The organism is Streptomyces sp. NPDC044704, assembly GCF_056433525.1.
This window is the reverse complement of record NZ_JBWKGY010000010.1, coordinates 56938-114608: the sequence shown is the minus strand read 5'-3', so window position 1 is coordinate 114608 and position 57671 is coordinate 56938. Positions and strand designations below refer to the sequence as shown.

General features: G+C 73.0%; 31 protein-coding genes (2 of these 31 only partly in view). 22 read left to right on the top strand and 9 right to left on the bottom strand.

Going from position 1 to position 57671, the window contains the following annotated elements; genetic code table 11:
- The 3 genes in view from AC07B0_RS24090 to AC07B0_RS24080 are tightly spaced (at most 56 nt apart) and all read right to left on the bottom strand, a layout consistent with a single transcriptional unit that may run on beyond the window.
- Positions 1 to 2259: the 5' portion of a type I polyketide synthase gene (locus tag AC07B0_RS24090; RefSeq protein WP_478898903.1), read on the bottom strand. 1161 nt of this gene lie to the left of the window's left edge; only the first 2259 of its 3420 coding nucleotides appear in the window; the start codon lies at positions 2257 to 2259; its stop codon lies off the left edge, out of view.
- A 20-nt stretch (positions 2260 to 2279) separates the two neighbouring features.
- Positions 2280 to 13163: a type I polyketide synthase gene (locus tag AC07B0_RS24085; protein ID WP_478898902.1), complete on the bottom strand. Its 10884-nt coding sequence runs from the start codon at positions 13161 to 13163 to the stop codon at positions 2280 to 2282.
- A 56-nt stretch (positions 13164 to 13219) separates the two neighbouring features.
- Positions 13220 to 27181: a type I polyketide synthase gene (locus tag AC07B0_RS24080; protein WP_478898901.1), complete on the bottom strand. Its 13962-nt coding sequence runs from the start codon at positions 27179 to 27181 to the stop codon at positions 13220 to 13222.
- Positions 27182 to 27901: 720 nt separating this feature from the next.
- Between AC07B0_RS24080 and AC07B0_RS24075 the strand changes: the two genes are divergently transcribed.
- The 4 genes from AC07B0_RS24075 to AC07B0_RS24060 all read left to right on the top strand — a co-directional run bounded on the left by AC07B0_RS24075 (position 27902) and on the right by AC07B0_RS24060 (position 33495).
- Positions 27902 to 29212, top strand: coding sequence for an LLM class flavin-dependent oxidoreductase (locus AC07B0_RS24075; RefSeq protein WP_469384984.1), 1311 nt, complete (start codon positions 27902 to 27904; stop codon positions 29210 to 29212).
- The gene (locus tag AC07B0_RS24070; protein WP_469384982.1) at positions 29209 to 30246 is read left to right on the top strand and encodes an LLM class flavin-dependent oxidoreductase; all 1038 of its coding nucleotides are present in this window, start codon (positions 29209 to 29211) and stop codon (positions 30244 to 30246) included. Before AC07B0_RS24075 ends, AC07B0_RS24070 begins: the two co-directional genes overlap by 4 nt.
- 181 nt (positions 30247 to 30427) lie before the next feature.
- Positions 30428 to 31063, top strand: coding sequence for a TetR/AcrR family transcriptional regulator (locus AC07B0_RS24065; protein ID WP_469384980.1), 636 nt, complete (start codon positions 30428 to 30430; stop codon positions 31061 to 31063).
- A 170-nt stretch (positions 31064 to 31233) separates the two neighbouring features.
- Positions 31234 to 33495, top strand: a complete 2262-nt coding sequence (locus AC07B0_RS24060) for a (Fe-S)-binding protein (RefSeq protein WP_478898900.1) — start codon at positions 31234 to 31236, stop codon at positions 33493 to 33495.
- A gap of 94 nt (positions 33496 to 33589) precedes the next feature.
- Here AC07B0_RS24060 and AC07B0_RS24055 read toward each other — a convergent pair whose 3' ends face one another.
- Both AC07B0_RS24055 and AC07B0_RS24050 read right to left on the bottom strand, forming a co-directional pair.
- A complete protein-coding gene (locus tag AC07B0_RS24055; protein ID WP_469382774.1) occupies positions 33590 to 35158 on the bottom strand; it encodes an oleate hydratase in 1569 nt (522 codons plus the stop codon).
- Between the two features lie 135 nt (positions 35159 to 35293).
- The gene (locus AC07B0_RS24050) at positions 35294 to 35803 is read right to left on the bottom strand and encodes a hypothetical protein (protein WP_356879128.1); all 510 of its coding nucleotides are present in this window, start codon (positions 35801 to 35803) and stop codon (positions 35294 to 35296) included.
- Between the two features lie 102 nt (positions 35804 to 35905).
- On the opposite strand from AC07B0_RS24050, the gene AC07B0_RS24045 reads away from it, so the two are divergent.
- From AC07B0_RS24045 to AC07B0_RS23965, 17 genes are all read left to right on the top strand, one after another.
- Positions 35906 to 36277 (top strand): hypothetical protein, encoded by a 372-nt coding sequence (locus AC07B0_RS24045; RefSeq protein WP_356879126.1) that lies wholly within the window; start codon positions 35906 to 35908, stop codon positions 36275 to 36277.
- A gap of 247 nt (positions 36278 to 36524) precedes the next feature.
- The gene (locus tag AC07B0_RS24040) at positions 36525 to 38300 is read left to right on the top strand and encodes a hydrogenase maturation protein (protein ID WP_478863899.1); all 1776 of its coding nucleotides are present in this window, start codon (positions 36525 to 36527) and stop codon (positions 38298 to 38300) included.
- Between the two features lie 80 nt (positions 38301 to 38380).
- Complete coding sequence (locus AC07B0_RS24035) at positions 38381 to 39442, top strand: NADH-quinone oxidoreductase subunit B family protein (protein WP_356879122.1); 1062 nt, start codon at positions 38381 to 38383, stop codon at positions 39440 to 39442.
- Positions 39443 to 39506: 64 nt separating this feature from the next.
- Positions 39507 to 41291 (top strand): nickel-dependent hydrogenase large subunit, encoded by a 1785-nt coding sequence (locus AC07B0_RS24030; RefSeq protein WP_356879120.1) that lies wholly within the window; start codon positions 39507 to 39509, stop codon positions 41289 to 41291.
- Positions 41288 to 41839 carry a hypothetical protein gene (locus AC07B0_RS24025; protein ID WP_356879118.1) on the top strand — a complete coding sequence of 184 codons (552 nt, stop codon included), beginning with the start codon at positions 41288 to 41290 and terminating at the stop codon, positions 41837 to 41839. Before AC07B0_RS24030 ends, AC07B0_RS24025 begins: the two co-directional genes overlap by 4 nt.
- A complete protein-coding gene (locus tag AC07B0_RS24020; protein WP_478898899.1) occupies positions 41836 to 42513 on the top strand; it encodes a DUF5947 family protein in 678 nt (225 codons plus the stop codon). The genes AC07B0_RS24025 and AC07B0_RS24020 overlap by 4 nt, the downstream gene beginning before the upstream one ends.
- Complete coding sequence (locus AC07B0_RS24015) at positions 42510 to 43220, top strand: DUF6084 family protein (RefSeq protein WP_478898898.1); 711 nt, start codon at positions 42510 to 42512, stop codon at positions 43218 to 43220. The genes AC07B0_RS24020 and AC07B0_RS24015 overlap by 4 nt, the downstream gene beginning before the upstream one ends.
- Positions 43217 to 44641 (top strand): hypothetical protein, encoded by a 1425-nt coding sequence (locus AC07B0_RS24010; RefSeq protein WP_469382778.1) that lies wholly within the window; start codon positions 43217 to 43219, stop codon positions 44639 to 44641. The genes AC07B0_RS24015 and AC07B0_RS24010 overlap by 4 nt, the downstream gene beginning before the upstream one ends.
- Positions 44638 to 45216 carry a hydrogenase maturation protease gene (locus AC07B0_RS24005; RefSeq protein WP_356879110.1) on the top strand — a complete coding sequence of 193 codons (579 nt, stop codon included), beginning with the start codon at positions 44638 to 44640 and terminating at the stop codon, positions 45214 to 45216. The genes AC07B0_RS24010 and AC07B0_RS24005 overlap by 4 nt, the downstream gene beginning before the upstream one ends.
- The gene (locus tag AC07B0_RS24000) at positions 45213 to 45317 is read left to right on the top strand and encodes a DUF6893 family small protein (protein WP_388893799.1); all 105 of its coding nucleotides are present in this window, start codon (positions 45213 to 45215) and stop codon (positions 45315 to 45317) included. Before AC07B0_RS24005 ends, AC07B0_RS24000 begins: the two co-directional genes overlap by 4 nt.
- Positions 45318 to 45448: 131 nt before the next feature.
- Positions 45449 to 45850 carry a hydrogenase maturation nickel metallochaperone HypA/HybF gene (locus AC07B0_RS23995; protein ID WP_469382779.1) on the top strand — a complete coding sequence of 134 codons (402 nt, stop codon included), beginning with the start codon at positions 45449 to 45451 and terminating at the stop codon, positions 45848 to 45850.
- Positions 45851 to 45854: 4 nt separating this feature from the next.
- A complete protein-coding gene (gene hypB / locus AC07B0_RS23990; RefSeq protein ID WP_469382780.1) occupies positions 45855 to 46757 on the top strand; it encodes a hydrogenase nickel incorporation protein HypB in 903 nt (300 codons plus the stop codon).
- A complete protein-coding gene (gene hypF, locus AC07B0_RS23985; RefSeq protein ID WP_478898897.1) occupies positions 46757 to 49159 on the top strand; it encodes a carbamoyltransferase HypF in 2403 nt (800 codons plus the stop codon). The genes hypB and hypF overlap by 1 nt, the downstream gene beginning before the upstream one ends.
- Positions 49128 to 49499: a HypC/HybG/HupF family hydrogenase formation chaperone gene (locus AC07B0_RS23980; RefSeq protein WP_478898896.1), complete on the top strand. Its 372-nt coding sequence runs from the start codon at positions 49128 to 49130 to the stop codon at positions 49497 to 49499. The genes hypF and AC07B0_RS23980 overlap by 32 nt, the downstream gene beginning before the upstream one ends.
- On the top strand, positions 49496 to 50647 hold the full coding sequence (gene hypD / locus AC07B0_RS23975; protein WP_356879100.1) for a hydrogenase formation protein HypD: 1152 nt from the start codon (positions 49496 to 49498) through the stop codon (positions 50645 to 50647). The genes AC07B0_RS23980 and hypD overlap by 4 nt, the downstream gene beginning before the upstream one ends.
- Entirely contained in the window at positions 50640 to 51746 is a 1107-nt protein-coding gene (hypE, locus tag AC07B0_RS23970; RefSeq protein ID WP_356879098.1) for a hydrogenase expression/formation protein HypE, read from the top strand. The genes hypD and hypE overlap by 8 nt, the downstream gene beginning before the upstream one ends.
- Positions 51747 to 52027: 281 nt before the next feature.
- Positions 52028 to 53626, top strand: coding sequence for an alpha/beta fold hydrolase (locus AC07B0_RS23965; RefSeq protein WP_478898963.1), 1599 nt, complete (start codon positions 52028 to 52030; stop codon positions 53624 to 53626).
- A gap of 65 nt (positions 53627 to 53691) precedes the next feature.
- Here AC07B0_RS23965 and AC07B0_RS23960 read toward each other — a convergent pair whose 3' ends face one another.
- Together AC07B0_RS23960 and AC07B0_RS23955 are read right to left on the bottom strand one after the other, a co-directional pair.
- Positions 53692 to 54144, bottom strand: a complete 453-nt coding sequence (locus AC07B0_RS23960; RefSeq protein ID WP_356879096.1) for an SRPBCC family protein — start codon at positions 54142 to 54144, stop codon at positions 53692 to 53694.
- 62 nt (positions 54145 to 54206) lie between these two features.
- Positions 54207 to 54899, bottom strand: coding sequence for a TetR/AcrR family transcriptional regulator (locus tag AC07B0_RS23955; protein ID WP_356879143.1), 693 nt, complete (start codon positions 54897 to 54899; stop codon positions 54207 to 54209).
- Positions 54900 to 55040: 141 nt separating this feature from the next.
- Here AC07B0_RS23955 and AC07B0_RS23950 point away from each other — a divergent pair, with 141 nt between their 5' ends.
- Complete coding sequence (locus tag AC07B0_RS23950) at positions 55041 to 55973, top strand: SDR family oxidoreductase (protein ID WP_478898895.1); 933 nt, start codon at positions 55041 to 55043, stop codon at positions 55971 to 55973.
- Between the two features lie 12 nt (positions 55974 to 55985).
- Here the strand turns inward: AC07B0_RS23950 and AC07B0_RS23945 are convergent, their stop codons facing one another.
- On the bottom strand, positions 55986 to 56399 hold the full coding sequence (locus tag AC07B0_RS23945; RefSeq protein WP_469382785.1) for a PaaI family thioesterase: 414 nt from the start codon (positions 56397 to 56399) through the stop codon (positions 55986 to 55988).
- 61 nt (positions 56400 to 56460) lie between these two features.
- Positions 56461 to 57671: the 3' portion of an oxidoreductase gene (locus AC07B0_RS23940; protein WP_478863889.1), read on the bottom strand. It continues 814 nt past the right edge of the window; only the last 1211 of its 2025 coding nucleotides appear in the window; the start codon falls outside the window, past its right edge; the stop codon is at positions 56461 to 56463.

The window sequence follows — 57671 nt, the reverse complement described above, 5'->3', positions numbered from 1 at the left end:
CCGTACCCGGTCCGCCATGCACAGCGCCACCAGTTCGTCCACGGCCTCCGGTTCCCCGGACACCACGACGGACGTGGGACCGTTCACCGCGGCGATCGAGAGCCGCTCGCCGTACGGTGCGATGCGGCGCGCCACCTCCTCGGCGGACAGCAGGAACGACGCCATGGCGCCCTTCCCCGTCAGCCGGTTCAGCAGGGCGCTGCGCAGGGTGATGATCCGGGCCGCGTCCTTCAGGGACAGGGCGCCGACGACGTACGCGGCGGCGATCTCCCCCTGCGAATGGCCGACGACGGCGTCGGGCTCGACTCCGTGCGCCCGCCACACCTCGGCGAGGGCCACCATCACGGAGAACAGCACCGGCTGCACCACGTCGAGGCGGTCCAGGGACGCCGCCCCCGGCTTCTGGAGCAGGACGTCCGTCAACGACCAGTCCACGTGGGCGGAGAACGCCTCGTCGCACTCCTCGATGCGGGCGCGGAACACCGCCGAGGACTCCAGCAGCCGTCCGGCCATGTCCGGCCAGTGGGAGCCCTGCCCCGGGAAGACGAACACGGTCTTGCCCGAGGCGGTGCTCGTCCCCTGGACGACGCGGCCGTCCTCGCGGCCGGCCTCCAGCGCGTCGAGTGCGGCCTCCAGGCCGGTGCGGTCCGCGCCGACGACCACGGCGCGGTGCTCGAACGCCGTACGGCCCGCGAGGGACAGGGCCAGGTCGGCGGCCGACAGGGCCGGGTCGTTCCGCACATGGGCGGCGAGTCGCCCTGCCTGGGCGCGCAGGGCCTGCTCGCTGCGCCCGGACACGGGCCACAGGAAGGGGCCGGCCGGCGTCGCCGTATCCGCCCGCGGCGCGGGCGCGTCACTGTCGGGCGCCTGGGCCGGGGCCTGTTCGAGGATGACGTGCGAGTTGGTCCCGCTGATCCCGAACGACGAGACGCCCGCGCGGCGCGGCCGCCCGTTCTCGGGCCAGGCGACGGGCTCGGTGGCCAGGCGTACGGCGCCGGAACCCCATTCCACGTGCGGGGTGGGGCTGTCCACGTGCAGGGTCCTGGGGACCAGGCCGTGACGCATCGCCAGGACCATTTTGATGACTCCGGCGAGGCCGGCGGCCGCCTGGGTGTGCCCGATGTTGGACTTCACCGATCCCAGCCACAGGGGGCGTTCGGGCGAGCGGCCCTTCCCGTACGTGGCCAGCAGTGCCTCCGCCTCGATCGGGTCGCCGAGCTCGGTCCCGGTGCCGTGTGCCTCCAGTACGTCGACCTGGTCGGCCGGGACCTGGGCGTTCGCCAGCGCCTGGAGGATGACCCGCTGCTGGGCGCGGCCGTTGGGCGCGGTCAGGCTGCTGCTGGCGCCGTCCTGGTTGACGGCGGAGCCGCGGATGAGGCCCTGGACGGGGTGGCCGTTGCGCCGGGCGTCCGACAGCCGCTCCAGCAGGAGCATGCCGACGCCCTCCGAGAATCCGGTGCCGTCCGCCGAGCCGGCGAACGACTTGCAGCGTCCGTCCTTGGCCAGTACCCGCTGGCCGCTGTACTCGATGAAGCCCATCGGCGTGGACATCACCGTCACACCGCCCGCCAGGGCCAGCGAGCACTCCGACCGGCGCAGGGACTGCGCTGCCAGGTGCAGCGCGACCAGCGAGGAGGAGCAGGCCGTGTCGATGGTCACCGCGGGGCCTTCGAAGCCGAAGGTGTAGGCGAGGCGGCCGGAGAGCACGGCGGCGGCGTTGCCCGTCCCGACGTGTCCTTCGAAGGCGCCCGGGGAGCTCATGAGCAGCGAGGCGTAGTCCTGGATGTTGGTGCCGGAGAAGACGCCGACGTCCGTACCGCGCAGGGCGGTCGGGTCGATGCCGGCCCGTTCGAAGGCTTCCCAGCCGGTCTCCAGCAGCAGCCGCTGCTGCGGGTCCATGGCGGTGGCCTCGCGCGGGCTGACGCCGAAGAACGCGGGGTCGAAGTCTGCCGCGCGGTCGACGAAGCCGCCCTCCCGCACGTACAGGGTGCCCTTGCGGCGCTGTTCGGGGTCGTACAGCCCGTCCAGGTCCCAGCCGCGGTCGTCGGGGAACGCGCCGATCGCGTCGCCGTCGTCGAGCACGAACTGCCACAGGTCCTCCGGGGAGACGACCTTGCCGGGGAGGCGGCAGGACATGCCGATGATGGCGATCGGTTCGTTCAGCGATTGCACGAGCTGCTGGTGCTGTTGCTTCAGCCGCTCGGATTCCTTGATCGACGCGCGCAGCGCCTGCACAACTCGATCGTCGGTGGTGTCCATCAGCTAACTCCCGAGGGGTTTCAGGCGTCGGTGTTGATCGCCATGTGAACGAGGCTTTCCAGATCCATGGCGTCGATGGACTCTGGTGTCACAGCGTGTGGATCGGCGGCTCCGGACGTGTCCTGCTCGGCCTGTCCGGCCGCTTGCGCGGACGCGGCGCCTTCGCCGAGGGCGCTGTCGAATCCGGTGAGCCGCAACAGGGCGTCCAGGACTCCGGCCTCCTTGAGGCGGGAGAGCGGAAGGGAGGCGAGGGCGGCCTGGAACTCCGGCGCTCCACCCGCTCCGCCCGCCGGGGCGGCCGGGTCGGCCGCGATGTCGAGCCTGGACTGCAAGTGCCGTGCCACGGCGCGGGGGTTGGGGTGGTCGAACAGTGTCACCGCGGAGAACCGCAGGCCGGTCGCCTGGCTGAGGCGGTTGCGGAGTTCGACCACGGCGACCGAGCTGAATCCGGACTCCAGGAAGCCCCGGTCCGGGGAGACGGCCTCCGGGTCGGCGTGGCCCAGTACGGTGGCGACGTGGCCGCGCACGAGCCTGAGCAGGATGCGCACCTGTTCGGAATCCGACAGTCCGGCCAGGCTTCCGGCGAGCTTTTCGGCCGCGTTGACCGGGGCTTCCTCCTGCCGGGCGGCGGCGTCCAGCCGGCGGCGCGCGGGCCGTACGAGCCGGCGCAGCACGGGCAGCGGCGGAGTACCGGCGGCGGCGAGCACCGCCAGGTCCAGACGGGCCGGCACGCACAGGGCCCGGTCGTGCGCCACGACCGCGTCGAACAGGGCGAGGCCCTCTTCGGCGGACATCGCGACGGCGCCCTCGCGCCTGATCCGGACCAGGTCGGCCCCGGTCACCTGGCCGCCCATGCCACGGTCCTCCTCCCACAGGCCCCACGCCGCGGAGACCGCGGGCAGACCCTGCGCGCGGCGCTCGTGGGCGAGGGCGTCCAGGAAGGCGTTCGCGGCGGAGTAGCTCGCCCGGCCGGGCGCTCCGAACACCCCGGCGACGGAGGAGAACAGGACGAACGCCGAGAGGCCGAGGCCGGCGGTCAGCTCGTGCAGGTGCAGGGCCGCATCCGCCTTGGGACGGAACACGCCGGCCAGCCGCTCCGCGTCCAGCGACTCGATCACGCCGTCGTCGACGACGCCCGCGCAGTGGACGACGCCGGTGAGCGGACGGTCGTCGGGGATCGAGGCCAGCAGGTGGGCGAGGGACTCGCGATCACCCACGTCGCACGCCTCCACCCGTACCCGGGCGCCCGACTCCGTGAGCTGGGCGACGAGTTCGGCCACGCCATCGGCCGCGGCACCCCGCCGGGACACCAGGAGCAGGTCCCGTACTCCGTGCGCCGCCGACGCCAGGTGCAGGGCCACCAGCGCACCCAGACCACCCGTACCGCCCGTGACCAGGACCGTGCCCCGGGTGGCGAAGGACGCCGTGGGGGTGTCGTCCGTGGAGACGGCGGTACGCACCAGGCGGGGCGTGAACGCCCTGCCGCCCCGTACCGCGACCTGTGATTCGCCGGTGCCCAACGCGAGCCGCAGCGCGGCCTCTTCGGCCGCCTGGGAGAGCCCGGGCTCGACATCTGCCAGCACCAGCCGGTCCGGATGCTCCAGCTGCGCCGACCGCACCAGACCCCATACCGGGGCCGCCGACAGATCCGCGACACCCGCATCGGAGCCCGCGCCCACGCCCACGGCGCCCCGCGTCAGCACCACCAGGCGGGAGTCGACGAACCGCTCGTCCGCCAGGAACCCGGTCACGGTGTGCAGCGCCCGCGCCGTCGCCGACGTGGCGTCGTCCGACGCGGCGCCGCTGTGGGCCCACACCACGATCCGGGGTACGCCCCCGGAACCGTCCACCGCGTCCCATTCGCCCCAGGCGGGTGCGGGCTCCGCCGAGGCCGGGACCACGACCGGAGTCCAGTCCAGGGTGAACAGCGCGTCCCTCAACACGCCTTCGGGGGAGTTCAGTTCGCCCCTCCCGACGGGGCGTGTCACCAGCCGGCCGATAGACACCACGGGTGCGCCCGACGCGTCGACCACTTGCACCGACACCTCACCGGCCGACGGCACCACGCTCACCCGCACGTCGGTCCCGCCGACGCCGAACAGCTCGACGCCCGACCAGGCCGACGACATCGGGGCTCCGGCCGCGGTGGCCTCCACGTCCAGGGAGGCCACGCGTGACACGGCGTCCAGCAGCGCCGGATGGATGCCGTACGCGGCCGCCCCGTCGCTCACCGGCTCCGGCAGGGCGACCTCGGCGAACGTCTCCTCTCCGCGCCGCCAGGCGGCCCGAATCCCGTGGAACGCGGGGCCGAGGCCGGTACCGGCCTGCGCCATCCGCTCGTACAGGTCGTCCAGCGGCAGCGGTGAGGCGCCGGCGGGCGGCCACGAGTCCGGCCGTACGGCGCCGGCGGCGTCCTCGGGGTTCGTCCCGGCGCCGCTGCGCGTCAGCGCGCCGGACGCGTGCAGGGTCCACTCGGCGTCGTCCGTCGCCCCGTCGGGCCGCGCGAACACCTCCACCGTGCTGCGGCCCGCCGCGTCGGCTTCCGACACGAGCACCTGGATCGACACGGCGGCGGCAGTGGTACCGGCTTCGGCCGGCAGCACCAGCGGCTGGTGGTAGGTCAGCTCTTCGAGGTGGGGGCTGCGCACGTGGTCGCCGGCCTGGAGGGCCAGTTCGACGAGTACGGAGCCGGGCAGGACGACCTGGCTGAACATCGTGTGGTCGGCCAGCCAGGGCTGTTCGGTCAGGGACAGCCGGCCGGTCCACACCACACCCCGGCCCTGGGGCAGGGACACCACCGCACCCAGCAGCGGATGCCCGGCGGCCACCAGGCCCAGGCTCGCCGCGTCGCCGGGACGCGACGGGGCGTCGAGCCAGAAGCGCTCGCGCTGGAACGCGTACGTCGGCAGGTCACGGGCGGTCGGTCCGGTGCCGAGCAGCGTGGACCAGTCGACCTCGACTCCGTGGGTGTGGGCCTGGGCGAGGGCACCCAGCAAGGCCTGCGGCTCGGGAGCGTCACCGCCTCGCAGTGCGGACACGAACAGCGGGGCGGTTTCGCCCTCGTCGTCCGCCGTGAGGCAGTCGGGTCCGAGGGCCGAGAGGACGCCGTCCGGGCCCAGTTCCAGGAACACCGTGACGCCCTCGGCCTCCAGGGACCGCACCCCGTCCATGAACCGGACCGGCTGACGCACGTGCCGCACCCAGTACTCGGCCGAGCACACCTCACCCGCCCCGGCCACCGTCCCCGTCACATTGGAGACCAGCGCAACCCGCGGCGCACGGAACTCCAAGCCCTCCGCCACCGCACGGAACTCCTCCAACATCCCGTCCATGTGCGGCGAATGAAACGCATGGCTCACCGTCAGACGCTTGACCCGACGACCCCGCGCCTTCCACCCACCCACGAACTCCCCGACCGCGTCCACATCACCCGACACCACGACCGACGAACCACTGTTGACCGCCGCGACCTCCAACCGGCCGCCAAAACCATCCCCGGCGAGCACCGCCCGGACCTCCGCCTCGGTCCCCTCCACCGCGGCCATCCCACCATCCTCACGAAGCGCCTGCATCAGCCGGCCACGCGCCGCCACCAACCGCACCGCATCACCCAGCGACAACACACCCGCCACATGCGCAGCCGCGATCTCCCCCACCGAATGACCGATCAGGAAATCAGCCCGCACACCCCACGACGACACCAGCCGGAACAACGCCACCTCAACAGCGAAGATCCCCGCCTGCGCGAACACCGTCCGGTCCAGCAGCCCCTCGACCGAACCGCCCTCACCGAACACCACGTCCCGCAACGAACCACCGAGCTCCACGTCAAAGAGCCCGAACACCTCATCCAACGCCTCAGCGAAAACAGGGAACGCCGCATACAACTCACGGCCCATCCCCACCCGCTGACTGCCCTGACCCGTGAACATCAACGCCGTACGAGCCGGACCATCAGCCACCCCACGCACCAGACCCGGAACACCGTCACCCTGAGCCAGGGCGTCGAGGCCGGTGAGGAAGGTGGCGGTGTCGTCGGCGAGGACCACGGCCCGGTGCTCGAACGCCGACCGGGTACTTGCCAGCGCACGACCCACCGCCCGCACGTCCAACGCCTCCCGGCCCGACGCGTACTCACGCAGCCGGCGCGCCTGCGCCGCCAACGCCTCCTCCGTACGACCCGACACCAGCCACGGCACCAGACCGCTCTCCGGTGAGGTGCCCTCGGCCGGAGCGTCCTCGGCAGGGGCCGGCTCCTCGGGAGCCTGCTCCAGAATGACGTGCGCGTTCGTACCACTGATCCCGAACGACGACACACCCGCCCGCCGCGGACGATCAGCCTCAGGCCAGGGCCGCGCCTCGCCCAGCAGCCGCACCCCACCCGCCGACCAGTCCACCAACGGCGTCGGCTCCTCCGCGTGCAGCGTCCGCGGCAGCACACCGTGCCGCATCGCCATCACCATCTTGATGACACCACCCACACCCGCCGCCGTCTGCGTGTGCCCCAGATTCGACTTCAACGAACCCAGCCACAACGGCCGCTCCACCGACCGGCCCTTCCCATACGTCGCCAACAACGCCTGCGCCTCGATCGGATCCCCCAACCGGGTCCCCGTACCATGCGCCTCCACCACATCCACCGACTCAGCCGGCACACCCGCGTTCACCAACGCCTGACGGATCACCCGCTCCTGCGCCGGACCACTCGGCGCCGTCAGCCCATTGCTCGCACCGTCCTGATTGACCGCACTCCCCCGCACCACGGCGAGCACCTGGTGCCCGTTGCGCCGCGCGTCCGAGAGACGTTCGAGCACGAGGACGCCGACACCCTCGGACCAGCCCGTGCCGTCCGCCCCCGCACCGAACGCCTTGCACCGCCCGTCGACCGACAGGCCACCCTGACGGCTGAACTCCACGAATGCACCGGGCGTCGCCATCACGGTCACGCCACCGGCCAGGGCGAGCGAGCTCTCGCCGCGCCGCAGGGAGTCCGCCGCGAGGTGCATCGCCACCAGCGACGACGAGCAGGCCGTGTCCAGCGTCACCGCCGGGCCGGACAGGCCCAGGGAGTACGAGAGGCGGCCGGAGGCCACACTTCCCGCTGAGCCGAATCCCAGGAAGCCTTCCAGGCCCTCGGGGATGTCCGGCAGCCGAGAGGCGTAGTCGTGGTACATGACACCGGTGAACACGCCGGTGTCGGTTCCCAGGAGCGACTTCGGGTCGATGCCCGCGTGTTCGACCGCCTCCCACGAGGCTTCGAGCAGCAGCCGCTGCTGCGGGTCCATCGCGAGGGCCTCGCGCGGGGAGATCCCGAAGAAGCCCGGGTCGAACTCGGCAGCTTCGTAGAGGAAACCGCCTTCGGCCGCGTACGACTTCCCTTCGGTCTCCGTCGCCGGACCGAAGACGTCCCGCACGTTCCAGCCGCGGTCGTCGGGGAACGGGCCTATGGAGTCCCGGCCGTCGAGGACCAGCTGCCACAGGTCGTCCGGGGTCCGCACGCCTCCCGGATACCGGCAGGCCATGCCCACGATCGCGATGGGATCGTCCGACACGACCGACGGGGCCACTGCCGCCGCCGCGTGGGCGGGTCGGTCTTCCGCCTCGCCCGCGAGTTCCCGCGTGAGGTATTCGGCGATGCGCTGGGGGGTGGGGTAGTCGAAGACGAGGGAGGCGGGGAGGCGAAGACCTGTCGCTCCGTTGAGGCGGTTGCGCAGCTCGACCGACATCAGCGAGTCGAAGCCCAGCCCCTTGAACGGGGTGTCCACCCCGACCAGTTGGCCGGGGCCGTAGCCCAGCACGCCGCTCGCGAAGCCCCGGACCGAGTCCAGGATCACGCGCCGGCGCTCCGCTTCGGCCAGGCCCGCGACGCGAGCGGCGAGCGCGGCCCCGCTGCCCGGTTCCTCGGCCCGAGTGCGCCGCACGGTGCCGCGTACCAGGGACCGCAGCACTGCGGGCACGCCCTCCGCGTCACGCCTGTGCAGTCCCGCCAGGTCCAGGCGGGCCGGCACGCACAGGGCCCGCTCGTGTGCCACGACCGCGTCGAACAGCGCGAGTCCCTCGTCGGCCGGCATCGGCACGGCGCCCAGGCGCCTGATCCGGGCCATGTCGGCCTCGGAGACCTGGCCGCCCATGCCGCGGTCTTCCTCCCACAGGCCCCAGGCGGCGGAGACCGCCGGCAGCCCCTGGGCACGGCGTTCGTGTGCCAGTGCGTCCAGGAGGGCGTTGGCGGCGGCGTAGCTCGCCTGCCCGGCGGTTCCCACGACACCGGCGAAGGAGGAGAAGAGGACGAAGGCCGAGAGGTCGAGGCCGGCCGTCAGCTCGTGCAGGTGCAGGGCCGCATCGGCCTTCGGCCTCATGACGCCGGCCAGTTGGGCAGGGGTCACCGTGTCGAAGGTTCCGTCGTCGACGACGCCCGCGCAGTGGACGACTCCGGTGAGCGGACGGTCGTCGGGGATGGAGGCGAGCAGAGCGGCGAGGCCGTCACGGTCACCGACGTCGCAGGCTTCGACGCGCACCCGGGCGCCGGCTTCCACGAGCTGGGCGACCAGTTCTTCGGCGCCTTCGGCGTCGGCGCCCCGGCGGGACACCAGCAGCAGGTCCCGCACCTCGTACTCGGACACCAGGTGCCGGGCCACCAGCGCACCCAGGCCGCCCGTGCCGCCGGTCACCAACACGGTGCCCGTGGCGCGGAACGGGGGCTGCTCTTCGCCTTCCCGCTGCGCGGTGAGACGTGCGAGGCGGGGCACCAGCGCCCGGCCGCCCCGGACCGCCACCTGCGGCTCGGCGGCACCCAACGCGGCCCGCAGCGCCGCCCCTTCCGCATCAGCGGACAGACCAGGCTCCACATCGACCAGCACCAGCCGGTCCGGATGCTCCACCTGCCCCGACCGCACCAGACCCCACACCGGAGCCGCCACCAGATCCCGCACACCCTCATCCGACCCGGCAGCCACGGCCCCACGCGTCAGCACCACCAGCCGCGAGCCCACGAACCGCTCATCGGCCAAGAACTCCTGCACGGTCCGCAGTGCCCGCGCCGTTGTCTCCGAGAGGCTCGCGGACCCGTCACCGCTGTGCTCCCACACCACCACCGGAGGAACCGGCACGGAGTCACCGACCGACCCCCACACACCCCAACCCGAGAGCACCTCCGCCGAAGCCGAGGCCGGTGCCGGCGTCCACTCCACCCCGAACAGCGCGTCCCGCAGCCCGCCATCGGCCGCCCGCAGCTGCTCCCGCGACACCGGACGCGTCACCAGCCGGCCCACCGACAACACCGGTACACCCGAAGCGTCAGCCACCCGCACCGACACCTCACCACCGGCCGACGGCACCAGACCCACCCGCACGACCGAACCACCCACACCCTGACCGGACAGCTCCACGCCCGACCACACGAACGGCAACCGCACCTCATCCGCGGACGGGTCGATCGACATGTGCAGTGCGGCGTCCAGGAGAGCGGGATGGATCGCGAAGCCGGCCGGCTCTTCGGCGTTGACCGGCTCCGGGAGGGCGACCTCGGCGAACACCTCGTCGCCGCGCCGCCAGGCGGCCCGGACGCCCTGGAACACGGGGCCGTACCCGTACCCGTGTTCATCGAGCCGGTCGTACAGGTCACTCACGTCGACCGGTACCGCGTCCTGCGGGGGCCACGTGCCGAGATCCTCCTCCGGGTCCCGTGTGCCGGACGCACCGTCGATGCCGGTCAGGGTTCCGGTGGCGTGAAGCGTCCACACCTCACCACCCAGCAACTCCCCGTCGACAGCACCCTCCGGGCAGGAATGCACCGTCACCGCACACCGGCCGGACCCATCCACCCCCGCCACCGCAACCTGCAACCGCACCCCACCAGAAACCCCCAACACCAACGGCTGCTGAAGCGTCAACTCCTCCAACCGACCACAACCCACCCGCCCACCAGCGGACAACACCAACTCCACCCACACCGCACCCGGCAACACCACCCCACCGAACACCGCATGATCCGCCAACCAAGGCTGCTCAGAAACCGACAACCGGCCCGTCCACACCACACCCCGGCCATCCGGCAACGACACCACCGCACCCAGCAACGGATGACCAGCAGACACCAAACCCAGACCCGCCACATCACCACGCCGCCCCGCCGGAACATCCAGCCAGAAACGCTCCCGCTGGAACGCGTACGTCGGCAGGTCAAGGGCGGTCGGTCCGGTGCCGAGCAGCGTGGACCAGTCGACCTCGACTCCGTGGGTGTGGGCCTGGGCGACGGCACTCAGCAGGGCCTGCGGCTCCGGGACTCCCTCGCCCCGTAGTCCGGCCACGAACGCCGCCGAGTGTTCCCCGTCCGCCGTGAGGCAGTCGGGTCCGAGGGCCGAGAGGACGCCGTCCGGGCCCAGTTCCAGGAACACCGTGACGCCCTCGGCCTCCAGGGACCGCACCCCGTCCATGAACCGGACCGGCTGACGCACATGCCGCACCCAGTACTCCGCCGAGCACACCTCACCCGCCCCGGCCACCGCCCCCGTCACATTGGAAACCAGCGCAACCCGCGGCGCACGGAACTCCAACCCCTCCACCACCGCACGGAACTCCTCCAACATCCCGTCCATATGCGCCGAATGAAACGCATGGCTCACCGTCAGACGCTTGACCCGACGACCCCGCGCCTTCCACCCACCCGTAAACTCCCCGACCGCGTCCACATCACCCGACACCACGACCGAAGAACCACTGTTGACCGCCGCGACCTCCAACCGGCCGCCAAAACCATCCCCGGCGAGCACCGCCCGGACCTCCGCCTCGGTCCCCTCCACCGCGGCCATCCCACCATCCGCACGAAGCGCCTGCATCAGCCGGCCACGCGCCGCCACCAACCGCACCGCATCACCCAGCGACAACACACCCGCCACATGCGCAGCCGCGATCTCCCCCACCGAATGACCGATCAGGAAATCAGCCCGCACACCCCACGACGACACCAGCCGGAACAACGCCACCTCAACAGCGAAGATCCCCGCCTGCGCAAACACCGTCCGGTCCAGCAACCCCTCGACCGAACCGCCCTCACCGAACACCACGTCCCGCAACGAACCACCGAGCTCCACGTCAAAGAGCCCGAACACCTCATCCAACGCCTCAGCGAAAACAGGGAACGCCGCATACAACTCACGGCCCATCCCCACCCGCTGACTGCCCTGCCCCGTGAACATCAACGCCGTACGCGCCGGACCATCAGCCACCCCACGCACCAGACCCGGAACACGGTCACCGCCCACCAGCCCCTCAAGTGCGGCGAGCAGCGCCTCCTGGTCCGCGCCCATCACCACGGCCCGGTGCTCGAACGTCGACCGGGTGCCCGCCAGCGCACGACCCACGGCCCGCACGTCCAACGCCTCCTGGCCCGACGTGTACTCGCGCAGCCGGCGCGCCTGCGCCGCCAACGCCTCCTCCGTACGACCCGACACCAGCCACGGCACCAGACCGCTCTCCGGTGAGGTGCCCTCGGCCGGAGCGTCCTCGGCAGGGGCCGGCTCCTCGGGAGCCTGCTCCAGAATGACGTGCGCGTTCGTACCACTGATCCCGAACGACGACACACCCGCCCGCCGCGGACGATCAGCCTCAGGCCACGCCCGCGCCTCGCCCAGCAGTTCGACCGCGCCGGCCGACCAGTCCACCAACGGCGTCGGCTCCTCGGCGTGCAGCGTCCGCGGCAGCACACCGTGCCGCATCGCCATCACCATCTTGACCACGCCGCCGACGCCGGCCGCGGCCTGGGCGTGTCCGAGGTTGGATTTCAACGATCCCAGCCACAAGGGCTGTTCGGCCGGCCTGCCCTGGCCGTAGGTGGTCAGGAGCGCCTGCGCCTCGATCGGGTCCCCGAGCCTGGTGCCCGTACCGTGCGCCTCCACGGCGTCCACCGTGTCGGCCGGTACGCCCGCATCGGCCAAGGCCTGGCGGATCACCCGCTCCTGCGCGGGACCGCTCGGCGCCGTCAGTCCGTTGCTCGCACCGTCCTGGTTGACCGCGCTGCCCCGCACCACGGCGAGCACCTGGTGCCCGTTGCGCCGCGCGTCCGACAGACGTTCCAGCACGAGTACGCCGACACCCTCGGACCAGCCCGTGCCGTCCGCCCCCGCACCGAACGCCTTGCACCGGCCGTCGACCGACAGGCCGCCCTGGCGGCTGAACTCCGCGAACATCACCGGGCTGGACATGACCGTCACGCCACCGGCCAGCGCGAGCGAGCACTCGTCCCTGCGCAGGGCCTGTACGGCCAGGTGCAGGGCGACGAGCGAGGAGGAGCAGGCGGTGTCGACGGTGATGGCCGGGCCCGTGAAGCCGAAGGTGTAGGGGACGCGGCCGGAGACGACGCTGGCCGCCGTCCCGGTCCCGTAGTACCCCTCGATCTCGTCCGGTACGGACTCCAGACCCGCGGCGTAGTCGTGGTACATCACCCCTGCGTAGACACCCGTACGGCTGCCCTTGAGGGTGGTGATGTCGATGCCCGCCCGCTCGACCGCTTCCCACGAGGCTTCGAGCAGCAGCCGCTGCTGCGGGTCCATGGCGAGGGCCTCGCGCGGGGAGATCCCGAAGAACTGTGCGTCGAAGTCGGGGGCGTCGTAGAGGAATCCGCCCTTGCGGGTCGCGCTCTTCCCGGGCCGGTCGGGGTCCGGGTCGAACAGGGAGTCGGTGTCCCAGCCCCGGTCCTCGGGGAAGTCCGCCACCGCGTCGCCGTTCCGGGCCACCAGCCGCCACAGGTCCTCCGGCGAGCTCACGCCGCCCGGATACCGGCAGGCCATGCCGACGATCGCGATCGGCTCGCGATGACGCTGCTCGGTGCTCTGGAGCTGCTGACGGGTCTGGTGCAGCTCCCGCGCAACCCACTTCAGCTTGTCCAGCAGGTTCTTCTCATCAGACATGTGAGGTCTCTCCGCAAAGGCGTTCGGGATGGGGCGGGGCGGGGGCTGGGGCTGGTTCAGAAGGAGCCGAATTGCTTTTCGATGACGTCGAGGATCTCGTCCGTCGTCGCGGCTTCCAGTTGGTCGACGAAGGCGGAACCGTCGTCCGGGTCCGGCTGCGCGACCGGTTCGGCGGCGTCCTGGCCGGGCCCGGTGAGGGCCAGCAGGCTCGCCAGTCGGTCCGCGATGCGCTGCCGTGCCTCGCCGCCGAGAGCGGGCCCGGCCAGCACCTGCTCGATCTTCCCGAGGTCCACGAGGATCGGCTCGATCCCGGGGGCGTCTTCCGCCTCCAACGAGGTGTCCACGTGCTGTGCCAGGTCCTGGACGGTGGGGTGGTCGAAGACGAGGGTGGCCGGGAGGCGCAGTCCGGTGGCCCGGTTGAGGCGGTTGCGCAGTTCCACCGCCATCAGCGAGTCGAAGCCCAGCCCCTTGAACGGGATGTCGAGTCCAACGAGTTGGCCGGCCCCGTAGCCCAGCACCCCGCTGACGTAGCCCCGGACCACGTCCAGGATCACGCGACGGCGCTCGTCTTCGGCCAAGCCCGCGACGCGGGCGGCGAGCCCCGAGTCGGTGTTCGCGTCCTCGGCGCGGGTCCGACGTACCGGAGGTCGTACCAAGGAGCGGAGCACCGAAGGCACATCCTCCGTGTCGCGCCTCTGCAACCCGGCGACATCGAGCAACGCCGGTACGGCCAGGGCCCGGTCCCGGGCCACTGCCGCGTCGAACAGGGCGAGGCCCTCGTCGGCGGACATCGCGGCGAGCCCCAGGGCCGCCAGGCGACCCCGGTCCACCTCGGACAGGCCGCCCGTCAGCCCGCCGTCGGAAGCCCACCAGCCCCACGCCAGGGACACGGCGGAGAGGCCCCGTGCCCGGCGCTCGTGTGCCAGGGCGTCCAGGAAGACGTTCGCGGCGGCGTAGCCCGCCTGTCCCGCGCTCCCCACCACGCCGGCGAAGGACGAGAACAGCACGAACGCGGAAAGGTCGAGTTCCGCCGTCAGTTCGTGAAGGTGGAGGGCCGCTTCCGCCTTGGGGCAGAACACGGCGGCCAGCCGGTCCGCGTCCAGCGACTCGATCACACCGTCGTCGAGTACGGCGGCACTGTGGACCACTGCGGTGAGCGGGCGGTCTTCCGGGATGGAGGCGAGCAGAGCGGCGAGGGCGTCACGGTCGCCGACGTCGCAGGCTTCGACGCGTACCCGGGCGCCGGCCTCCACGAGCTGGGCGACCAGTTCCTCGGCACCTTCGGCCGCGCCGCCCCGGCGGGAGACCAGCAGCAGGTCCCGCACCCCGTACTCGGACACCAGGCGCCGGGCCACCAGCGCGCCCAGCCCGCCCGTGCCGCCGGTCACCAACACCGTGCCCCGAGGACCGAAGGGCTCCTGGGTCGTGCTCTCCGGCGTGGCGGCCACCCGCGCGAGGCGGGGCACCAGTACCCGGCCACCCCGGACCGCCACCTGCGGCTCGACGGTACCCAACGCGGCACGCAGCGCCGCCCCTTCCGCATCAGCGGACAGACCCGGCTCCACATCGACCAGCACCAGCCGGTCCGGATGCTCCACCTGCCCCGACCGCACCAGACCCCACACCGGAGCCGCCACCAGATCCCGGACACCCTCATCCGACCCGGCAGCCACGGCCCCGCGCGTCAGCACCACCAGCCGCGAGCCCACGAACCGCTCATCGGCCAAGAACTCCCGCACCACGCCCAGGGCCCGGACCGTCGCAGCCGACACGCCTTCCGCCGCGTCACCACTGTGCTCCCACACCACCACCGGAGGAACCGGCACGGAGTCACCGACCGAACCCCACACACCCCAACCCGACGGAACCGAGGCCGAAACCGAGGCCGGAGCAGGCATCCACTCCACCCCGAACAACGCGTCCCGCAGCCCCCCATCGGCCGCCCGCAACTGCTCCCGCGACACCGGACGCGTCACCAGCCGGCCCACCGACAACACCGGCACACCCGAAGCGTCAGCCACCCGCACCGACACCTCACCACCGGCCGACCGCACCAGACCCACCCGCACGACCGAACCACCCACCCCCACACCCTGACCGGACAGCTCCACGCCCGACCACACGAACGGCAGCCGCACCTCATCCGCGGACGGGTCGATCGACATGTGGAACACGGCGTCCAGCAGCGCCGGGTGGATGCCGTACCCGGTCGCCCCGCCACTCACCAGGTCCGGGAGGGCGACCTCGGCGAACACCTCGTCGCCGCGCCGCCAGGCGGCCCGGACGCCCTGGAACACGGGGCCGTACCCGTATCCCAGTTCATCGAGCCGGTCGTACAGGTCGCCAACGCCGACCGCTGTGGCGCCCTGGGGCGGCCACACCGTGAGGTCGGTGCCGATGCCTCCCTCGGCGGGCCCGTCCGCTCCCGTCAGGGTTCCGGTGGCGTGGAGGGTCCACACCTCACCACCCAGCAACTCCCCCTCGACAGGCCCCTCCGGGCAGGAATGCACCGTCACCGCACACCGGCCGGACCCATCCACCCCCGCCACGGCAACCTGCAACCGCACCCCACCAGAAACCCCCAACACCAACGGCTGCTGAAGCGTCAACTCCTCCAACCGACCAGACCCCACCCGCCCACCAGCGGACAACACCAACTCCACCCACACCGCACCCGGCAACACCACCCCACCGAACACCGCATGATCCGCCAACCAAGGCTGCTCAGAAACCGACAACCGGCCCGTCCACACCACACCCCGGCCATCCGGCAACGACACCACCGCACCCAGCAACGGATGACCAGCAGACACCAAACCCAGACCCGCCACATCACCACGCCGCCCCGCCGGAACATCCAGCCAGAAACGCTCCCGCTGGAACGCGTACGTCGGGAGATCGACGCGCTGGGCCGCGCCGGTACCGGCGAACACCGCGTTCCAGTCGACGGCCAGGCCGTGTACGTGTCCTTCGGCGAGGGAGGTCAGGAAGCGTTCCCAGCCGCCTTCGTCGCGGCGCAGGGTGCCGAGGGCGACGGCCTGTGCGCCGGTGTCCTCGAAGGTCTCCTGGAGTCCGACGGTCAGTACGGGGTGTGCGCTGGATTCGACGAAGACGCCGAATCCGTCGGTCAGCAGGGCACGTACGGTCTCGTCGAACCGGACTTCCTGCCGCAGGCTCGCGTACCAGTACTCCGCGTCCACGCCCGAGGTGTCGAACAACCCGCCGGTCACGGTCGAGTAGAAGGGGATGTCGCCGCGGCGCGGGCTGATGTCCGCCAGCGCGGCGATGACCTGCCCGCGGATGGCCTCGACCTGGGCGGAGTGCGAGGCGTAGTCGACGGGGATGCGCTTGGCCCGTACTCCGTCGGCCGCGCAGGCGGCCAGCAGCCCGTCGAGGGCCTCCGGTTCGCCCGAGACGACGGTGGACGAGGGGCCGTTGACGGAGGCGACCGAGATCCGCTCGCCCCACGGGGTGAGGCGCTCCCGCACCCGGTCGGCGGGCAGGGGTACGGACACCATGCCGCCCCGGCCGGACAGGTGTTCGGCGATCGCCTTGGCCCGCAGGGACACGACCTTCGCCGCGTCGTCGAGGGACAGCGCGCCGGAGACGGCGGCGGCGGCGATCTCGCCCTGGCTGTGGCCGATGACGGCGGCGGGGTGGACTCCCACCGACTGCCAGACCGCTGCCAGCGAGACCATGACGGCCCACAGGGCGGACTGTACGACGACGACGTCGTCCAGTGACGGATCGTCGGCACCGTCGCCGGCCGCGTCCCGGACCACGTCCGTGACCGACCAGCCGACGTGCGGCCGCAGTGCCGCGTCGCACTCCGCGAGGCGTGCGGCGAACACCGGTGAGGAGTCCAGCAGCCCCGCCGCCATCCCCCGCCACTGGGAGCCCTGGCCGGGGAAGACGAACGCGATCTGGCCGGGGGCTTCGGACGCCCTGCCGGTGACCGTACCGGCGGCGGGGATGCCGTCGGCCAGGGCGGTCAGGCCGGCCAGGGCGGACGCGCGGTCCGACGCCAGGACGACACCGCGGTGTTCGAGGGCCGCCCGGGTCGTGGCCAGCGAGTGGCCGACGTCGGGCACGGCCGGCGGGGTGCCGGCCTCCACGAAGGCGGAGAGCCGCCCGGCCTGGGCCCGCAGGGCCGTCTCGGACCGGCCGGACACGAGCCAGGGCACCACGGCCGCCGTGGACGGCGCGAGGTCCGCGCTGTCGGCGGGGAGCTCGGGCCGCTGCCCGGGCCGGGTGTCGGGGCCGGCCTCCTCCAGAATGACGTGCGCGTTGGTACCGCTGATGCCGAACGACGACACACCAGCCCGGCGGGGACGGCCGTCCACCGCCCACTGCACCGGTTCGGTCAGCAGCTGCACCGCGCCCGAGGTCCAGTCGACGTGCGGGGAGGGCTGCTCCGCGTGCAGGGTCCGCGGCAGCAGGCCGTGTCGCATGGCCTGCACCATCTTGATGACTCCCGCGACGCCCGCGGCGGCCTGCGCGTGGCCGATGTTCGACTTGACGGAGCCCAGCCGCAGGGGCCGGTCGGCGGGCCGGTCCTGGCCGTAGGTGGCCAGGAGGGCCTGTGCCTCGATCGGGTCGCCCAGCGTGGTGCCCGTGCCGTGCGCCTCCACCGCGTCCACGTCGGCCGCCGACAGCCCGGCGCCGGCCAGGGCCTGGCGGATCACGCGTTGCTGCGAGGGCCCGTTGGGTGCGGTGAGGCCGTTGCTCGCCCCGTCCTGGTTGACGGCGCTGCCGCGGAGGACCGCGAGGACCTGGTGTCCGTTGCGGCGGGCGTCCGACAGACGCTCCACGAGGAGTACGCCCGCGCCCTCGGACCAGCCGGCGCCGTCCGCCGAGGCGGAGAACGCCTTGCACCGGCCGTCGGGCGCCATGCCGCGCTGCCGGCTGAACTCCACGAAGACCCACGGGGTCGCCATCACCGTGACGCCGCCGGCCAGTGCGAGCGAGCATTCGCCGGAGCGCAGTGCCTGCGCCGCCAGGTGCAGGGCGACGAGGGAGGAGGAGCAGGCGGTGTCGACGGTGACCGCGGGGCCTTCCAGGCCGAAGGTGTAGGCGATGCGGCCGGAGGCGACGCTGCCCTGGGTGCTCGTGACGGCGTAGCCCTCCAGGCCTTCGGGGGTTTCGGAGGCGCTGCCGTAGTCGTGGTGCATCACGCCGGTGAACACGCCTGTCGAGCTGCCCTTCAGCGTGCCCGGGTCGATCCCCGCCCGCTCGAACACCTCCCAGGACGTTTCCAGGAGCAGCCGCTGCTGCGGGTCCATGGCCAGGGCCTCGCGCGGCGAGATCCCGAAGAACGCCGGGTCGAAGTTCCCCGCGTCGTAGAGGAATCCGCCCTCGCGGGCGTAGCTCTTGCCGGGTGCGTCCGGGTCCGGGTCGTACAGGCCCTCGTCCCAGCCGCGGTCGGTCGGGAGGAAGGACACGGCGTCCCCGCCCGACTCCACCAGCCGCCACAGGTCCTCGGGCGAGCTCACGCCGCCGGGGTAGCGGCAGGCCATGCCGACGATCGCGATGGGTTCGTCCGCCGGGTGGCCCGGCGCCGCGGGGGCGGGCGGGACGGTGGCGGGCTCCGTCGGCGTACCCAGGATCTCGCCGCGAAGGTGTTCGGTGAGCTGTCCGGGGGTGGGGTGGTCGAAGACGAGCGTGGCGGGCAGGCGCCGGCCGGTCGCGGCGTTCAGGCGGTTGCGGAGTTCGACCGCGGTGAGCGAGTCGAAGCCGAGCTCCTTGAAGGGGCGGCCGGCGGCGATCGTCTCCGGGGTGGCGTGCCCCAGCACGGTCGCGACCTGTGCGCGGACCAGGTCGAGGAGCACCCGGCTCTGCTCGTCCTGGCCGAGGCCGGACAGGCGCTGGGCGAGGCCGCCGCTGCCGGAGGTGTCGGGGCCGGCGGCCGCCTTGCGGGCCACCGTCCGTACCAGGCCGCGGAAGAGGGGCCGCAGCATGCCGGAGGCGGCTTCGTGCCGCAGGGTGGCCGTTTCCAGGCGTACGGGTACCAGGTGCGGGTCGTCCAGCGTGGTCGCCGCGTCCAGCAGGGCCAGGCCCAGGGCGGACGGCAGGGGCTGGATGCCCGCGCGCTTCATCCAGGCGAGGTCGTCCTGTGCGAGGTGGCCGAGCATGTCGCCGGACTGGGCCCACAGGCCCCAGGCGAGGGAGTGGGCGGGCAGGCCCTGGGCGTGGCGGTGCTGGGCGAGGGCGTCCAGGAAGGCGTTGGCCGCCGCGTAGTTGCCCTGGCCGGGGTTGCCGAAGGTGCCCGCGATGGAGGAGAACAGGATGAACGCCGACAGGTCCAGGCCGCGGGTCAGCTCGTGCAGGTTGACCGCCGCGTCGATCTTGGGGCGGAGCACCCGTTCCGTCTGCTCGGGGGTCAGGGAGGCCACGAGGCCGTCGTCCAGCGTTCCGGCCGCGTGCACGACGGCGGTCAGCGGCCGGTCGGCGGGGATGCCGGCCAGCAGGGCGGCGAGCGCGTCACGGTCGGCGGTGTCGCATTCGGCGATCTCCACCCGTGTCGCGCCGAGGGCGGTGAGGTCGGCCTCCAGCTCCGTCGCGCCCGTCGCGGCCCGGCCGCGACGGCTGGCGAGCAGCAGGTGCCGTACGCCGTGCTCGGTGACCAGGTGGCGGGCCAGCAGGCCCCCGAGGGATCCGGTGCCGCCGGTGATCAGTACCGTGCCGGTGGTGTCCAGCGGTCCGGCGGCGCCCGTCGGCTCCGGGACGGTGACGCGGGCCAAACGGGGTACGAGGGCGGTTCCCTGACGTACCGCCACCTGGGGTTCCTGCGCGGCCACCGCCGCGGCCACGGCCCCGGTCAGTGCCGCGCGGGACTCCTCCAGGGCGTCGACGTCCACCAGGACGAACCGGCCCGGGTTCTCCGACTGCGCCGACCGCAGCAGGCCCCACACGGGTGCGTGTGCCAGGTCCACGACGTCCTCGCCGGTCCGGGTCGCCACGGCGCCCCGGGTCACGACGACGAGGAGGGAGCCCGCGGCACGGTCCTCGGCCAGCCAGTCGCGCGCCAGGGCCAGGGCCTCGGCCGTCGCCTCGCGGGCGGCCTCCGCGAGTCCGCCGCCGGCCGGCGTCCCGGGGGACACGGAGACCACGACGTGCGGTGCTCCGTCGGCGAAGAGGGATTCCAGGTCGGGGGCGTGGCGGGCCGTGTCGAACAGGCCCGTCTCCGGTGTGCCGAGCACCGCCCAGCCGGTGGTGTCCACGGCGCCGTCGGGGACGGGCAGCGCGGTCCACGTCGTGCGGAACAGCGCGTTGTGGGTGGTGTCCGCGGCGCCGGTGAGCTGCTGCGCCGAGACGGGGCGCAGGGTCAGCGACTCCGCCGAGGCCACCGGGGCGCCCGAGGTGTCGGTGATGGTGAGGGAGACCGTGTCCGCGCCGGCGGGGGTGACCCTGACCCGTACGGAGGTGGCACCGACGGCGTGCAGGGTGGTGCCGGTCCATGCGAACGGCAGCCGTACGGGGGCGGCTGCCGGGCCGTCGCGGCCGTCGAGCGCGCTCAGCAGGACGGGGTGCAGGGCGGCGTCCAGGAGGGCGGGGTGGATGCCGAACCGGGCCGCGTCCGCGTCCTGTTCCTCGGCCAGGGCCACCTCGGCGTAGATCTCCTCGCCGACGCGCCAGGCGGCGCGCAGGCCCTGGAAGGCCGGACCGTAGCCGTAGCCGATGTCCGCGACCCGCTCGTAGAAGGAGTCCAGGTCGACGCGTTCCGCGCCCTGGGGCGGCCAGACCGTCAGGTCGCCGGAGGGCGTTCCGTGGGCCGTGTCCAGCAGGCCGGTCGCGTGCCGGGTCCACGGCTCGTCGGAGCCGGAGCCGGGGTGGGAGCCGGTGTCTTCCGTCGTCTCGGGGCGCGCGTACACGGCCACCCGGGCCTGCCCGTCGGTGTCGGGTGTCTCCACCGCCACCTGTACCTGGACTCCGCCGCGTTCGGGCAGGACCAGCGGGGCTTCGAGGGTCAGCTCGGCCAGCAGGTCGCGGCCCACGGCTTCGCCGGCCCGCAGGGCCAGCTCGACGAACGCGGTGCCCGGCAGCAGGACGCTGCCCAGGGCGGCGTGGTCGGCGAGCCAGGGGTGCGTCCGCAACGACAGCCGGCCCGTCAGCAGCACGTCCCCGTCGGCGGCGGTGCTCACCGCCGCGCCCAGCAGCGGGTGGTGGGCGTCGGCGAGGCCGAGGCCGCTCGGGTCGCCGGTGCCGGCGGTCGTGGTCTCCAGCCAGTAGCGCCGGCGCTGGAAGGCGTACGTCGGCAGGTCGGTGGGCTTCGCGTCCGTTCCCGCGAACAGCGCCTTCCAGTCCACTCCGGGCAGTCCGCGGACGTACCCCTCGGCCAGCGAGGTCAGGAACCGGGCCGGACCGCCCTCGTCACGGCGCAGCGAACCGACCGCCACCGCCTCGGTCTCCGCGTCCTCGAAGGTGGCCTGCATGCCCGTGGTGAGCACGGGATGCGCACTGGACTCGACGAAGAACCGGAAGCCGTCCGCCAGCAGGGACCGTACGGTCGTCTCGAAGTTCACCGGCTGCCGGGCGTTGTCGAACCAGTACTGCGCCGTCAGTTCTTCCGCGTCGCGGAGGGTACCGGTGACCGTGGAGTAGAACGGGACGCTGCCGGGACCGGGGACGATGTCGGCGAACAGCTCCAGGATCTCCTCGCGCAGCGGGTCGACCTGCGCGCAGTGCGAGGCCACCGTCGAGCCCACCACGCGGGCCCGGACCTTCTCCGCCTGGCACGAGGCCACGAACTCCTCCAGTGCCGGGAGGTCACCGGCGACGGTCACCGCGCGGGGCCCGTTGCGTCCGGCGATCACCAGGCGGCCCTGCCACCGGGCGAGCCGCTCCTCGACCGCGTCCGCCGCCAGCGCCACCGAGGCGACCGCGCCGTTGCCGACGAGTTCCCGGGCGAACAGCGCGCTGCGCAGCACGATCAGCTTCGCGGCGGCCTCCAGCGACAGCGCCCCGGCCACGTGCGCGGCGGCGATCTCGCCCTGGCTGTGTCCGACGACCGCCGCGGGCCGCACGCCGGCGGCCTGCCACACTGCGGCCAGCGACAGGTTCACCGCGAACAGCACCGGCTGGAGGATCTCGATCCGGTCGGCCGAGGGAGCGTGCGGCGCCTGGCGCAGCACGTCGGTCACCGACCAGTCCACGAACTTGCCCAGCGCCGCTTCGACTTCGGCGAGGCGGGCCGCGAACACGGGTGAGGAGTCCAGCAGTTCGGTCGCCATGCCCTGCCATTGCGAGCCCTGGCCGGGGAAGACGAACACCACCTTGCCCCGCACGTCCGCCGTGCCGGAGACCACGCCCGCGGCGGGCAGGCCCGCGGCCATCGCGGACAGGCCGGACAGACGTGCCTCCGGGGCGGGCGCCAGCACCACGGCCCGGTGCTCCAGCACCGCCCGCGACGCAGCGAGGGACCAGCCCACGTCCGTCGGGGAGAGCTCCGTACGCGCCTGCGCGAAGGCGGCGAGCCGTCCGGCCTGCGCGCGCAGCCCCTCCTCCGAGGAGCCGGACAGCAGCCACGGGACCAGGCCGTCGGTGTCGGCGAGGCCGGTGCCGCCGCCTGCGCCGACCGGGTCCGGTCCGGAGGGCGCCGACTGTGCTTCGGCGGGGGCCTGTTCGAGGATCAGGTGCGCGTTGGTGCCGCTGATGCCGAACGAGGACACGCCCGCCCGGCGCGGCCGGCCGTCCTGCGTCCACTCCGCCGGCCGGGTCAGCAGTTCCACCGCGCCCTCGGACCAGTCGATGTGCGGCGAGGGCTCGTCCGCGTGCAGCGTGCGCGGCAGCACTCCGTGCCGCATCGCCATCACCATCTTGATCACGCCGGCCGCGCCCGCGGCCGCCTGCGTGTGCCCGATGTTCGACTTCAACGACCCCAGGCGCAGCGGCCGGTCCGCCGGCCGTCCCTGCCCGTACGTGGCCAGCAGGGCCTGTGCCTCGATCGGATCGCCCAGCTTGGTGCCGGTGCCGTGCGCCTCGACCACGTCGATCTGCTCGGGCGCGAGGCCCGCGTCGGCCAGTGCGGCGCGGATGACGCGCTGCTGCGAGGGGCCGTGCGGCGCGGTCAGTCCGTTGCTGGCGCCGTCCTGGTTGGTCGCGCTGCCGCGGATCACCGCCAGTACCTGGTGTCCGTTGCGCCGCGCGTCCGACAGGCGCTCCACCAGGAGCACGCCGACGCCCTCGGCCCACCCGGTGCCGTCGGCCGCCGCCGAGAACGCCTTGCACCGGCCGTCCGGTGACAGTGCGCCCTGACGGCTGAGCTCCACGAACATCCCCGGCGTCGGCATGATCGTCACACCGCCGGCCAGCGCCATGGAGCACTCGCCCGAGCGCAGCGACCGTACCGCCCAGTGCAGCGCGACGAGGGACGACGAGCACGCCGTGTCCACCGTGACCGCGGGTCCCTCCAGACCGAGGGTGTACGCCACCCGGCCCGAGGCCACGCTGGTCGTTCCCCCGGTCAGCCGGTGCCCGTCGACGCCTTCGGCGCCTTCCTGAAGCTGGGGTCCGTAGTCCTGGAACATCGCACCGAAGAACACGCCCGTCCGGGTGCCGCGCAGCGACGACGGGTCCATGCCGGCCCGCTCCAGCGCCTCCCACGAGGTCTCCAGCAGGAGCCGCTGCTGCGGGTCCATCGCGAGGGCCTCGCGCGGGGAGATGCCGAAGAAGTCCGGGTCGAAGTCGACGGCGTCGTGCAGGAACCCGCCGCGCCGCACGTAGCTCGTACCGCGCCGCTCCAGCTGCGGGTCGTACAGCTTCTCCAGGTCCCAGCCGCGGTTGACCGGGAAGTCCCCGATCACGTCCCGCTCGGCCATCACCAGATCCCACAGGTCCTCGGGCGATGCGACACCGCCGGGGAAGCGGCAGGTCATCGACACGATCGCGATCGGCTCGTCGTCGGCGGTGCCCGTGGTCGGCGCTGCGGGCCGCGGGGGCGCGCTCTCGTCGGCTCCGCGCTGCAGGCGCTGGAGGTGCGCGGCGATCGCGGACGGGGTCGGGTGGTCGAAGAGGGCGGTGGTGGTCAGGTTGACGCCCGTCGCGGCCTTCAGCCGGTTGCGCAGGTCGACCATGGCCAGGGAGTCGAAGCCGAGCGCCTTGAACGTACGGTCCATGTCGAGGTCGTGGGGGGAGGCGTGCCCGAGGACGAGGGCGGTCTCGTCCCGTACGAGATCCGCCGTCCGCCCGGGTGCCGCCTCGTCCGCGGGTGTCCGCGGCGCTGCCTCCCGGGGCTCGTCGCGCGGTGTGTCCGGGTGCGGCCGCGGGCCCTGGTCCGGGCGCGGGGCCGGTGCCGCGTCCAGCCAGTGGACGCGGCGCTGGAAGGGGTAGGTGGGCAGGCCGTCGGCCTTCGGGCCCGGGCCCAGCACGGCGGGCCAGTCGACGTCGACTCCGCGGGTCCAGGCTTCGGCGGCCGACAGCAGGAAGCGGTCCCAGCCGCCCTCGTCACGGCGCAGCGTGCCGAGCACCAGGCCGCTGTCGCCCGCGCCGGCCGCTTCGAGGGTCTCCTCCACGCCCGTCACCAGGACGGGATGGGCGCTGACCTCGACGAAGCGGGTGTACCCGGCCGCGACCGCGGCCCGTACGGCCTCCTCGAAGCGGACCGTCTCGCGCAGGTTCCGGTACCAGTACTCCGCGTCCAGTTCCCGGCCCGTGACCGGTCCGCCGGTCACGGCCGAGTAGTAGGGCACCTCTGCCGGAGCGGGGGCGATCCCGGTCAGTTCCCGCAGGACCTCGTCGCGGACGACTTCGACCTCGGCGCAGTGCGAGGCGTAGTCCACCGGCACCCTGCGGGCGCGGATCCCTTCGGACTCGCAGCGCGCGAGGAGTTCTTCCAGCGCGCGCGGTTCGCCGGACACCACCGTCGACGACGGGCCGTTGACCGCGCCGACCGACAGCCGCCGGCCGAATTCGGCGATCAGCGCGCCGGCCGCCGCGGCGCCCACCGAGACGGCGACCATGCCGCCCCGCTGCGAGAGTTCCTGCCGGATCGCCCGGCTGCGCAGCGCCACCACCCTCGCGCCGTCCGCCAGCGGCAGGGCGCCCGCCACCACCGCCGCCGCGATCTCGCCCTGGGAGTGGCCGATCACCGCGGCGGGCTCGACTCCGGCCGCCCGCCACACCTCCGCCAGGGACACCATCACCGCCCACAGCACCGGCTGCAGCACGTCGACCCGGTCGAGCCGGCTCGTGTCGGCCAGGTCCCGTACCACCTCGGTCAGCGACCATTCGACGTGCGGCGACAGGGCCGCCTCGCACGCCGCCATCCGGTCGGCGAAGGCCGGGGACGACGCGAGCAGTCCCACCGCCATGCCCGCCCACTGGGAGCCCTGGCCGGGGAAGACGAACACCACTCCGTCGTTGGCGCCGGACGGCGTCTCGCGGTCCTCACGCGTCGACGCGTCACCGGCGAGGCCGCGGACCGTCCTCGCGGCGCCGGCTCCGGCGGCCACCGCCCGGAGCCCGGCCCTCAGGCCCGGGCCGTCCTCGCCCACGACGACGGCCCGGTGCGCGAGCTGCGCCCGGCCCGTCGCCAGGGTGCGGCCGATCGCGTGCGCGTCGGTGTCCGCGTGCTGTGCGGCATGGGTGTCCAGCCGGTCCGCCTGTGCGCGCAGCGCCGCCTCGCTGCCCGCCGACAGCAGCCAGGGGACCGCGCCGCGGCCCGTGTCCGGCGCGGTCGGCGCGGGCTCCGCGGGGGTGTCCGCGTGCGCGCGCAGCTCGGGCGGCGCGTCGGCGACGACCACGTGGCAGTTCGTGCCCCCGAGGCCGAAGGAGGAGACGCCGGCGATGAGCCGGCCGTTCTCAGCGGGCCAGGGCTCGTGCTCCCGCTGTACGTGGAGGTTCCACTCGGTGAGCGGGATGCCCGGGTTCTGCGTCTCGTGGTTGAGGGTCGGGACGAACTCGCGGTGGCTGACGCAGGAGATGACCTTGAGCAGCCCGACGATGCCGGCCGCCCCCTCCAAGTGGCCGATGTTCGTCTTGACGGAACCGACCCGTACGGGCTTGCCGTCGGGGCGTGCCGTCCCGAGGGCCTGGCCGATGGCGGCGGCCTCCAGCGGGTCGCCGACCTTGGTGCCGGTCCCGTGGAGCTCGACGCACTGGACGTCCGAGGGCGACACCCCGGCCGCCGCGCACGCGTCGAGCACCAGCTCGCGCTGGGCGGTGGAACTGGGGACCGTCAGGCCGGCTCCGCCGCCGTCGTTGTTGACGGCGCTGCCTTCGATGACCGCCACGACCCGGTCGCCGTCGGCGACCGCTCGCGCGAGGGGCTTGAGCAGGACGAACCCGCCGCCTTCGCCGCGCGCGTATCCGTTGGCGCGGGCGTCGAAGGTGTAGCAGTGGCCGTCGGGCGAGAGGGCCCCGAAGGTGTGGAGGGCCGTCGTGCTGTGCTCGGAGAGGATGAGGTTGACGCCGCCCGCCAGGACCACGTCGGACTCGCCGCGCAGGAGGCTCTGCACCCCGAGGTGGACCGCGACGAGCGAGGACGACTGGCCGGAGTCCACGACGACGCTGGGGCCGTTCAGGCCGAGGTGGTAGGAGATCCGGTTGGCGATGAAGCTGCGCTGGGTGCCCGTCAGGCTGTGCCGCGTGACCGCGTCCGCGCCCTGGTGGTGCAGCAGTGCGGCGTAGTCGTCGTTGATGGCCCCCACGAACACGCCGGTTCTGGTGCCCCGCAGGGCGTGGGGGGAGGTCCCGCCGTGCTCCAGTGCCTCCCAGCTCAGTTCCAGTGCCAGGCGCTGCTGGGGGTCCATCGCCGCCGCTTCGGCCGGCGACACCTCGAAGAAGTCCGCGTCGAACCGGTCCACGCCGTCGAGGTAGCCGCCCGGCAGGCCGGCAGCGCCCGCGCCCTGGCCGGGCGTCCGGCCGGCCGGGAATTCCCCGACCTCGGACCGCCCGTCCTTCAGGAGTTGCCAGAAATCGCCGGGAGTGGCCGCTCCGGCGACCCTGCAAGAGAATCCGACGACGGCGATTTTCGCACTCGAATTCTGGTCGCCGTGCCCGGACATAACTTCGCTACTCATCGGCGACATCCCTCCAGAAGGACCAGAACACGAGCACACGTACGAACCGGTTCACGAAAGGACCGGACGGGTCGGAAATACCTCGATCGGGTTTGCCATTGTTCGTCAGGAGTCTCCGATCAACGACTCCCTGAAGGCCACCCACGCCGATTGTGGGAGGCATCACATAAAGGCCGTCGAACCCTTGCGTGTTTGACGGCCGTCGCACCCCGTTGTCGACGGCGCCGCGCACGCGGGAAGACCCGGACGCCAGGTCCCGGAGCCCCCTGCGGGAACCGCCGACACCCTCACGACCTGGGCCTCCGCACCGGAACCCGCCACTCGGCCCCCTCGGCCGCAACCGCTCGGGTTCACCGCGGAAAGCCGCCCGACAGGCCGCTCGATAAGCCGGGATTCCGTGCGGCACCCGGTGATTACTGGCCAGTATGGCTCGACGGGGTTTCAGCGCGGTTTCAGCACGGGTGGGCACCGCTCAGCGCGGCGGGGCAGCGGTCGGCATGGCATCGGAAGGCACGGCAGGGGGCGAGACGCGGGCGAAAGGAAAAGGTGTGGGCCTGAGGAAGACCGGGGCTCTGGATACGGACAGGAGGCACGATCACCTAGTACCGTTACTCCGCAGTAACCGACCGGCACGTCCCGGGAGCGCGCGTTCCGAGCGGGAGCTCTTCGTCCGGATAACTTCAGCCGAGGGAAAATCGCATGGTTCATCGGAAACGTACGATGAAACTGGGGGCCATCATCGACGGCCCCGGTTCGCACATCGCCGCCTGGCGGCACCCGTCGACTCCGATCGACGCCCAACTGGACTTCGACTTCCACCTGGCGTGCGCCCGCACGCTCGAACGCGGCACGTTCGACTGCCTCTTCGTGCCCGACGTGGTGGCCGTCTGGGGCACCGACGTCCAGCACATCAGCCAGACCGCGCGCAACGAGCACTTCGAGCCGCTGAGCCTGCTGGCCGCCTACGCCGCCGGAACCGAGCACATCGGACTCGCCGCGACCGCGACGACCACCTACAACGAGCCGTACGACATAGCCCGCAGGTTCACCTCCCTCGACCACGTCAGCGGGGGCCGGGCCGGGTGGAACGTCGTCACCTCGGCCGCGCCCTGGGAGTCGCGCAACTTCGGATTCCCCGCGCACATGGAGCACGACCGGCGCTACGTCCGCGCCGAGGAGTTCATCGGCGTGACCAAGCGGCTGTGGGCGCAGGCGCAGGCGGGCGCGCGGCCCGTTCCGCCGGAGCCGCTGCCCCTGGAACCGGGCGAGTTCTTCGACGTACGCGGTCCGCTGAACCTGCCCGCCTCTCCCCAGGGCCGCCCCGTGATCTTCCAGGCCGGGGCCTCGCCCGTGGGCCGGGAGTTCGCCGCACGGCACGCGGAAGTGATCTTCACCCGGCACACGCGGCTGTCGGACGGCCAGGAGACCTACGCCGACCTGAAGCGACGGATCGCCGCACACGGCAGGGACCCGGAACTGGTCCAGATCTGGCCCGGTGTCCAGCCCCTGGTCGCCAGTACCGAGGAGGAGGCCCGGCGGCTCATCGGCGAACTCCACGACCTCGTCCCCGACATCGTCGCCGTCCGGGCGCTCCAGGAACAGTTGGGCGACGTGGATCTGGCCCGGTACCCCCTGGACGGTCCGGTCCCGGACATCCCGGCGTCCAACCGCTCGTCCAGCACGGCGAAGATGTGGGTGTCGCTGGCCCAGCGGGAGAACCTGACGTTGCGCCAGCTCGCGCTGCGGCAGGTCGCCGACTTCTTCGCCGGCACACCGGAGCAGGTGGCGGACCACATGGAGCGCGGGTTCACCGAGCGCGCGGCCGACGGCTACATCGTGGACTTCCCGCACCTCCCCGCCTCCCTCGACGCCTTCGTCGACCACGTCGTGCCCGAGCTGCGCCGACGCGGCCTGGTGCGCGACGCATACGTCGAGGGCACCCTGCGCGAGAAGCTGGGGCTGGACGGCCCGCCCTCCGACGAACCGACGACCATGGCCGGCGAGGCGACGATCACGGCAGGTGCCGCATGACCCAGCGCGACGGACGCATCACCCTGTTCACCCGGCTGATCACCGCACCGGGCACCGCGGACGGCGCCCGTCCGGGCGCCGCCGCCCGCCCGTTCACGCGGGTGCGTGACCGGGCCCGGGAGGCGGAGGCCGCCGGGATCGACGCGCTGCTGCTCCACGACCGCCAGTCGGCGGGCCACGACGCGGCCGACGAGCCGTACTTCGAGGCCGGTACGCTCGCCGCCGCGCTGGCGGTCCGCACGCGCACCGTGGGGCTCGTGACCTCCGTGTCCACGGAACACGCGCTCCCCTACCATGCGGCCCGGGTCCTGGCCACGGCCGACCACCTCGCCCCCGGGCGCGCCGGCTGGCAGCCGCTGACCGGCGCCGACCCGGACGCCGCGGCCAACTACAGCCGGCCGCAGGCCGCTCCGGCGGCGGCGCGGCTCGCCCGCGCCTCGGAGTTCGTCACCGTACTGACCGGCCTGTGGGACAGCTTCGACGACGACGCCTTCCGCAGGGACCGCGAGTCGGGCGTCTACTTCACCCCCGAGAAGCTGCACGCGCTCGACCACAAGGGCGAGTACTTCGACGTGGCCGGACCGCTGAACATCGCCCGCCCGCCGCAGGGGCACCCCGTCCTGGTCCACCGCCCGAAGGACGCGGAGGAACTCGCGCTCGCCGCCCGCATCGCCGACGTCGTCCTCCTCCCGGCGCAGGACGGCCAGGGCCCCGACCGGGCCCGCCAGTCCGTGCGCGAACAGGTCCGGGCGGCCGGGCGCGACGCCGACGACGTCGCCGTCCTGCTGGACGTCCGGGTCGACGGCGGCGCGGGTACGGCCGAGCGGCTGCGGTCCCTGTTCGACGCGGGCGCCGCGGACGGCTTCACCCTGCTCGCCCCGGCGGGCCCCGCGGAGGCGTCACACGAGGCGGTCCTGGCCCTCGCGGCCGAGGTCCGGGGAGCGGACGGCGGCCCGCCGGCCGCCCTGCCCGGAGCCACCCTGCGCGAACGGCTGGGCCTGCCACGACCCGCCGGGCGCCACCGGACGCCCTGACGGCGCGGGCCCCACGGTCCGTGCCTACCGGTACGCACGTCGACCCGACCGGGCCGTCCCCCTCCGCCGATCCGGCCGAGGGGGACGGCGACGGCCGGGCCTTCGGCGATGGCCGAAAAGGGAACCACCGGGCAGATGAGCACAATTGACCGAGTGATCACTCGGTCAGTAGCCTCTCCGCATGACCGGCCAGACCCTCGGGCGGCGACGGGCTCCCGGCATGAGCCCCGAGCTGCGCCGCCAGATGATCGTCCGATCCACACTCTCGCTGATCGCGGAACACGGCCTTGCCGTGACGACGGGCAGGATCGCCCGTGCCGCCGGCATCAGTGAGGCGACGATCTTCCACGTGTTCACCGACAAGGGCGAGTTACTCGACGCCTGCGCGGCCGAGGCCGCGCGCCCGGACGACGCCCTGCGCGCGCTCGCCGGCATCCCCCTGGACGCCCCGGTGACGGCGCGCCTCCTCGCGTCCGCCGACGTACTGGAGGCGTACCTGACGCGCATGGGCACCGTGGTCGCGTACCTGGAGACGGCGGGTCACGCCCGGGCGCGGCACGAACCGGCCGCCCCGGCCGGGGGGTTGCGGGAGGTCCGGGAGGCCGTCGACTCCGTCGTGTCCGCCCTCGCGGCCCTGCTGGCTCCGGAGGAGGAGTCCCTGCGGCTGCCCGCGCCACAGATAGCCCGGACCTTCTTCGACCTGCTGTTCGCCCGGTCACGCAACCCCGGCGACCAGGCGGGCGATCCCCCGCTGCCCGACCTCGTGCAACTGCTCGTCCACGGCGCCCTCGTCGGAGCCCGCCCGTCCGGGCCGTGAAGTGCGGCGCGCCGCCATCGGCGTCCGGACCGGGCGCGCCACAGCGACGTAGATCACCGACGGTGCGACTTCATGAAGGCTTCGTTCCTGGGTAATCTCTGTCGGGAACAGCAAAGTTACCGCCGAGTAGTTCTCGACACCTCCGCTCTCGCAGGCCCGAGGAGCCCCTCATGCAACTCACCGCGATCATTGTGTCGCTGGTGCTCGCCACGGTCGGCGTCGCACTGTTCGGCCGAGCCATCGCGCAGATATTACGCTTCGTGATGCTGGGCCAGCCGGTCCCCGTCAGAGCGCGGACCAACGATCCCGTCATCCGGACGGTCACCGTGGTCAGGGAGTTCCTGGGCCACACCCGAATGAACAGCTGGGGCGTCGTCGGCGTCGCCCACTGGTTCGTCGCCATCGGCTTCTTCAGTCTGCTCCTCACCATCGCCAACGCCTTCGGCCAGCTCTTCCAGGCCGACTGGCTGCTCCCCTTCATCGGCACCTTCCTGCCGTGGGAGCTGGTGGTCGAGGTGTTCGGCACGATGATGACCGTGGGCATCCTCACCCTGATCGGCGTCCGCCTGGCGAACCTGCCCTCCCGCGCCGGCCGCAAGTCGCGCTTCGCGGGCTCGAAGGCCTGGCAGGCGTACTTCGTCGAGGGCGTCATCCTCACCATCGGCATCTGCATCATGGTCCTGCGCGGCCTGGAGGGCGCGCTGCACCACGTCGAGGGCTACGAGGCCGCGTACTTCGCCTCGTACCCGTTGGTGCTCGCCCTCGACGGGCTGAGCACGGGCACCCTGGAGAACCTCGTCTACTTCTTCGCCATGGTGAAGATCTCGGCCTCGTTCATCTGGATGATCACGATTTCGCTGAACACCAACATGGGTGTGGCCTGGCACCGGTTCCTCGGTTTCCCGAACATCTGGTTCAAGCGGAACGCCGACGGCGCGGTCGCGCTGGGCGCGCTGCTCCCGATGACCAGCGGGGGCAAGGAGATCGACTTCGAGGACCCGGGCGAGGACGACTCGTTCGGTGTGTCCCAGGTCGAGCAGTTCTCCTGGAAGGGCATCCTCGACTTCTCCACCTGCACCGAGTGCGGCCGCTGCCAGTCCCAGTGCCCCGCCTGGAACACCGGCAAGCCGCTGTCCCCCAAGCTCCTGATCATGTCGCTGCGCGACCACGCCCACGCCAAGGCCCCCTACCTCCTCGCGGGCGGCGGCAAGGACATGGAAGGCAACGAGAAGGCCACCGCCGAACAGCTCAAGGACGTCCCCGCCGCCGCACTGGCGGAAGCCGAACGCCCGCTGATCGGCACCGCCGAGGAAAACGGCGTCATCGACCCCGACGTCCTGTGGTCCTGCACCACCTGCGGCGCCTGCGTCGAACAGTGCCCCGTCGACATCGAGCACATCGACCACATCGTCGACATGCGCCGCTACCAGGTCATGATCGAAAGCGCCTTCCCCTCCGAGGCGGGCACCATGCTCAAGAACCTGGAGAAGAAGGGCAACCCCTGGGGCCTGGCCAAGAAGCAGCGCGTCGAATGGACCAAGGAAGTCGACTTCGACGTCCCGATCATCGGCAAGGACGCGGAAGACCTCTCCGAGTTCGACTACCTGTACTGGGTCGGCTGCGCCGGCGCCCTCGAAGACCGCGCCAAGAAGACCACGAAGGCCTTCGCGGAACTCCTGAACATCGCCGGCGTCAAGTTCGCGATCATGGGCGGCGACGAGAAGTGCACCGGTGACTCCCCCCGCCGCCTGGGCAACGAACCGCTGTTCCAGCAGCTCGGCCAGGAAAACGTCGCGATGCTGAACATGGCCTTCGGCGAGGACGACGACGACCCCGCGACGAAGAAGCCCAAGTCCGCCAAGCGGATCGTCTCGACCTGCCCGCACTGCTTCAACACCATCGCCAACGAATACCCCCAGCTGGGCGGCGAGTACGAGGTCATCCACCACACCCAGCTGCTCCAGCACCTCATCGACGAGGGCCGCCTCACCCCGGTCACCCCCGTCGACGGACTCGTCACCTACCACGACCCCTGCTACCTCGGCCGCCACAACAAGGTCTACACACCCCCGCGCGAGATCATGGCCTCGGTACCCGGCCTGCGGCAGCAGGAAATGCACCGCCACAAGGAACGCGGCTTCTGCTGCGGCGCCGGCGGCGCCCGCATGTGGATGGAAGAGCGCATCGGCAAGCGCATCAACAACGAACGCGTCGACGAAGCCCTCTCCCTCAACCCGGACATCGTCTCCACCGCCTGCCCCTTCTGCCTCGTCATGCTCACCGACTCCGTCAACGGCAAGAAGAACGACGGCAAGGCCAAGGAATCCGTCCAGGTCGTCGACGTCGCCCAGCTCCTCCTCGAATCGGTGAAGGCCCCCGAGCAGGAGGTCCCCGCGGACGAGGCGGACGTACAGCCGGAGCCGGTGAGGTAACCGGACCGCCCGTAGCCGCGACCTGACGTGCCGGACGACGGTCCCGACCCCTCCCGGGTCGGGACCGTCGCCGGTCGTTCCGCCCCGTGCGGGGTCAGCGCCGGTGGAGCGTCTCCAGGGCCTCGACGAGGACCTTGGGGCTGTGCCGGCCCTTGAAGACGGGTGGCGGCCGCTCGTCGAGGTGGAGCAGGTCCGCCACCGCGGTCCAGGCGGTGCGTACGGAGTACTCGACGGTGAAGACGACGTCGTCGGGCACCTCGGCGTACTGGCCGATGAAGGCCAGGTTGGTGGACCCCTCGGGCACCACCCGGGGCCGGTCGCCGTGGCTGCGGACCAGGAACTGGCTGGTGATGTACGGCATCAGGGCGGGGATGACGATCGCGCTGTCGAGGATCCGCGGGGCCTGCTCGAAGCGCAGGTGGTGCAGTACCTCGTCGAGGATCTCCCGGCCGGAGCAGTCCCGCATCGGCTTCTTGACGTAGTCGCCCACCCGGTCGGGGAAGAGTCCGTAGCCCCACCACACGAAGGTGTCGTCGGGCTGGTCGCGGAAGTGGGGCTGGTGGTTGAGGACGATGGTCAGCAGCCAGGCCGAGTCCTTGAAGGTGATCAGCCCCCCCTTGCCGGCCTCGCTGCCGCTGAAGTCCTCCATCAGCTTGAAGAAGGTGGGGTCCTGGGTGGTGACGGTGAAGGAACCCCAGCAGGAGTCCGCGGGCGACGAGTCGAACACCCTGGGGTTGCCGAGACCGGGCCGCTTCGCGGCGAGGGTCTCCCACAGCTTCCAGGAACCGCCCGTAGCGGACGGGTCGGGTACGGGCGCCGCGTGGGTCGAGCCCAGGGCGGAGCCGGCCGTCATCGATCCGTTGGTCACCATGACCAGGTCGTCGGCGCCGACCGGGATCTCCTCGACGCGTCCGGCCCGGGTCACGGAGAGGGCGGTGACGGTGAGCTCCCCCTCCTGGCCCGCGAGCGTCAGGTCCGTGACGCGGGTTCCGAGGCGTACGGTCACGCCCTGGTCCGTCAGCCACTTCAGGACCGGGCGCACGATCGAGTCGAACTGGTTGAAGCGCGTCCGGTAGATGCCCGACATCGTGTCGAACGTCTTGAAGAGGTGGACGAACCGGTTGAGGTAGCGGCGGAACTCGACCGCGCTGTGCCAGGGTTCGAAGGCGAAGGTGGTGCACCACATCCACCAGAAGTTCGTACGGAAGAACCCCTCGCTGAAGCAGTCGGTGATCCGCTTGCCGTCCAGCTGCCGCTCGGGCGTGGCCGCGCACGTGACGAGCTCCAGGCGGTCGCGCTCGGAGAAGCCCATCGCGTGGGCGTCGACGATCCTGCCCTCGGCGTCGACCAGGCGGGCGCGGTCGTCCCAGGCGAAGTCCTCGTGGAAGGCGAAGGTGTCCGCGGTCACCGACTTCGAGGGGTCGTCCAGGGACGGGATGGAGCGGAGCAGGTTGTAGGTGCACTCGAAGTGCAGCTCGAACATGCGTCCACCGCGCATGGTGTAGCCGGTCTCGGGTGAGCCCGCCGCGTCCAGGCTGCCGCCCTCGCGGTCCTGTTCCTCCAGGAGCACGATGTCGGATCCCGCGAACCCGCCGTCGCGGATCAGGAACGCCGCCGCCGACAGCGCCGCGATGCCGCTGCCCACCAGGTACGCCTTCGCCATGCCCCAGCTCCCTGCTCCAGGCCCCGGCCGCCCGCGGCCGCTTCCCTGTGCACGATATGGCCACATGTCACCGCCTGCCCGTCGAGGCAGCAACCCTCGCGCGGAGGGGACGCGGGGACGCCGCTGATGCCCCGCCTAGTGCCCCGCCGCGGCCTTGACGGCGGCCACTGCCGTGCCGATCGCGGCGTCGATGCCGCCGGCCAGGAGGGCGAAGGCCGTGCCGCCGCCCATGCGGATGCCGCCGTAGCAGCCCCAGGCGAACAGGGTGGCGACGTTGACGCCGGCCGCCGTGAGGAGGGCCGTCTCCACGGCCATCACGCCGAGGGCGGCCAGGCCGATCAGGAGCAGCGGGCCCACCGCGGAGAGCAGCAGGGGGCTGCTGACGAAGAGCATGGCGCGCAGGTCGCGGCCCCGGGCGAGGGCGCCGTGCGTGACCCGGTGGGCCTGCTGGTCGGCGACCAGGGAGGCCAGCCACAGGCCCGCCGAGGCCGTCACCACCGTCAGCGCGGCCCCGAGGGCCTCGACGTGGCCGCTGCCCGCGAGCCCGATGACGACGGAGATCATGGTGATCGTCGCGTACAGCCGCTCCTTGAGGTGGGCCGCGGCCGTCTGGGTGTCCATCACGTCTGCCGCAGGTTCCGCCACGGCCCCACCGTACGGCGCGGCCGCGGCGAGCCACGGGAACCACACCGGCCGCCGCCCCGCCCGGGGAGGGTTGGCCGCCCCGGGTCTGGGCAGGCGCCCCGCATGACCTTCGAGCACCCCTCCGAGAAGGGCGGCAACGGGCGGCTCGGCCGCTTCGAGAAGCTGGCCGAGCTGGCATCCAACTTCACCAGCTCCGCCGGGTTCTCCCTGCTCTGCGTCGCCCTGGTGCTGGGGTTCCTCGTCGTGCACGCCCTCCACCTGCCCGTGATCTGGCAGCACCTCGCGGGGGACGCCATGGCCGCGGTGTCCCTGCTGCTGCTGGCCCTGCTGAAGAACTCCGAGCGCAGGGCCGAGCACGCGATCCAGCGCAAGCTCGACGCCATCGCCGCCGCCCTGCTGGAGCAGCAGGAGGGCGAATGCGGCGAGGCGCACGAGGAGCTGAAGCGGGCCATCGCCGTGGAGGAGCGGGAGTAGCGGGAGGGCGGGAGCGGGAGTAGCGGAGCCCGGACTGCGGAGTGCTCCCGGCCGGTGCGCGCCCCGTCGGGCTGCGGCCGAGCGGCCCTTTCCAGGGGCGCTTTCGAGTGACTCCGCCGCACGGCTGCGGGCGCGCGGCAGTCGCCGCAGCCGACCATCTCAGGCGGCCGGTCGTGTTCCGGTCACGAACCGCCGATCAGGCCGGGCGTCACCCCGCTCCGGCACCGGGCCGCCGCTGGGAGATCACGTGTACGTCCTGCTCGTCGCGAGTGCGTTCAACAGCCTCACGCAGCGAGTCCACGCCGAGCTGCGCGATCACGGCCACCGCGTGGCGGTCGAACTGGCCCTGCCCCACGTTTCCCTGGCGGACGCGGTACGCCGCCACGACCCCGACCTCGTGCTCGCCCCGATGCTCAAGTCCGCGATCCCGGAGGAGGTGTGGTCGTCCCGCACCTGCCTGATCGTCCATCCGGGGCCGGTCGGGGACCGCGGTCCCTCCTCCCTCGACCGGGCCGTGCAGGAACAGGCGGTCCGCTGGGGCGTCACCGTGCTCCAGGCCGGGGCCGAGATGGACGCCGGTGACGTATGGGCCTCCGCGGAGTGCCCGGTACCGCCGGTCGGCAAGAGCGACCTGTACCGGGGTGAAATCGCCGACGCGGCCCTGAGGGCCGTCCTGCTGGCCGTGGAGCGCTTCGCCTCCGGTACGCACGTCCCCGCGCCCCAGGACCCTGCCGCCGCCCGGACCCGCCCCTACCTGCGCCAGGAGGGCCGCCGCATCGACTGGGAGGCCGATTCCACCGAGCGGGTCCTGCGGACGCTGCGGGCCGCCGACTCCCAGCCGGGCGTACGGGACGAGCTCCTCGGCGCCGAATGGTTCCTGCACGGCGGCCACCCGGAGGACCGCCTCCGGGGCCGCCCCGGCGAGCTGCTGGCGACCCGGGCGGGGGCGGTCTGCCGGGCGACGGCCGACGGCGCCGTGTGGATCCCGGAGCTGCGGGCCCGCCGCACGCCGGGCGGCCCCGTCCCCGTCAAACTGCCCGCCACCGTGGCGCTCGGCGCGCGCCTGCCCGCGCTGCGGGAGCGTCCGGCCCCGCTCCACGTCAACCCGGGGCGGCGCACCTGGACCGACATCGGCTACCGGGAGGAGGGCCAGACCGGGTTCCTGTCGTTCGCCTTCCCCGGCGGGGCCATGAGCACGGAGCGGTGCCGGCGGCTGCTGGAGGCGTACCGGACGGCCTGCGCCCGCCCCACCTCCGTCCTCGTCCTCGGCGGCGGGCGGGACTTCTTCTCCAACGGCATCCACCTGGGCGTGATCGAGGCGGCCGAGGATCCCGCGGCGGAGTCCTGGGCCAACATCAACGCCATGGACGACCTGGTGGAGGCCGTCCTGACCACCACCGACCGGCTGGTCGTCGCCGCGCTCGGCGGCAACGCGGCCGCCGGCGGGGCCATGCTCGCCCTCGCCGCCGACGAGGTGTGGTGCCGGTCGGGGGCCGTGCTGAACCCGCACTACCGGCTGATGGGCCTGCACGGTTCGGAGTACTGGACGTACACCCTGCCGCGCCGCGTCGGCGCGGGCGTCGCGGCGCGGCTGACCACGGAGGCGCTGCCGCTGAGCGCGGACGCCGCGGTCCGGCTGGGGCTGGCCGACCGCACGCTCGCCTGCTCGCCACAGGCGTTCGCCGTAGAGACGGCGCGGCTGGCGGCGCAGCTCGCGGCGCTGCCCGCCACCCAGTCCAGGATCTCCGCGAAGAAGGAACTGCGCGAGCGGGACGAGGCGGCCCGGCCGCTGGCGGCGTACCGGGAGGCGGAGCTGGCCCTGATGCGGCGGACCTTCTTCGACCCCGCGGCGCCCTACCACGCCCTGCGCCGCGCCTTCGTGCGCAAGGAGACCCCGGCCGCGACGCCGGAGCACCTCGTGCGTCCCGCGCCGGACCGGCACGTCCCGGGGGCCGCCGCGCGGCCGGGCGCCGTCACTGGACTGGCCGCACATGACGGAGCACCCGGGCCCGCTCCCTGTTAGCAAGAAAGGTGGGGTCGGGAACCCGGCCCGCTGCGCACCCCTCCCCACCCCCCGATCTTCTCCCCAAGGAGGCATCCCCCATGGATGCAGCAACGCAGGACCCGGTAGCGGTAGAGGACCCCCCGATCCACATCCTCTGGATCAACGCGGGGCTGAGCTGCGACGGCGACTCCGTGTCCCTGACGGCCGCGATGCAGCCGAGCATCGAGGAGATCGTGACGGGGGTGCTGCCCGGTCTGCCCAAGATCGCCGTGCACTGGCCCCTGATCGACTTCGAGTGCGGTCCCGTCGGCGGCGCCGACACGTTCATCGAGTGGTTCTTCAAGGGCGAGCGCGGCGAGATCGATCCGTTCGTGCTCGTCGTCGAGGGCTCGATCCCCAACGAGAGCATCAAGCCCGAGGGTTACTGGTGCGGTTTCGGCGACGATCCGGAGACCGGCCAGCCCATCACCACCAGCGAGTGGATCGACCGGCTGGCGCCCAAGGCCCTCGCGGTCGTCGCCATCGGCACCTGCGCCACGTACGGCGGGATCCACGCGATGGAGGGCAACCCGACGGGTGCGATGGGCGTGCCCGACTACCTGGGCTGGGACTGGAAGTCGCACGCCGGCATCCCGATCGTGTGCGTGCCGGGCTGTCCGATCCAGCCGGACAACTTCTCGGAGACTCTGACCTACCTGCTGTACCAGGCGGCCGGCTCCGCGCCGATGATCCCGCTGGACGACAAGCTGCGTCCGACCTGGCTGTTCGGGGCGACCGTCCACGAGGGCTGCGACCGGGCCGGCTACTACGAGCAGGGGCAGTTCGCGCACACCTACGACTCCCCGAAGTGCCTGGTCAAGCTGGGCTGCTGGGGGCCGGTCGTCAAGTGCAACGTCCCCAAGCGCGGCTGGATGAACGGGATCGGCGGCTGTCCGAACGTCGGCGGCATCTGCATCGCCTGCACGATGCCCGGCTTCCCCGACAAGTTCATGCCGTTCATGGACGAGCCTCCCGGCGCGAAGGTGTCCAGCAAGGCCAGCGGCGCGTACGGGGCGGTGGTCCGCCGGCTCCGGGCGATCACGCTGCACACCGTCGACCAGGAGCCGAAGTGGCGCCACACCGGCCAGAAGCTGACCACGGGCTACCGCCCGCCCTGGTGACGCCCCCGCCCGTCCTCATCCCCGTTCAGCAACTCCGCACCGAAGAAGGGTCACGGCAGAGACGATGACACCGAAGACGAAGGCGGCCGCAGACGGCAGCGGTCTGGTCGAGATGGCCTGGGATCCGATCACCCGGATCGTGGGCAGCCTCGGCATCCACACGAAGATCGACTTCAAGCAGAAGCGGGTCGCGGAGTGCTACAGCACCTCCTCGGTCTTCCGCGGGTACAGCGTCTTCATGCGCGGCAAGGACCCCCGTGACGCGCACTTCATCACCAGCCGCATCTGCGGGATCTGCGGGGACAACCACGCGACCTGCTCCGTGTACGCGCAGAACATGGCCTACGGGGTGAAGCCGCCCCACCTCGCCGAGTGGATCATCAACCTGGGCGAGTCCGCGGAGTACATGTTCGACCACAACATCTTCCAGGAGAACCTGGTCGGGGTCGACTACTGCGAGAAGATGGTCCGCGAGACCAACCCCGGCGTGCTGGAGCTGGCCGAGCGCACGCCCGCCCCGCACGCCGGGGAGCACGGCTTCAAGACCATCGCCGACATCATGCGCTCCCTGAACCCCATCGAGGGCGAGTTCTACCGCGAGGCGCTCCAGGTCAGCCGCTACACGCGGGAGATGTTCTGCCTGATGGAGGGGCGCCACGTGCACCCCTCGACGCTGTACCCGGGCGGCGTCGGCACGATCGCGTCCGTCCAGCTCTTCACGGACTACATGAGCCGCCTGATGCGGTACTGCGAGTTCATGAAGCGGGTGGTGCCGCTGCACGACGACCTCTTCGACTTCTTCTACGAGGCCCTGCCGGGCTACGAGGAGGTCGGCCGGCGCCGGGTGCTGCTGGGCTGCTGGGGCGCGCTCAACGACCCGGAGCACTGCGACTTCACGTACGCCAACATGACCGACTGGGGACGGAAGATGTTCGTCACCCCGGGCGTGGTGGTGGACGGCAAGCTGGTCACCAACGACCTCACCGAGATCAACCTCGGCATCCGCATCCTGCTGGGCAGCTCGTACTACGACGACTGGGAGGGCCGGGAGCAGTTCGTCACCCACGACCCGCTCGGCAACCCGGTCGACCCGCGCCACCCGTGGAACCAGCACACCATCCCGGCTCCGCAGAAGCGGAACTTCGACGACAAGTACAGCTGGGTGATGTCGCCCCGCTGGTTCGACGGCAAGGACCACCTCGCGCTGGACACCGGCGGCGGCCCCATCGCCCGCCTGTGGTCGACGGCCCTGTCCGGGCTCGTCCACACCGACTACGTGCAGGCCACCGGGCACAGTGTCGTCATCACCTTGCCCCGGACGATGACCAAGCCCGAGACCCGCTTCGAGTGGAAGATCCCGAAGTGGAGCAACGCGCTGGAGCGCAACCGGGCCCGTACGTACTTCCAGGCGTACGCCGCCGCGATCGCCCTGCACTGCGCCGAGAAGGGCCTGGCCGAGGTCCGCGCCGGGCGCACCCAGACCTGGGAGAAGTTCGAGGTGCCGGACGAGGGCCTGGGCGTCGGTTTCACCGAGGCCGTGCGCGGGGTCCTGTCGCACCACATGGTGATCCGCGACGGCAAGATCGCCAACTACCACCCCTACCCGCCGACCCCGTGGAACGCGAGCACCCGCGACACGTTCGGGACGCCCGGGCCGTACGAGGACGCGGTGCAGAACACCCCGATCTTCGAGGAGAACACCCCGGAGAACTTCAAGGGCATCGACATCATGCGCGCGGTGCGCAGCTTCGACCCGTGCCTGCCGTGCGGGGTCCACATGTACGTGGGCGGCGGCAAGACGGTCAAGACGATGCACGTCCCCACCGGCCTGAGCGGACTGGGCGGATGAGCGCCCCGGCCGACGCCCGGCAGGCGGGGCAGCGGGTGGAGGAGGTCCTCGACCGGCTCGCCGCCACCGGCGACCGGGAGGCGTGCGCGGCGGCGGAGGAACTGGTCCGCGTGCTCATGGACTTCTACGGGGCCGGGCTCGCCCGGATCGTGGAACGGCTCGGCGCCGAGGGCGGCGGCGGGCTCCCCGGCGGGCTGCTCGACGACGAGCTGGTCGCGAGCCTGCTGGCCCTGCACGACCTGCATCCCGAGGACGTGCACGCCCGCATCGCGCGGGCCCTGGACGCCGCCGGCGACCCGGTGGAGCTGATCGGTTTCGACGAGGCCACCGGGGTCCTGCGGCTGCGCCCGGCGCCCGCGGGCTCCGGCTGCGGCTGCTCCTCGGGGGCCGGTTCGGCAGCCGGTTCGGGTGCGCCGAAGGCGGTCGAGGACACCCTTGCCTGCTTCGCGCCGGAGGTGACCCGGGTGGAGCTGGCTGCCGCCGCGGCTCCGCAGCCGGCCCTGCTCCAGATCTCCGCCCGCCCGCCGGCCCCGGCGCGGGTGCCGTGAGCGGGCCCGTCACGGGCCGCTCCGCGCAGGCCGCCCCGCGCGGCCTGCGCCGGTTCACGGGGCCTCGCCCGCCCCGCCCCGAGACGTGTGAACTGTGCGGGGCGGTGGTGCCGGAGGACGGCCACCGCCACCTCGTGGAGACCGAGCGGCGGGCGCTGGTCTGCGCCTGCACCGCCTGCGCCCTGCTGTTCGACCGGCCGGGCACCGCGACCGGGCGGTACCGGGCCGTCCCGGACCGCTACCTCACCGATCCGGGTCACCGGCTCGACGACAACGCCTGGGAGCTCCTGCAGATCCCGGTCGGGGTCGCGTTCTTCTTCCGCAACGCCGCGCTCGACCGGCTGGTCGCCCTCTACCCGAGCCCGGCCGGAGCCACCGAGAGCGAACTCGACCCCGAGACCTGGCAGACCGTACTCGGCGCCAGCCGGCTGGCCGCGCTGCTCGAACCGGACGTGGAGGCCCTGCTGCTGCGCCGCTCCGAGGGCCGCACCGAGTGCCATCTGGTGCCGATCGACATCTGCTACGAGCTGGTGGGGCGCATGCGCCTGCTGTGGCAGGGCTTCGACGGCGGGGCCGAGGCGCGGGCAGCGCTGGACGCCTTCTTCGCGCAGGTCGCCCGGCGGGTCAAGGTCCCGGCCGGGTCCACGTCCGGGCAGGGGGCGCTGGGGTCATGACGGCGACGACGGACTTCACCTTCACCTGCACGGGCGTGCGGGCCGACGCCTACGCGGCCGGGCCCACCCTCGTGTTCCGGCTCCGCGTCACCGCCGGCGCGGGCGTCCGGGTGCACGCCCTGGCCCTGCGCTGCCAGCTGCGGATCGAGCCGGCCCGGCGGGGCTACGCGACCGCCGAGGCCGAGGGGCTGGCGGACCTGTTCGGCGCCCGCTCCCGGTGGGGCAGCACGCTCCAGCCCGTGCAGTTCGCGCAGGTGTCGGTCATGGTGCCCAGTTTCACCGGGGAGACCGAGACCGACCTGGTCGTGCCCTGCACGTACGACATGGACATCGCGGCGACCCGCTACTTCAACGCCCTGGAGGACGGCGAGGCCCCGCTGCTGATGCTGTTCTCCGGGACGGCCTTCACGGGTGACGGAGGCTTCCGGGTCGAGCCGGTGCCCTGGGACCGGGAGGCCTCGTACCGGATGCCCGTCGCGGTGTGGCGGGAGATGGTGGAGCAGCACTTCCCGGGCTGCGGCTGGCTGCGGCTGCCGCGCGACGCCATGGAGGAGCTGCTCGCCTACCGTTCGCGGCACGCGCTCTCCTCCTGGGAGGCGACCGTACGGTCCCTGCTCGGCGCGGCCGCCGGCACGGAACCCCCGTCCGAGGGGCCCGCCTGGGCGGGCGCGGTCCTGCCGCGTGCGGCGGAGAGGGCGGCGCCGTGACCACGACGACCCCGGCGGCGACGGCCGCCGACGCCCGCTTCGCCACCGCCCGGCAGGTGGCCGACGCCGTCCTGTTCGAGGGGTACGTGCTCTACCCGTACCGGGCCTCGGCCGCGAAGAACCGGCTGCGCTGGCAGTTCGGCGTGCTCGTGCCGCCGGCCTGGGCGCCCGCGCAAGGGGAGCACTCCTTCCAGCAGACCGAGATCCTGATGGAGCCCCGGGGCGCGGCGACGCTCGCCCTCGAGCTGCGGTTCCTGCACGCGCAGCGTCGTACGGTCCAACGGGCCGAAGCCGACGGCTCGTTCACCGAGACCGGTGAACTGCACCTGGAGGACCGGGTGCTGGTCCCGTGGGACGAGGGGACCGAGGAACGGGTCGTGCACGAGGTCCCCGTCGCCGCGCTCGCGGGCGACGGGATCGTGCTGCCGTTCTCCCGGCCCGCGCGCGAGGACACCGAGGCGGTGGTCGACGCCGACGGCCGGACGGTGGGCCGGCTGGTGCGGCGCACCGCCGAGGTCAACGGCGAGGTACGGCTACGGGCCGCCGAACTCGCGGGCCCGTACCGGGTGTCGAGACTCACCGCGGTGGTGGAGAACACCAGCCCGTGGGTCCCGGACGGTGCGGGCGACGCGCGCGAGGCGGCTCTGCCCCGGTCGCTGGTCGCCGCCCACCTCCTGCTGGGGCTCGACGCCGGTTCCTTCCTCTCGATGACGGACCCGCCCGAATGGGCCAGGAGCGCCGTCGCCGACTGCGCCAACCGGCACACCTGGCCCGTCCTGGCGGGCGAGGACGGCCGCGCCGACGTGGTCCTGTCCTCCCCGATCATCCTGGAGGACCACCCGGCCATCGCACCGGAGAGCGCCGGCGCCATGTACGACGCCCTGGAGATCGACGAGATCCTCACCCTGCGCACGGCGGCCCTCACCGACCGGGAGAAGCGCGAGGCCCGCGGTACGGACCCCCGGGCGGCCGCGGTGATCGACCTCGCGGAGTCCATGCCGCCCGAGGTCCTGGAGCGGCTGCACGGGGCCGTCCGGGCCCTGCGCGAGGTCACCGGCGAAGGACCCCCGGAGATCCGTGAACTCCCGCCCGAGGAAGCGGTGTTCAGCCCGGACACGCCCTGGTGGGACCCGGCCCGGCCGGACGCCCTGGACCCGGTGCCGGACCGGATCCCGATCGACGGGGTCCAGGTCGGCGTGGGCAGCCGGGTGCTGCTGCGCCCCGGCCTGCGGCCCACCGACGCCCAGGACCTCTTCCTGCGGGACCGCCCCGCGCTGGTCGAGGCGGTCCTGCACGACGTGGACGGCGGAGTGCACCTCGCCGTCACGGTGGAGGGCGACCCCGGCGCCGACATCCGGCGCGAACAGGGCCGGTTCCTGTACTTCCAGCCCGACGAGGTCACCCCTCTGGAGGACGCGTGAGCGGCGCCACCCTGGTCGCGGGCATCGGCAACGTCTTCCTCGGCGACGACGGCTTCGGCGTCGAGGTGGTGCGCGCCCTGTCCGGGCACCCGCTGCCCGGGCACGTCGAGGTGGTGGACTTCGGGGTGCGCGGGGTCCACCTGGCCTACCAGCTCCTCGACGGCTACGACACGCTCGTCCTGATCGACGCCGCCGCCCGCGGCGGGGCCCCCGGCACCGTGTACCTGATCGACGCCGGGGAAGCGGGCTCCGGCCCGCCCGGCGGCGCCGTGCTCGACGGCCACCACATGTCGCCGGACGCCGTACTGGCCCTGCTGGGCACCCTGTGCGCCGGTACCGGCTCGACGCCGCCCCGGCGCACCCTGGTCGTCGGCTGCGAACCCGCCTCGGTCGAGGAGGGCATCGGGCTGAGCGCCCCGGTGGCCGCCGCCGTGCCGGAGGCCGTACGGACCGTCCTGGAGCTCGTCGGGGAGGCCCCGGGCGCCGGGGCCGGCCCGCACGTCGAGACCACCGCGCACACCGAGACCACCGCGGACACCGCGCACACCGCGCGCGAACTGAGGAGAACCCCATGAAGAAGGCCTTCGTCGGCGGAGCGGCGGCCGCCGCCCTCGTCGCCGTGCTCACGCAGCTGCTCCCCGACATCCGGCGCTACCTCCGCCTGCGCAGGATGTGACGTCCGGGTCCGCCCGCCGGTCTTCCGCCCCGGCGCCCCCGAATGGCGTACGGGGCGCGCGGGGCGTCGGCGTGCCCGACCGCGCCGCCCCGGTCCTGCCGCTGTAATGAGCCCGGCAGGACGGAGTCCCGATGCACGAGATGTCGATCGCCATGGCCGTCGTGGGCCAGGTGGAAGAAGCCGCCGAGGCGGGCGGAGCGAGCGCCGTCACCCTGGTCCGGCTCCAGGTCGGTGAGCTCGCCGGTGTGGTGCCGGACGCCCTGGCCTTCTGCTTCGAACTGGCCTGCGCCGGCACCCTCCTCGAAGGGGCCGAGCTCGTCACCCTGTCCGAGGCGGCCCGCGCCCGTTGCGCGGCCTGTACGACGCAATGGGCGGTCGGCATGCCGCCGCGACTGTGCTGTCCCGGCTGCGGGCTGGCCACCGACGTGGAGCTGCTGTCGGGCCGCGAGCTGCGGATCCTCAGCGTGACCTGGGAGGACGACCCGGGCGGTGGCCTCGACCGTACCCGCGAACCGATCTCCGAGGAGGCCTGAACCCATGTGCCGAGTGGTGGACTTGCAGCAGGCGGTGCTCGCCAAGAACGACCTCGCCGCGCAGGTGCTGCGCGCCGAACTCACCGCCCGCGGAACGACCGTGGTCAACCTGCTGTCCAGCCCGGGCAGCGGCAAGACCGCGCTGCTGGAACGCGAGCTGCTGCTCGCCCGGGAGCGGGGCGTGCCCGTGGCGGCGCTGACGGCGGACCTGGCCACCGAGAACGACGCGGTGCGGCTGGCCCGTTCCGGCGTACCGGTCAAGCAGGTGCTCACCGACGGCCTGTGCCACCTGGAAGCCGGGATGATGGGCCGTCATCTGGACGGGTGGCTGCCGGAGGAGACCCGGCTGCTGTTCGTGGAGAACGTGGGCAACCTGGTATGTCCGGCCTCGTACGACCTCGGGGAATCCCTGCGGGTGGTGCTGGCCTCGGTGACCGAGGGCGAGGACAAGCCGCTCAAGTACCCGACGGCTTTCGGGCTGGCCCAGCTGGTGGTCGTCACCAAGACCGACATCGCGGAGGCCGTCGAGTTCGACGAGGCCGCCTTCCGCCGGAACGTGCAGCAGGTCAACCCGGGTGTGGAAGTGGTGCTGACCTCGGCCCGCGCGGGTACGGGAGGGGGTCTCCTGCTGGAGCGGGCCCTGGCCGTCGGCGCGGGGGCGGCGGCGCACGCCCCGGTCATGGCCCGGGCGGCGCAGGGGCACACCCACGGACACGGGCACGACCACACGCACGGCGACGGTCACGTGCACGACCACGACGGGCACGAGGGGCACGGGCACGAGGGGCATGACGGGCAGGACCACGACGGACACGGCCCCCTCCACGGCCACGTCCCCGGTCACGCGCAGCCCGATCCGGACCGCCGCCCGCCCGCCCACCACGGCTCCGTGACGCAGACCCGCTGATGGAGGCCGTCCAGCGCCGCCGGATCACCGTCCGCGGCGTGGTCCAGGGCGTCGGCTTCCGCCCGTACGTGTACACGCGCGCGACCGGGCTCGGCCTCGCCGGGCACGTCTCCAACACGCCCGAGGGCGTCGTCGCCGAGGTCGAGGGCGCCCCGGAGGCGGTGTCGCGGTTCTGCGAGCGGCTGGCGGCGGACGCGCCGCCGCTGGCCGTCGTGGACGCGGTCGACCACTGCGAGGTGCCCCTCACGGGCGGCTCCGGCTTCACCATCGTCGCCTCCCGCGGCGGGGGTCCCGCCCGGACGCTGGTCTCCCCCGACACGGCGACCTGCGCCGACTGCCTCGCCGAACTCGCCGACCCCGCCGACCGGCGGCACCGCCACCCCTTCATCACCTGCACGCACTGCGGGCCCCGCTTCACGATCGTCACCGGGCTGCCGTACGACCGGGCCCACACCACCATGGCCGGTTTCCCGATGTGCCCCGACTGCGCCCGCGAGTACGCCGACCCCGCCGACCGGCGCTTCCACGCCCAGCCGGTGGCCTGCCCGGCCTGCGGGCCCCGGCTGCTGCTGCTGGCCGGGCGGCCGCCCCGCGAGGTGCCCGGTGCCGATCCCGTCGCCGGGGCCCGCCGGCTGCTGGCCGAGGGGGCGGTCCTCGCGGTGAAGGGGCTCGGCGGCTACCACCTGGCCTGCGACGCCTCCCACGCCGGCGCCGTGGCCGAGCTGCGCCGCCGCAAGGGGCGCGACGCCAAGCCCTTCGCCCTGATGGCCCGTGAGCTCGCCGACGTCGAGCGGCTCGCCCTGGTCGGCGCCGAGGAGCGGAGCCTGCTCACCGGCGGGGTCCGCCCGATCGTCCTGTTGCGCCGTCGCCCCGGGACACCGGGCGCGGGCGGCGTGGCTGACGGGGTGGCCCCGGGCAGCCCCGACCTCGGGGTGATGCTCCCGTACACCCCGGTCCACCACCTGCTGCTCGGCCTGCCGGGTGACCCGGAGGGGCCCCGCCTGCTGGTCATGACCAGCGGCAACCTCTCGGGCGAGCCCATCGTCACGGACGACGCCGAGGCGCTGGAGCGGCTCGGCGGCCTCGCCGACGCCTGGCTCACGCACGACCGCCCGATCCACGTGCCCTGCGACGACTCCGTGGTGCGGGTGTGCGAGGGAGAGCCGCTGACCGTGCGGCGCTCGCGCGGGTACGCCCCGCTGCCGGTGAAGCTGCCGGTGGAGGTGCCCGCCGTCTTCGCCGCGGGCGGCGACCTCAAGAACGCCTTCTGCCTGGGCGAGGGCCGCCTGGCCTGGCTGTCCGCGCACATCGGCGACATGGACGGCCTCGCCACCCAGGACGCCTACGGCCGCGCCCAGCGGCAGCTGGAGGCCGTCACCGGCGTCCGTCCCGTGCTGCTGGCCGCCGACCGGCACCCCGGCTACCGCTCCGGCCGGTGGGCGCGGGACCACGCCGACGGGCGCCCGCTGGTGCGGGTCCAGCACCACCACGCCCACGTCGCCTCCGCGATGGCCGAGCACTGTCTCGACGGTGCCCGGCGGGTGATCGGCGTCGCCTTCGACGGCACCGGGTACGGGGACGACGGCGCCGTCTGGGGCGGTGAGGTCCTGCTCGCCGACTACTCCGGGTTCACCCGGTTCGCGCACCTCGCCTACGTCCCCCTGCCGGGCGGTGACGCCGCCGTGCACCGGCCGTACCGGATGGCGCTGTCCCACCTGCGGGCCGCCGGGCTCGACTGGGCGCCGGACCTGCCCTGCGCGGCCGCCTGTCCGCCGGACGAACTCCGGGTCCTGGCACGCCAGCTGGAACGGGACCTGAACTGCGTCCCCACCTCCAGCATGGGCCGGCTCTTCGACGCCGTCTCCTCCCTGGCCGGTGTCTGCCACCGCTCCGGGTACGAGGCCCAGGCCGCGATCGAGCTGGAGGGCGCCGCGCTGGCGGCGGGCCCCGGGGCCGGTGGTCCCGGGTACGCCTTCGGCCTGCGCGAGCCCGCCGGGGGCGACGCCGGGGGGCCGGTCGTGGCCGACCCGGGGCCCGTACTGGCCGCGGCGGCGGCCGATGTACGGGCGGGCGTGGACCGGCCGGTGATCGCGGCGCGCTTCCACGCCGGGGTCGCCGCGCTCGTCGGCGTGCTGTGCGGGCTCGCCCGCGAGCGGCACGGCCTCGACACCGTGGCCCTGACCGGCGGGGTCTTCGCCAACACCCTGCTCTCCGCGGTCTGCGCCCGCGACCTGCGCGAGCGCGGCTTCACCGTCCTGCGGCACCACCGCGTCCCGCCGAACGACGGCGGCCTGGCCCTGGGCCAGCTCGTGGTCGCGGCCGCAGCGGGGGCCGCGCGCGTCACGGACCACCCACAGCAAGGAGAAGCCCATGTGCCTCGCGGTACCCGGCAGAGTGCTTGAGATCGGGGAGAGGGACGGCACCCGCATGGCCACCGTCGACTTCGGCGGTGTGCAGAAGGAGGTCTGCCTGGAGTACCTGCCGGACCTCCAGGTCGGCGAGTACGCCATCGTCCACGTGGGTTTCGCCCTGCAACGACTGGACGAGGAGTCGGCCCGGCAGACCCTGGAGCTGTTCGCGCAACTCGGCATGCTCCAGGAGGAGTTCGGAGATCCCTGGGAGATGGCGGCGGAGGCGGGCGGCGCACCCTGGCCGTTCACCGACGACGAGCCCGCCGGGGCCACCGAGGACCCGGAGGGCACGGCGCACGCCGGGGCCCGGCAGGAGGAGATCCCGCAGTGAAGTACATCGAGGAGTTCCAGGACCCGGAACTGGCCCGCAGGCTGCTCGACGACATCCACGCCACCGTGACCCGGCCCTGGGCCCTGATGGAGGTGTGCGGCGGCCAGACCCACACCATCATCCGGCACGGGATCGATCAACTCCTGCCCGATCAGGTGGAGTTGATCCACGGGCCGGGCTGTCCGGTGTGCGTGACCCCGCTGGAGGTCATCGACAAGGCGCTGGAGATCGCCTCCCGCCCCGACGTGATCTTCTGCTCGTTCGGCGACATGCTCCGCGTCCCGGGCACCGGGCGCGACCTGTTCCAGGTGCGCAGCGAGGGCGGCGACGTACGGGTGGTGTACTCCCCGCTCGACGCGCTGAAGGTCGCGCAGCAGAACCCGGGGCGGGAGGTGGTGTTCTTCGGGATCGGCTTCGAGACGACGGCGCCGCCCAACGCCATGACGGTGTACCAGGCGAAGAAGCTCGGCATCCGCAACTTCAGCCTGCTGGTCTCCCACGTGCGGGTCCCCCCGGCGATCGAGGCGATCATGCGCTCGCCGAGCTGCCGGGTGCAGGCCTTCCTGGCCGCCGGGCACGTGTGCAGCGTGATGGGGACGGGCGAGTACCCGGAGCTGGCCGCGCGCCACCGGGTGCCGATCGTGGTGACGGGCTTCGAGCCGCTGGACATCCTGGAAGGCGTACGGCGCACCGTGCGGCAGCTGGAGCGCGGCGAGCACACCGTCGACAACGCGTACGCGCGCGCGGTCCGCCCGGAGGGGAACCCGGCGGCGCTCGCGATGCTGGAGGACGTCTTCGAGGTCACCGACCGGGCCTGGCGCGGCATCGGGGTGATCCCGGACAGCGGCTGGCGGCTGTCGCCGCGCTACCGGGAGTACGACGCCGAGCACCGCTTCTCGGTGACCGGCATCACCACCTGCGAACCGGCCGCGTGCCGGGCCGGCGAGGTCCTCCAGGGGCTGATCAAGCCGAACGAGTGCGAGGCCTTCGGGACCGTGTGCACTCCGCGCAATCCGCTGGGCGCCACGATGGTGTCGAGCGAGGGCGCGTGCGCGGCGTACTACCTCTACCGGCGGCTGGACCTCCCGGCCGCCGCGCCCGCCGCTTCCGCTCCGACCGCGCCGCTGGAGGCGAGCCCCGTTGCGTGACACCGCACAGCCGCACCCGACCCGCCCGGAAACCGCAGGGTCCGGGGCCGCGCTCGACATCACCGGCTGGACCTGCCCGGCCCCCCTGCGCGACCGCCCCCGCGTGGTGATGGGACACGGCGGCGGCGGCGCGCTCTCCGCCGAGCTGGTCGAGCACCTCTTCGCCCCGGCGTTCGGCGGTGAGGTGCTGGCGCAGCTCGGGGACGCGGCGGCCGTCACGCTCGGCGGGGTCCGCCTCGCGTTCTCCACCGACTCGTACGTGGTGCGGCCGCTGTTCTTCCCGGGCGGTTGCATCGGGGACCTGGCGGTCAACGGCACGGTCAACGACCTGGCCATGAGCGGGGCCCGGGCCGCCTACCTGTCCTGCGGGTTCATCCTGGAGGAGGGTGTGGAGATCTCGGCGGTGGCGCGGGTGGCCGAGGCCATGGGCGCGGCCGCGCGGGCCGCCGGGGTGGAGGTGGCCACCGGCGACACGAAGGTCGTGGAGTCGGGGCACGGCGACGGCATCTACGTCAACACCTCCGGGATCGGGCTCGTGCCCCAGGGCGTGGACCTTCGGCCGCAGCGCGTCGTCCCGGGTGACGTCGTGATCGTCAGCGGCGAGATCGGGCTGCACGGGGTGGCGATCATGAGCGTGCGCGAGGGCCTGGAGTTCGGCGTGGACGTCGAGAGCGACTGCGCGGCCCTGGGCGGTCTCGTGCAGAGCATGCTCGCGGTCACCCCGGACCTGCACGTCCTGCGCGATCCGACGCGGGGCGGTCTGGCGGCCTCCCTGAACGAGATCGCGGCCGCCTCCGGCACCGGTGTCGTCCTCCACGAGTCGCGCGTACCGGTACCGCCGGCCGTCGCCAACGCCTGCGCGATCCTCGGCCTGGACCCGCTGTACGTGGCCAACGAGGGGAAGCTCGTCGCCTTCGTGCCCCGGGAACACGCCGAGGCCGTGCTCGACGCCATGCGCGCCCACCCGCTGGGACGCCGCGCCGCGGTGATCGGGGAGGCCGTCGAGGCCCACCCGGGGATGGTCGTGGCGCGGACCGGCCTCGGCGGCACGCGGGTGGTGGACCTGCCGATCGGGGAGCAGCTGCCGCGCATCTGCTGAGCGGGCCCCCCGAACCAGGCTATGCCCGAAGGGGGTTGGGGACGGGGGAAACGGGGTCCGTCGAGGTGCGGGCCCCGCCCGGGAACGGTTTTCCAGGCGGTATCCGCGTGCGGGGGCCCGCCGGCAAACCCAACCTGCCCGGCGTGTCGGCCAGTTGTCCGGAAATCCGCTCATTCGTGAGGAGCACGAGAGGCACCCTGAGGGATGATTCGCCCGGCCTTCGCTTGGCCCAGGGTGGGCAGGGAAACGTCCTTCTCCGAAAGGAACGGCCCTTCGTGCGCATGCAACGCATCGCCCCCCTGCTGGCCACCGCCGGGCTCGTCGCCACCTCCCTCCCCCTGCTCACCGCGACCGGGGCCGCCGCCGCGCCGGTCCCCGACTATGGTCCGCAGAAGCCCGCTTGGCACCGCTGCAGCACCGAGCAGCCGGCCTCGTTCGAGTGCGCGACGCTCACGGTGCCCCTCGACTACCGGCAGCCCCGCGGCCGCACCATCGACATCGCCATATCCCGGATCAAGGCCGACAAGCCCGCGGGGCGGCACGGGGTCCTGCTGCTGAACCCCGGCGGTCCGGGCGGCCCCGGACTCAACCTGCCCCTGGAAATGCGGGAAGCGCTGCCGGAGGAGCTCAGGGGGAAGTACGACCTGATCGGCTTCGACCCGCGGGGGGTCGGGACCAGCAGTCCGGTCAGCTGTGGGCTGGCCCCCGAGGAGGAGAACTTCCAGCGGCCGTACCGGCCCGAGACCTTCCCCTCCGACGTGGCCTGGGCGCGTACCGTCGCGGACAAGTGCCGCGAGAAGGCCGGTTCGGTCCTCCCCCACATCACCACCCGCAACACGGCCCGGGACATGGACGCGATCCGGGCGGCGCTGGGCGAACGGAAGATCTCCTACCTCGGCTACTCGTACGGGACCCACCTCGGCTCGGTGTACACGCAGATGTTCCCCGATCGCACCGACCGTTTCGTGCTCGACAGCGGCGTCGACCCGCAGCGGGCCTGGCGCGGCATGTTCCAGGTGTGGGCCACGGAGGCCGAACCCGCCTTCGCCCGCTGGACGCGCTGGACGGCGGAACGCGACGGGGAGTTCGGGCTGGGCGCCACCCCGGCCGCGGTGTCCGCGTCCTTCTGGGACCTGGTGGCGCGGGCCGACCGGGAGCCCGTCGAGTTCGAGGGGGTGAAAGTGACGGGGGATGACATCCGCACCCTGCGCGGGCTGTTCTTCTCCCCCGCGCAGGCAGCGCCCCTGATCGCCGCGCTCAAGGCGGCCGCCGAGGGCACGCCCCGCCCGCCGGGCCTGACCGTACCCGACCTGAAGAAGGCGCTGGAATCCGCCCGGCACGCCGCTCCCACGGCGTCGCGCGTCGCGAACGCGCCCGAACCGCCCGCGGACAACAGCAGCGCCGCGTTCTGGGCCGTGGTCTGCGGGGACACCGCGGCCTGGCCGCGCGATCCGGGGCAATACGCGCGCGACGCGGCCCGGGACAAGGCGAAGTACCCGCTGTACGGAGACATGGCCTCGAACATCAAGCCCTGCGCGTTCTGGCAGCGTTCGGTGGAGGGGGCCACGCCGATGACGAAGCACGCGAACGTCCTGACGGTGCAGAACGAATGGGACTCGCAGACGCCGCTCGTCAGCGGCCAGGGCCTGCACCGCGCCCTGAAGGGTTCGCGGATGGTCCTCGCGCGGGGCGGCGAGGGCCACGCCGTGTACCTCGCCGATCCCCTTTCCTGCGTGACCGCCCCGGTCAGCGCCTACCTGGCGACGGGCCGGCTGCCGGCGAAGGACATCACCTGCCAGAGCCCGCCGGCCCCGGCGGAACGCCGTGAGGCGCTGCCGGCGCCGGCGCCGTCACCGTTCCCGTCCGGCCCGCGCTTCTGACCCGTCGGATCCGCCCGCTCTGACGCCCGCGCGCCCGGCGGGCACGCGCTCGCCCGGACCCGCGCTCAGGCGGGCAGCGCCGCCTCGGCGGCCGCCTTGATGCGGCCGCCGAAGGCGGGGGCGTCCTTGCGGGCGGCGCCCACGGCGAGGCCGACGAGGAGCTTGCCCAGCCCGTGCCCTTCGAGGGTGTTGAAGATCCGGACCCGGGTGCGGCCGCCGGGCAGGGGTTCCAGGTCGTAGCCGCCCTCGGCCGTCACGAGGTTCTTGCTCTGCTCGCTCCAGCGCATCAGGCCCGGCGCTTCGAGGGCGGTGATGCGGAACTCCCGGCCCGTCTTCATGCCGGCGTCCTTGACCCTGCTCCGGAAGACCGTGCCGACGGCGGTCGGACCGTCGGGGACCTTCGTGATCTCCTGGACGCGCGGGCTGAACTCCGGGTCGTGGCGGCCGTCGGCCAGATAGGCGAACACCGCCTCCACGGGCCGGTCGATCTCGACGGTCGCCTCGAACTGTCCGCCCATGTGCCGCTCCTTCGCCGTACGTCCACCGCGTCGTCCCGCGCGGTCACGGTTGCCCTACGCGGTCACGATTCCAGACCCGTACGCTCCGCGCGCGCCAGCAGCCCCGCGAGCAGCACCTCCAGCGTCTCGCGGAGGGTGTCGGTGAAGTCCAGGCGCAGTACGGCCAGGTCCGGGTCCTCGGCGTAGGCCGCCAGCATCGCGGCGGAGGGATGTGCGTGGGCCCACACCGCGCCGGTGACCATGAGCGCGCCGGCGACGAAACGGAAGGCGTCGCGCTCCCCCAGCACGGGGAGCTGGGCCGCGAGCAGGGCCGCCAGGGCGCTCGCCTGGGCGATGGCGGACCGCTTGTACCGGGCGGCGACCTGCGGGGAGACGTTGCGTTCCAGGACGGCGGCCTGGGCGCTGATGAGGTCGCACAGGACCGGCCGCTCGGCCAGGGCGCGCGCCAGGCAGCCGGCGAGCCGGTCGGGGCGCCCGGCGGGCGGTACGGCGTCGAGCTCCCCGGCGAGGGTCTGCTCCAGGTGGCCGACGAGTTCCGCCGAGGCGGCGGCCAGGAGTTCCAGCAGGACGTCCTCGCGGGACTCGAAGTAGCGCAGCACGTTGGATTTGGCGAGGCAGACCCGGCGGCTGAGCTCGTTCAGGGTGACCTGGGCGACGGGCATCTCGGCGAGCATCCCGGCGGCGGTGTCGAGGATCGCCTGGCGGCGGGCGGCGCGCTGCTCCTCGCTGCGGGCCCGCTGGAACTTCGAGGGAATGGACACGCGCCCAGCGTACAGACCTGCGGTCTGTTGTTATCAGACCAGCGGTCTGCTAGCTTCGGAGGAGAGCAGCAGACCACCGGTCTGTTATTTTCGCGCCGACCGACCCCGTGCTGCCGCCGCCCTCAAGGAGCCGTCATGTACGCCGTTCCCGACCAGTCCGGAAAGTTCGTCGTCGTCACCGGCGCCAACAGCGGCACCGGCAAGGAGGCGGCGCGCCGTCTCGCGGAGGCGGGCGCCCGCGTGGTGCTGGCGGTCCGCACTCCCGCCAAGGGCGAGCGGGCCCGCGCGGAGATCCTGGCCCGCCACCCGCGGGCACGGCTGGAAGTGCGCCGGATCGACCTGGCCGACCTCGCCTCGGTCGCCGCCTTCGCCGACGGGATCCTCGCCGACGGCACCCCCCTCGACCTGCTGGTGAACAACGCGGGGGTGATGGCCCCGCCGGCCCGGATGACCACGGCCGACGGCTTCGAGCTCCAGTTCGGCAGCAACTTCCTCGGCCCGCTGGCCCTGACCGTACGGCTGCTGCCCGCGCTGCTGGCGGCCCCCGCCCCGCGCGTGACCACCATGAGCAGCGGCACCGCCAACTTCGGCCGGGTCGACTTCGACGACCTCCAGTACGAGCGGCGGCGCTACCACCCCATGCTGTCCTACGCCCAGTCCAAGCTGGCCGACCTGATGATGGCCCGGCACCTGGCCGAGCTCGCGGCCGACCGGGACTGGCCGCTGCGGAGCACCGCCGCCCACCCCGGCTACACGAAGACGAACCTGCAGACGGCCGGAGCCAGCCTCGGCCGGGGGAAGCCGTCCCGGCTGCACCGCCTCGTGAGCACCCTCGACTTCCTTCCGAAGCAGGAGGTCCGCCCCGGCACCGAGCCCCTGCTGTACGCCGCGACCAGCCCGGACGCGGCCGCGGGCGGCTACTACGGGCCGGGCGGGACGTTCGGCCTGGTCGGCCCGGCCACCGAGGCCCGCATCACGCGCCGCGCCCTGGACCGCGGGGCCAACGCCCGCCTCTGGGACCGGGCGGAAGCCCTCACCGGCGTCCGGGCGCTCGGCGTGGAGCGCTGACGCCGGGGACGGTCAGCCGAGCAGGGCGTAGACCGTGGAGGCCTTGGCGGCGGGTTCGTCCGCGCCGTCCGGGGTCATGGTGACGTCGGCGAAGGCCATCCGCTTGCCGAGTTTGGTGACGCGTACGTCGATCAGCACGTCGGCGCCGGTCACGGGCCGCTGGAAGCTCGTGGACTGCTGGACGGTGGTCATGGGGCCGTACCCGCCGCGCGCGGCGGAGATCGCGACGACGGTCGCGGTGTCGGCGGCGGCCATCAGAGCCTGCCCGCTCAGACCTCCGCCGTCCCGGGCCAGGGAATCGGACCAGGGCAGCCGCAGCACGGCGTGCCGGGTGCCCGTCTCCTCGACGGTGAGGCCGAGGGCCAGCACCCAGGGGGCGAAGTTGTCGGCGAGGATCCTGTCGGCTTCTGCCGGTGTCAGCGTCACCCGAGGATTGTGGCGGCCCGGGCGGGCCGCCACAACACCGTTGCCCCGAAAGGGGCTTCGGTCAGAGGGTGGCCGCCAGTTCGGTGCCCTGGCGGATGGCCCGCTTGGCGTCGAGTTCGGCGGCCACGTCCGCACCGCCGATGAGGTGGGCCTCGACCCCGGCGGCGCGCAGCTCCTCGTACAGGTCTCGGCGGGGCTCCTGGCCGGTGCACAGGACGACCGTGTCGGCGGGAACCAGGCGCGGTTCGCCGTCGACGGTGATGTGCAGGCCCTCGTCGTCGATCCGCTCGTACGTCGCTCCGGCGACCGAGACCACGCCGCGGTGCTTGAGCTCCGCGCGGTGGATCCATCCGGTGGTGGTGCCGAGGCCGCTGCCCACCTTGGTGGTCTTGCGCTGGAGCAGGTGCACCTGGCGCGGCGGGGCGGGGCGTTCGGCGGCGGTGAGGCCGCCGGGGCCCGCGTAGGCGGTGTCGACGCCCCAGTGCCGGAAGTAGACCTCGGGGTCCTGGGCTGCGCCCTCCCCGCTGTCGGTCAGGAACTCGGCGACGTCGAACCCGATGCCGCCCGCGCCGACGACCGCGACGCGTTCGCCGACGGGGGCTCCGTCACGCAGGACGTCGAGGTAGCTGACCACGTTGTCCCGGTCCACGCCCTCGATGGCGGGGGTGCGGGGGGTGACGCCGGTGGCGACGACGACCTCGTCGTAGTCGCGCAGGGCCGCCACGTCCGCCGGGGTGTTCAGCCGGACCTCGACGCCGCTGTCCACGAGCTGGGTGCCGAAGTAGCGGATGGTCTCCTCGAACTCCTCCTTGCCCGGGATGCGGCGGGCGACGTCGAGCTGGCCGCCGATGCGGCCGGAGGCCTCGTAGAGGGTGACGGCGTGGCCGCGCCCGGCGGCGGAGACGGCGCAGGCGAGGCCGGCCGGACCGGCGCCGACGACGGCGACGCGCTTCTTCAGCCGGGTCGGCGCGAGGACGAGCTCGGTCTCGTGGCAGGCGCGGGGGTTCACCAGGCAGGTGGTGATCTTGCCGCTGAAGGTGTGGTCGAGGCAGGCCTGGTTGCAGCCGATGCAGGTGTTGATGGTCTCGGAGCGGCCGGCGGCGGCCTTGGCGACGAAGTCGGCGTCCGCGAGGAAGGGGCGGGCGAGGGAGACCAGGTCGGCGCGGCCGTCGGCGAGCAGTTCCTCGGCGACCTCGGGGGTGTTGATGCGGTTGCTGGTGACGAGCGGCACGCTCACCGCGCCCATCAGCCGCTTCGTGACCCAGGTGTAGG

Bases quoted from the DNA above. Each gene is read 5' to 3' on its own strand.
- AC07B0_RS24085 (WP_478898902.1), bottom strand. From the start codon at position 13,163: ATGTCTGATGAGAAGAACCTGCTGGACAAGCTGAAGTGGGTTGCGCGG.
- AC07B0_RS24080 (WP_478898901.1), bottom strand. From the start codon at position 27,181: ATGAGTAGCGAAGTTATGTCCGGGCACGGCGACCAGAATTCGAGTGCG.
- AC07B0_RS24075 (WP_469384984.1), top strand. From the start codon at position 27,902: ATGAAACTGGGGGCCATCATCGACGGCCCCGGTTCGCACATCGCCGCC.
- AC07B0_RS24070 (WP_469384982.1), top strand. From the start codon at position 29,209: ATGACCCAGCGCGACGGACGCATCACCCTGTTCACCCGGCTGATCACC.
- AC07B0_RS24065 (WP_469384980.1), top strand. From the start codon at position 30,428: ATGACCGGCCAGACCCTCGGGCGGCGACGGGCTCCCGGCATGAGCCCC.
- AC07B0_RS24060 (WP_478898900.1), top strand. From the start codon at position 31,234: ATGCAACTCACCGCGATCATTGTGTCGCTGGTGCTCGCCACGGTCGGC.
- AC07B0_RS24055 (WP_469382774.1), bottom strand. From the start codon at position 35,158: ATGGCGAAGGCGTACCTGGTGGGCAGCGGCATCGCGGCGCTGTCGGCG.
- AC07B0_RS24045 (WP_356879126.1), top strand. From the start codon at position 35,906: ATGACCTTCGAGCACCCCTCCGAGAAGGGCGGCAACGGGCGGCTCGGC.
- AC07B0_RS24035 (WP_356879122.1), top strand. From the start codon at position 38,381: ATGGATGCAGCAACGCAGGACCCGGTAGCGGTAGAGGACCCCCCGATC.
- AC07B0_RS24030 (WP_356879120.1), top strand. From the start codon at position 39,507: ATGACACCGAAGACGAAGGCGGCCGCAGACGGCAGCGGTCTGGTCGAG.
- AC07B0_RS24025 (WP_356879118.1), top strand. From the start codon at position 41,288: ATGAGCGCCCCGGCCGACGCCCGGCAGGCGGGGCAGCGGGTGGAGGAG.
- AC07B0_RS24015 (WP_478898898.1), top strand. From the start codon at position 42,510: ATGACGGCGACGACGGACTTCACCTTCACCTGCACGGGCGTGCGGGCC.
- AC07B0_RS24000 (WP_388893799.1), top strand. From the start codon at position 45,213: ATGAAGAAGGCCTTCGTCGGCGGAGCGGCGGCCGCCGCCCTCGTCGCC.
- AC07B0_RS23995 (WP_469382779.1), top strand. From the start codon at position 45,449: ATGCACGAGATGTCGATCGCCATGGCCGTCGTGGGCCAGGTGGAAGAA.
- hypB (WP_469382780.1), top strand. From the start codon at position 45,855: ATGTGCCGAGTGGTGGACTTGCAGCAGGCGGTGCTCGCCAAGAACGAC.
- hypF (WP_478898897.1), top strand. From the start codon at position 46,757: ATGGAGGCCGTCCAGCGCCGCCGGATCACCGTCCGCGGCGTGGTCCAG.
- AC07B0_RS23980 (WP_478898896.1), top strand. From the start codon at position 49,128: ATGTGCCTCGCGGTACCCGGCAGAGTGCTTGAGATCGGGGAGAGGGAC.
- AC07B0_RS23965 (WP_478898963.1), top strand. From the start codon at position 52,028: ATGCAACGCATCGCCCCCCTGCTGGCCACCGCCGGGCTCGTCGCCACC.
- AC07B0_RS23960 (WP_356879096.1), bottom strand. From the start codon at position 54,144: ATGGGCGGACAGTTCGAGGCGACCGTCGAGATCGACCGGCCCGTGGAG.
- AC07B0_RS23950 (WP_478898895.1), top strand. From the start codon at position 55,041: ATGTACGCCGTTCCCGACCAGTCCGGAAAGTTCGTCGTCGTCACCGGC.